We start from the raw sequence: 52,038 nt of genomic DNA on the forward strand, positions 1-52,038 counted from the left end.
ATCAACGTAATTTAGAGAACGGAGAACAATGGTACTTAATGTCATCACCAATAAACGGAGAAACGTACGATGATACATGGAACACAACAAATGGAATTGATACAGGTGATAATGCAAATAATACTGGGGTAAGTTGGTATTTAAATACAACAGCTGATATAAATACAGATCACTGGCGTTATTTTCAATCAGGTGATGCAGCAAGTACATTTAACGTTGCTCAAGGTTATGCTATAAGAAGAGCAAACACAGGTGGAGATATTTCTTTTTCTGGAAACGACCTGTATACTTCTACTCAAACATTCGCATTAACACAAAACACAAATAACTATAATTTAGTAGGGAATCCTTTTACAGCATCATTCAATTTAGGAGACTTTTTTACCGATAATGGCGCTAGTGTTATTTCTGGTGCTCAAGTGTGGTTTTGGAATGGTTCAAGTTACGAAGTAAGAACAGCTGGTTCACATGGCTCTTATGAAATTGCACCTGGTCAAGGCTTTTTTGTAGAGGCCGCTAATGAAACCAATCTTACTTTTGACTATGCACATGTAAACCATACAAGCTCTACTTTTCAAAAAGCGCAACAAAGACCGGAAATAGCTTTAAAACTAACCGAAGGCTCTAATACTAGAAAAGCATATGTTTATTACATAGATGGTTCAACAACAAGCTATGATACTGGTTATGATGGTAATTTATTTGAAGGTGTATCTGATAGCCTAGCTATTTATACTGATTTAATTGAAAATGATGGTAAGAAATACCAAATCCAGGCACTACCAAATTCTGATTACGAAAAAAATATAATTGCAATTGGAATAATTGCTGAAGCTGGTAAAGAACTTACTTTTAGTGCAGAAGCTTTAAACTTACCCGAAGGTTTAAAAGTTTATTTGGAAGATAGAACCCTAAATACTTTAACAAGATTAGATGAAAATAATACCGATTATAAAGTAACTCTAACAAAAACATTAAATGGTACAGGACGTTTTTATTTACATACAAAAAGTTCTGCATTAAGTTCTGATGAAATTTCTTTAGGAGGAGTAAGTGTTTACCCTATTAACAAAGATAAGCTAAGGGTAATAGGGATAAATAGCACTAATGCATCAATTAAATTATTTAATATTTTAGGGAAACAAGTATTAAATACTTCATTTAGTTCCACAGGGGCAACAGATGTTAGTTTACCAAACTTAACCTTTGGAGTTTACATTGTACAATTAAGCACAGAAAAAGGGTCAACAAGTAAGAAAATAGTATTAGAATAATTAATAGTAAAACATATCATGAAAAACAATAAAAAAACTCAGGATGAAAATCAAAATATTACACGTAAAGAAGCTATTAATAAAATAGGAAATTACGGAAAATATGTAGCATTAACTGCTTTAGGAACTTATATGATTTTAAATCCTAAAAAAGCTCAAGCAGCGTCTGTTCCGTCAAACCCAGGTGCTGGATTCTAAATGTAATTTAAAATTGTTTATTGAAGTGTAATAAATCAAAAAGCGTGTTTATAAATTTGGCAATAATTTAATCGTAAAATCGATATAAAATTTTTCCTCATTGAGCAATTGAAATATTGCTTTAAAGTAACTTTATTTGCACACTTTTTGGTTTATTACAAAAAAAAGAGATTTCAGAAATGAAATCTCTTTTGTATAATAGGTAATTGAATTTTACTATTCTAAACTTCCTAAATATCGTTCTGCATCTAAGGCTGCCATACAACCTGTACCTGCAGCAGTTACAGCCTGTCTATACTCTTTATCTTGTATATCTCCGGCTGCAAAAACTCCAGGTATATTTGTTTTTGTAGACTTCCCTTCAGTAATTAAATAACCAGTTTCATCCATATCTAAAACACCTTTAAATAAATCTGAATTTGGTGTATGTCCAATAGCAATAAACACGCCAGTTACAGCAATTTCATGCTTGTTTTGCGTTTGATTGTTAACAACTCTAACACCTTCTACAACATTATCACCTAAAACTTCATCAATTTCTGTATTGTATAATACTTCTATATTTTCAGTTTTGTTTACTCTATGTTGCATTGCTTTAGATGCGCGCATGTAATCTTTACGAACCAAAACGGTTACTTTATTACAAATATTGGCCAAATAGGTAGCTTCTTCTGCAGCAGTGTCTCCTGCTCCTACAACAACAACGTCTTGTCCTTTGTAAAAGAAACCATCGCAAGTGGCACAAGCTGAAACTCCACCACCTATTAAACGTTGCTCACTTTCTAAGCCTAAATATTTAGCAGTTGCTCCTGTAGAAATAATAATAGTTTCTGCTTCTATATGCTTTGTTTCATCAACTACTACTTTATGAATTCCACCAATATCTTCACTCAAATCAACAGAAGTTACCATTCCAAAACGAACATCTGTTCCAAAACGCTCTGCTTGATGTTTTAAATCCATCATCATTGCAGTGCCATCAGTTCCATCTTTATAGCCAGGAAAGTTATCAACTTCAGTTGTTGTTGTTAACTGACCTCCCATTTGCATCCCTGTATACATTATTGGTTTCATATCTGCTCTAGCAGCATAAATTGCAGCTGTATACCCAGCAGGTCCTGAACCAATAATTAAACATTTTATTTTTTCAATAGTGTCTGCCATAATTTTGTATCAATTTAGTACCGTAAAAATATAGCTTTTTAGGTCTTATAAAAGCGAATGTTTATAAGTTTTGATAATGAAAAAATAAGCGAAAAGAATGACAGAAGTGTACGAGTTAGTTTTACTGAGGAAGTAACCTAACAATTCCCAAATTTTCTACACCAATATAAATATAACCATCTACACCTTGCTCAATAGAACGAACTCTGCCAATATCTTTTAATAATTTTACTTCTTTAAAAACTTTATCGCCTTTTAGAATACACCTACTTACATATTGAAATTTTAAAGACCCTACTAACAAATTACCTTTCCATTTCCCATATTTATCACTATTGATAAAAGCCATGCCACTAGGCGCAATTGAAGGTGTCCAGTAATGAATAGGGCTTTTCATGCCTGGAGCACTCGTTTTATCTGTAAATTTAGTACCACTATAGTTAATTCCATAGCTGACTTTTGGCCATCCATAATTTTCTCCTTTTTTTATGATATTAATTTCATCTCCACCTCTTGGGCCATGTTCGTGTGCCCAAATTTCATTGGTAAAAGGGTTTATTTCCATTCCCTGTGGATTTCGATGGCCATAACTAAAAATTGCTTTTTTAGCATTTTTATGATCTACAAAAGGATTGTCTTTAGGGATAGAACCATCATCATTTAAGCGATAAATTTTACCACAATCTCTAGTAATATCTTGCGGATTTACATCTCTATTTCCTCTATCTCCAATACTAAAATAAACGTGATTTTTTGCATCAAACGTAATTCTTGATCCAAAATGTTGACCTCTTGTAGTATTTGGGTACGCTTTATATAAAATTTCTTTATTTATTAATTGACTGTCTTTTAATTTTGCCCTCATTAAAGTGGTGTTTCCTCCATTTCCTTGACCTTTAGAAGAAGCGAATGTAAAATAGATCCACCCATTCTCTTTGTAATTTGGATGCAATTCTACATCCAAAAAACCACCTTGACCACGAACATAAATTTTAGGAAGATTGGTAATCTGCGTTTTTCTTCCGTTTTTAAAGTGAATTAATTTACCTTGTTTTTCTGTGATTAACATAGAATTATCGGGTAAAAAAGTAAATCCCCATGGATTTATAAGATCTGGCACAACTAACTCATAGTCTTTCTTTTGAGAAAAAATAGCAACACTTAAAAAAAGAAATATTGTGCGGATAAATTGTTTCATAATTTTATTAAATTAATTTTTAAAAAACGATACAATATATAAATATTATTCTATATTTGCAGTCCGAAATTAAAGACTATTTTTCGGGGTGTAGCGTAGCCCGGTTATCGCGCCTCGTTTGGGACGAGGAGGTCGCAGGTTCGAATCCTGCCACCCCGACTAAAATGAATACCAACAGAAACTAAAACCTTGTAAATCGTATGATTTACAAGGTTTTGTGGTTTTTAGGTCATCATAGGAATTGAATTAATATAGTTTAGTTTGGTTCACAATTCGGTTCACAGTTTCAAAATAAAGAAAGTGTGAACCAAATTAAACCTTAATAAACTGTAATTGAAATAGTTGATTTGACTTTCGTCTAGAAGAATGTTTAATTAAAAGACGACAACTATGCAATCACAAATTAACTTTACCTTATCTTTTTGGGTAAACGCAACACGTATTAAAAACAATGAAGTTTCTGTGTATGGCAGGATAACTGTAAATGGTAAAAGGGCTAATATAAGCTTACAACGAAAAGTTATCTTATCTGAATGGGATTCTAAAAGAGGAAGAGCAAAAGGTAACAAACAAGAATCACGATTACTTAACAGGTATTTAGACCAAGTAAAAAATAGAATTTATATAGCTTATGATGAGCTTATTAAAGAAAAAGCATTTATCTGCTCTCAATCTATAAAAGCTCGTTTTTTAGGGGAAGATAATGAAGAATATTCTTTACTTACTTTAATCGATTATCACAATACTCAAATGAGTGAATCATTAACTTATGGTACTTTAAAAAATTACTTCACAACTCAAAAATATATCAAACTATTTTTAACTAAAAAAAGAAAAATTCAAGACATATATTTATCTCAATTAACATATCGTTTTATAGTTGACTTTGAAAAGTTCTTACGTTCTTATACTCCAGAAGACCATCAAAAACAAATGGAAAATAACACAGTTATGAAGCATATTCAAAGACTGCGTAAAATGGTAACATTAGCTTATAAAATGGAATGGATTGAAAAAGATCCTTTCATAAAATTCAAGCCTACTTATATTAAAAATGAACGTGAATTTTTAAGAGAAGATGAGCTGCAAGATATTATTAAAAAAGAATTTAGCATAGAAAGATTAACCCTAGTCAAAGACTTGTTTATTTTTAGTTGTTATACTGGCTTATCATATGTTGATGTTATGCAATTAAATGAGGATAATATTGCTTTAGGAATAGATGGTGGTAGATGGATTATTACTAACAGACAGAAAACACATAATAAAGTAAAAATACCTCTACTACCAATAGCAGAAATGTTAATTAACAAATATAAAGGTCACATTAAAACTAAGAAAACTAGAACGCTGTTTCCTAACATTTCAAATCAAAAATTAAATTCTTATTTAAAAGAAATTGCAGATTTATGTAGAATAAAGAAAAACCTTACATTCCATATTGCTAGACATACTTTTGCCACTACTATCACCTTAAGCAATGGTGTTCCAATAGAAACTGTTTCAAAATTATTAGGACATACTAAAATTGCTACAACTCAAATTTATGCTAAAGTTATCGAAAGAAAAGTTAGTAATGATATGGCTTCATTAAGACAAAAACTAAACAATAAAAATGAAACAAGCCTAAAAGAACTTTACTTATAATTATATTTTAGTATTTTGTAAGAAAAAATATGAAAACGGCTCACATAGAAAAAATAATTGAAAAGTATCTTAAAAAAGAAAATACCCAGAGTGCTATTTTAATTAATGGTGTTTGGGGTAGTGGTAAAACGTTTTATTTAAATTCACAATTAAAAGAGATTATCGTAAAAAATAATCTCAAAGTTATGTACATATCTCTAAATGGTATAAGTTCTATTGAAAGTTTAGAGCACAAACTATTCTTACATTTTATTCCAAAATTAGGAGAAAACCAAAGTGATTTAGTTAAAAGTATTACCAATATTTCTACAAATATTGCAAATGCAACGACTAAACTTTTCTTTAGAACAGAAGCTACAGATTTATTAAAAGGATCTACTGTAAAATCTTTTAATTTTAAAAAATATTGTATTTGTTTAGATGATTTAGAAAGGTGCAAAATTCCTATTGATGAATTAATCGGTTATTTATCTGAATTTACTGAACATAAGCATACTAAATGTATAATTCTCGCTGATGAAGAAAAAATAAAGAAACAAAAATCTAATAAACAGTTAGCTCATAAATACGATGAAATTAAAGAGAAAGTTATTAGTAGGGTTCTTAATTTCAATCCTGAATTAGAAGATGTTTTTCCAAAATTAATTGAAAAATATAAATCAAAAAAGATTTTTTATAAATTTTTAAATGAAAGTCAAAAGTTTATAATCTCGATATTTAAAGAACAAAAATCAAAAAACCTTCGAAATATAATTTTCTATTTAGATATTTTGGAGGCAGTATATCCAAACATAAAAAAAGCTGACCAAAAATATATCAATGAAGTTTTATTTTCAACAGCTATATTTAGCATAGAATTCAAAAACGGAAATCTAACATCAAAAGACAGCAATGATTTTAAGGAGTTTGGTAATATTAATAAAGATTGGTATTCAAGAATAGTATCTAATTTTTTAAATGATAAAAGTGATAAGCCAAGAAAAAAATCAAATCCAGAATTATTTTATGATAGATATTTAACAAACAGAATTGACCAATACTTCTTTTACCCAAGTATTTATAAATTTGTCTTATCTGGTTATCTTGATAACAAAAAACTCAGAAAAGAATTAGAAAATAGAGAGCCTGAAAAGATTTCAGAAGAAATTACAAGTTTTAGAAAATTGTTGAATTATAAGTTTAGAGAACTTGATGATAATGAATTTGAAAATTTATCAAAATATGTTATTAAAAAAGCAGCAACTGGTATTTATTGGATGTACGATTACAAGCAAATTGCAAATTTCTATTTTCATTTTTTAGAAAATGGTTTAATAAGTATATCAAAAAAAGATTTAGAAAAAACCTTATTGGATGGCTTAAAAATTTCTGCTAAAAGAAAAGAATTTCATTTAGCAACCTTTGAAACTCTAAAACATTTTAACACTCCAGATCCTGATACAAAAAAAATACTTGACAAAATCTTTGAATTTCATAATAAAATACAATCAGAAAATAACACCAAAACTTCAATGAAACTTTCTAAATTAATATCGAATAATGATATTGTAAATTTAGCAGTATTATTTAGTGAACAAAAATTTAATAAAGATTTCATTCCTCTTGTTAATGTAACTAGCTTTATAAAAGCAGTTAAAAGTTCAAAAAATAAAATGATTTTCAGTTTATGTGAGATATTTAAAGATAGGTATGATTATAGTAATGTTATTGATTTTATGGAAGGTGATTTAGATTTTTTAAATAAAATTTTACTAAAAATCAAACTATACAAGACCACTTTAAAACCTGAAGAAAAGCTTAGAAACTTCAATTTAAATGAATTCATTGATGCTTTAGAAGAGATAACAAAAAAACTATCAAAAGATGTTGAATAAAAGATTTTTAACATAAAATTTAATCTTTTTTATTTCATTATTGTACCTTTGCAGTACGAATGAAAGAGTTTTCTCATAAAATATTAGCTGTTTTAATGTCGTTTGTAGTTTTATTTTCTACAACTTCATTTGCAATCACAAAACATTATTGTGGTGATACTCTTATTGATACAGCAGTTTTTAACAAAGCTGAAACCTGTGGTATGGAAATGGACCTTGATTCTACTGTTGAGGGTTGTTCTGTAATAAAAGAAAACTGTTGCAATGATGAACAAATTTTAATTGATGGACAAGATGAAGTTCAAATTCAATTTGATAAAATTTCTTTTGAGCAAAAAGTATTTATTGCTTCATTCATTTATTCTTATGTAAATCTATTTGAAGGTTTAGATAAAAATGTATCTTCTTTTCAAGAATACGTCCCACCCATCGTCACGAATCAAATCTACAAGATTGACGAGAGTTATTTAATTTGATTTTTAAACAATAGACCGTTTTATCCTATAACTGCATAGTTATAAGGATAATTTGCTGTATTCGGTGTTTTTTTTAAACACCATAGTCTAATTGTTTAATTATCAAAAAATGATAAATAAAAGTATAAAATTTTTAATAGAAAATAAACTAGTAGCAGTTCTATTACTTTTCCTATTTATAGGATGGGGAACTGTAAATGCGCCTTTTAATTGGGAGACCGGAATTTTACCAAGTGATCCTGTTGCTGTTGATGCAATTCCCGATATTGGCGAAAATCAACAAATAGTATTTACCAAATGGGATGGTCGTTCACCTCAAGATATTGAAGACCAAATTACCTATCCCTTAACAACTTCTTTATTGGGTATTCCAGGAGTAAAAACAATACGTAGCTCTTCTATGTTTGGATTCTCTAGTATCTATATCATTTTTGAAGAAGATATTGAGTTTTACTGGAGTCGAAGTCGAATTCTAGAAAAACTAAATTCATTACCTAGCGGATTATTACCCGAAGGTGTAAACCCTGCTTTGGGTCCAGATGCAACAGGTTTAGGTCAAATATTTTGGTACACCTTGGAGGGTCGTGATGAAAAAGGAAATGTTACTGGTGGTTGGGATTTACAAGAGTTACGTAGTATTCAAGACTACTATGTAAAATATGCTTTATCATCTGCAAGTGGAGTTTCTGAAGTAGCTTCTATTGGTGGGTATGTAAAGGAGTATCAAGTGGATGTCAATCCAGAATTAATGAGACAGTATAATATTACTTTAAGTCAAGTGGTAAAAGCTGTAAAACAAAGTAATAAGGATATAGGTGCTCAAACTTTAGAAATCAATCAAGCTGAATATTTAGTTCGTGGTTTAGGCTATGTCAAATCAATCTCAGATATTGAAAATGCAGTAGTAACTTCAGAAAACTTTACAGCTATAAAAATTAAAGATATAGGAAAAGTTTCTTTAGGTCCAGCAACTCGGAGAGGATTATTAGACAAGGAAGGTGCTGAGGTTGTTGGTGCTGTTGTAGTAGCAAGGTATGGAGCAAATCCTATGGAAGTTATTAATAACGTTAAAGAAAAAATTAACGAATTAAGTGCAGGTTTACCCTCCAAGGTTTTAGCAGATGGTAGAACCTCACAAGTAACTATTGTTCCATTTTATGATAGAACAGAACTTATCCAAGAAACCTTAGGAACGTTGAACGAAGCTTTAACATTAGAAATTCTAATCACAATTTTGGTTATTATGATTATGGTTTTTAATCTTCGAGCTTCAATTCTAATTTCGGGTTTACTTCCTGTTGCTGTGTTAATGGTATTTATTGCAATGAAACTTTTTAATGTGGATGCAAATATTGTAGCCCTTTCAGGTATTGCTATTGCTATTGGTACTATGGTTGATGTTGGTGTTATTCTTTCAGAAAATATTATTCGTCATCTAGATGAAAATAATGATAAGCTTCCAATCAATTCTGTAGTATACAAGGCAACAGCAGAGGTATCAGGCGCAATAATTACTGCAGTAATGACAACCATTATCAGCTTTATACCTGTTTTTACAATGATTGGTGCAGAAGGAAAACTTTTCCGACCATTAGCATTTACAAAAACCTTTGCTTTAACGGCTTCAATAATTGTTGCCTTATTTTTAATTCCACCTTTTGCAGCATTTTTATTCAGAAAGAAAACTATAAAAAAGAGTTTCAATTATGTTGTAAATTCCACCTTAATAATTGTTGGTTTTGCGGCTCTATTCTATGGATATTGGTTAGGTATAATTTTAATAGGTTTTGGAGTTACTGGAGTATTAAAACTTCAAGAAAAAATAAATGAGAAGAATACTAACCTTGCAAACATCATTATTTCTGTTTCAGCAATTGTAATTCTATTGGCAGAATATTGGAGACCATTAGGAGTTGATAAAAGTATCTTTTGGAACCTCATTTTTGTAAGTATTATTTGTTTTGGTTTACTAGGTGTTTTCTCATTATTCATAAAATTTTATACTCGTATTTTAAAGTGGTGTTTAGATCATAAATTATTATTCTTATCTGTTCCTACTGCTATTGTAATTGCAGGTGTTTTCATTATGAAAAATACTGGTAAAGAATTTATGCCATCATTAAATGAAGGTTCATTTCTTTTAATGCCAACTTCAATGCCTCATTCTGGTGTTGAGGAGAATAAAAGAGTATTGCAACAATTAGATATGGCTGTTGCAACTATTCCAGAAATAAAAAACGTTGTTGGTAAATCGGGTAGAACAGAATCTGCTTTAGACCCTGCTCCATTATCAATGTATGAAAACGTTATTCAATACAAATCAGAATACGCATTGAATGAAAATGGAAAAAGACAGAGATATAAAGTAAATGATGAGGGCTTGTTTGCTTTAAAAAATGGTCAATTCATAGCAAACCCTAACAATTCTGAGAATACTACTTTCAGTAATATTAAAAGTTCTCAATTAATTGAAGATAATGATGGAGAATTTTATAGAAACTGGCGTCCAAAAATTGAATCACCTGATGACATTTGGAAAGAAATTGTTAGAGTAACAAAATTACCTGGTGTTACCTCTGCTCCAAAATTACAACCTATTGAAACACGTTTGGTAATGTTACAAACTGGTATGCGTGCACCAATGGGGATAAAAGTAAAAGGGCAAGATTTAAAACAAATTGAAGATTTTGGTATTCAATTGGAAGATATTTTAAAGCAAGCTGAAGGTGTGAAACAAGAAGCAGTTTTTGCAGATCGTATTGTTGGTAAACCTTATTTATTGATTGATATAGATAGAAAGAAAATAGCACGTTATGGTATTACTATAGAAGAAGTCCAAAACGTTCTTAAAGTAGCAGTTGGTGGTATGGTATTAACCCAAACTGTTGAAGGTAGAGAACGTTATGGTATACGTGTTCGATATCCTAGAGAATTACGTGGCAATCCAGAAGATTTAAAACAAATTTACATACCAATTGCAAAAGGAAGCTCTATTCCATTAAGTGAAGTCGCTAATATTAGATATGAACAAGGTCCACAAGTTATTAAAAGTGAAGATACTTTTTTGGTTGGTTATGTTTTATTTGACAAGTTAGATGGTTTTGCAGAGGTAAACGTAGTAGAAAATGCACAAGCACTAATTCAAGAAAAAATAGATAATGGTGAGCTAATTGTACCAAAAGGTATTAATTACAAATTCACAGGAACCTATGAAAATCAATTAAGAGCAGAAAAAACATTGTCTGTAGTTGTTCCTCTTGCGTTAGCAATTATATTTCTGATTTTATATTTCCAGTTTCGTTCAGTAGGTACATCTTTAATGGTTTTTACAGGTATTGCAGTTGCTTTTGCAGGTGGTTTTATAATGATATGGCTATATGGTCAAGGTTGGTTCTTAAACTTTAATTTTTTTGGTGAAAATCTACGAGAACTATTCCAAATGCACCCAATTAACTTAAGTGTAGCGGTTTGGGTAGGTTTTATAGCGCTGTTTGGTATTGCTACAGATGATGGTGTTGTAATGGCAACATATCTAACTCAAATTTTCGATAGAAATACACCAAAAAACAAAAAAGAAATTAGAGCATCTATTGTAGAGGCTGGAGAAAAAAGAATCAGACCTTGTTTGATGACAACAGCTACAACAATTTTAGCATTATTACCAGTTTTAACCTCAACAGGTCGTGGAAGTGATATTATGATTCCAATGGCCATTCCAAGTTTTGGAGGAATGTTAATTGCGCTAATTACCTTATTTGTTGTTCCTGTACTATACAGCTGGAAAGCTGAAATTCAACTTAAAAAATCAGCAAAATGAAACATATAAAAATTTTAATATTCGTTCTATTTGTTTCTGTGTCTGTAAAAGCACAACAGTTAGAAAGCCTTATAGAAATAGCATTGGCCAATAATCCAGAAATTCAAAAATTTGAATTGAGGTATAAAATTGCTACAGAAAAAATAAATGAGGTGAATACAATTCCGAATACTGAATTTGGTGTAGGTTATTTTGTGAGTGAACCAGAAACAAGAACAGGTGCTCAACGCTTTAAGGTATCTGCAAAGCAAATGATACCTTGGTTTAACACGATTGCTGCTCGTGAGAATTATGTAGGTTCATTAGCCAAAGCAAAGTATGAAGATATTGTAATTGCAAAGCGCAAATTAATGACTTCTGTATCACAATCGTATTACAATTTGTATGCTAACAAAGCGAAACAAAAAGTATTGATAGAAAATATAGAATTATTAAAAACCTACGAAACATTAGCTTTAACATCGGTTGAAGTTGGTAATGCTTCTGTAGTTGATGTTTTAAGATTACAAATGCGTCAAAACGAATTGCAGCAATTACTAGATGTTTTGATTCAACAATTTATTGCAGAACAGACTGTTTTTAACAAACTCTTAAATCGTGAGAAAGCAGTAAAAGTTACTGTTATTAATGAGTTAACAATTCCTTCAGAATCTTTTGAGGATAATTCGAAAGTTTTGGAGTTACATCCAGAGTTATTAAAATTCGATAAGCTTTATTATTCTGTAGAACAATCTGAATTGTTAAACCAAAAAGAGAGCAGTCCAATGATTGGTTTTGGATTAGATTATATAAATGTAGAAAAACGCCCAAATTTAGATTTTGGCGACAATGGTAAGGATATTATAATGCCAATGGTGTCTATATCAATTCCAATATTCAACAACAAATACAAATCGAAAACAAAACAAAATCTATTACAACAGGAAGAGATATTATCACAAAAGCAAGAACGTCTTAATAAACTTATAACTCGTTTAGATAAAGCTGTTAATGATAGAGTTTCAGCTCGTATTAGTTACAAAACACAATCTAAAAATTTAAAACAAGCAAAAAATGCTCAGGACATTCTAATGAAGAGCTACGAAACAGGAAAAATAGATTTCAATGATGTTTTAGACATTCAGGAATTGCAATTAAAGTTTCAACTAAATCAAGTAGAGTCTATTAGAAAGTATTACATACAATCAACAATTATTAATTATTTAAAACAATAAAAATGAAAAACTTAAAATTAAATACAGGAATTATAGTAGCAATATTAATCTTATCAATTGCAATTTCTTGCAAAGACAGTAAAAAAGAAAGTAAAAATCACAAGAAGCATCAAACAGAAATGAAAGGTGAAGCTCATTCTATGATGAAACATAATAACACAGATGGTCATCATAAAAAATCAATTAAAAAAGAAGTAAGAACAATTGAGGTAAATAATCAAAAGAACATCACAACTGCATTAATTATTGAGGCTTATATAGAAATTAAAAATGGTTTAGCTTCTGACAATAAAGAAAACGCTGCAAAAGGAGGAACTGCACTAGTGGAAGCATTTTCAGTTTTTGATATGGCAAAATTATCAACTGAAAATCACAAAGAATATATGGAAATAATGGAAAGTGCCAAGGAACACGCAGAACATATTGTAAAAAGTGATATAAAGCATCAAAGAGAACATTTTCTTTCTCTAAGTACAGATATTATTGATTTAGTAGCATTATTAGGCACAGAAAAAACACTTTACAAAGACTTCTGTCCAATGGCTAACAACAACAATGGAGGTTATTGGTTGAGTGAAATCAAGGACATAAAGAATCCATATTATGGTGCAAGAATGCTTAAATGTGGTAGTGTAAAAAAGCAAATAAATTAAATGAAAATTGTAAAAATCATAACATTGGTTTTACTGGTTGCTTTTGTGGGAATACAATTTATTCCCACAACGCTCAACCAAAGTAAAAATATTCCAAAAACTGATTTTTTGTTGGTAAACAATACTCCTAAAAATATTAGCAGAATATTACAAAAATCCTGTTATGATTGTCATAGTAACAATACTAATTATCCTTGGTATAATAAAGTTCAGCCTATAGCTTTGTTTTTAGAAAGTCACATACAAGAAGGAAAAAAAGAATTAGATTTTAGTAAATGGACAGAATATTCAAATAGAAGAAAGAAAAGTAAATTAAAATCAATTATGAGTCAAATAAGAGATAACAAAATGCCTTTGTCTTCTTATACCTTAATTCATAGTGATGCAAAATTAACTAAGAATGAGAAAGAGAATATTACTGATTTTATAAATAAAATAATTGATAGTCTTTAAAAAATAAAAGATGAAACATACATATAACATACAAGGAATGACTTGCAATGGTTGTAAAACCAATGTAGAAAATGCTTTAAGTAAACTAAAGGAGATTACAAAAGTAGAAGCATTTTTAAAAGAAAAAACAGTTGCTATAGAAATGTCTTCACATATTTCTTTAGAAAAATTACAAGAAACTTTATTGAATGCTGGGTTACATTATACAATTGAAATGCCTGGTCATAAAAAGCATAAAGAAGTAAAAATTATTGAAGAAGGTAATGGTATTTTTTATTGTCCAATGCATTGTGAAGATGATAAAACATATAATTCTCAAGTAGGTTGCCCTGTTTGTGGAATGGATTTAGTAGAACAACCAAAACTACAAGTAACAACTAAATATACGTGTCCTATGCATCCTGAAATTATAAAGGATAAACAAGGAAACTGTCCTATTTGTGGAATGGATTTAGTCGCAATTGAACCTTCAGAAAAGGAAGAAGATAAAACCTACCAAAATTTGCTTAAAAAAATGAAAATTTCTGTACTATTTACTGTGCCTATTTTCATAATTGCAATGGCAGATTTAATTCCAGGAAACCCAATAACAAAAATGCTTTCTCAATCTACTTGGAATTGGATACAGTTAATTCTATCCCTACCTGTAGTATTTTATACTTGTTGGATGTTTTTCGAACGTGCCTATAAAAGTATAAAAACTTGGAATCTTAATATGTTCACACTAATTGGTATAGGTACAGGGGTTGCTTGGTTATTCAGTTTAGTCGCAATGTTTTTTCCAGATGTATTTCCAGATCAATTTAAAACGGAAAGTGGTACAGTATTCGTCTATTTTGAAGCGACAACAGTAATTCTTACACTTGTTTTATTAGGTCAATTGTTAGAAGCGAAAGCACATAGTCAAACAAATGGTGCAATTAAAGAACTATTAAAATTAGCACCAACAGAAGCAACTTTAGTTACAGAATCAGGTGACGAGATTATTTCAATTCATAATATTAAAAAAGGAGATTTACTTCGTGTTAAACCAGGAGATAAAATTCCTGTTGATGGAAAAATTACAGAAGGTCATAGTAATATAGATGAATCTATGATAACTGGAGAGCCTATTCCTGTGGATAAAAAAATAGATGATGCTGTAAGTTCTGGTACAATTAACGGTACAAAATCTTTTGTTATGATTGCAGAGAAAGTAGGTTCAGAAACCTTACTTTCTCAAATTATTCATATGGTTAACAATGCAAGTCGTTCAAGAGCTCCTATCCAAAAATTAGCAGATAAAATATCTAAATATTTTGTACCTATTGTTATTGTAGTAGCAGTTATTACTTTCATTGTTTGGCGTTATTATGGACCAGAACCAGCAATGGTATTTGCTTTTGTAAATTCTATTGCTGTATTAATTATTGCGTGTCCTTGTGCATTAGGTTTGGCAACACCTATGTCAGTAATGGTAGGTGTTGGTAAAGGTGCTCAAAATGGTGTTTTAATCAAAAATGCTGAAGCTTTAGAAAACTTAAATAAAGTAGATGTACTAATCACTGATAAAACAGGAACAATAACAGAAGGTAAACCATCTGTAGAAAAAGTAATAAATACAGCTGGCACATTTGATGAAAACTTATTACAAGGTATTGCTTCCTTAAACCAATACAGTGAACACCCTTTGGCTGAAGCTATTGTAAATTTTGCAAAATCAAAAAATATAAAACTTCTAGAATCAAAAGATTTTGAAGCTGTTATGGGCAAAGGTGTTATTGGTACGGTTAGAAATAAGAAAATTGCGCTTGGTAATAAAAAATTAATGGAGCTAGTAAAAGCAAAAATTACTTCTGAATTTGACACTAAAATTATTACAGAACAAGAACAAGGTAAAACAGTTTCTTACATTGCTATTAATCAAATTGTGGTAGGTTATGTTACCATAACTGATGCAATAAAAGCTACCAGTAAACAAGCGATAAGTGAATTACAAAAACAAGGCATAGAGGTAATTATGTTAACTGGCGATAATAAGCGAACAGCAAAATATGTTGCAGACCAATTAAACTTAGCTAGTTTTCAAGCAGAATGCTTGCCCGAAGATAAATTAAATGTCATAAAAAAATTACAATCTCAAGGAAAAATAGTTGCAATGGCTGGAGATGGCATTAATGACGCTCCTGCATTAGCACAAGCTAATATAGGTATTGCAATGGGAACAGGTACAGATGTGGCCATAGAAAGTAGTGAAGTAACATTAGTTAAAGGAGATTTACTCGGTATTGTCAAAGCAATAAATCTAGGAAAAGGAGTAATGAAAAACATCAAACAAAATTTGTTTTTTGCTTTTATTTACAACATTCTGGGTGTTCCAGTAGCTGCAGGTTTATTATTTCCATTTTTCGGAATTTTACTATCTCCAATGATTGCAGCAGCAGCTATGAGTTTTAGTTCAGTTTCTGTAATTGTAAACTCTTTAAGGTTAAGAAATATTAAATTATAACAATGGTAAACAGACAAGCAGCATTAAAAATTAGAAAGATACATCGTTATTTAGGTTTGTTTTTAGGAATTCAGTTTTTATTTTGGACAATTAGTGGTTTATATTTTAGTTGGACAGATATTGATGAAATTCACGGAGATCAATTCAAAAATTTAAAATATCAACCACAGGCATTTAACAACCTCATTAGTCCATCAGATTTAAAAATTAAAAATGGTATTTATTCTATAGAGCTAAGAGACATTAATAATTCCCCATTTTATTGGATTAACAAAGAACAATTATACAATGCTATTGATGGTAGTTTAAAGGCTGCAATCACTAAAGAAGAAGCTCTTTATGTAGCTAAAAACTATATGAAAAAGGGTTTAGAAGTAGTTGACATCAATTTAATTGATAAAACAGGTAAACATCACGAATACAGAGAAAAACTACTACCTGCTTATGTAATTACCTACGCAAATGATGAGAACATAAAAGCCTATGTATCCATAAAAGATGGAAAATTTCAAACTGTTAGACATCAAAGTTGGAGATGGTTTGATTTCTTATGGATGACCCACACAATGGATTATGAAGGTAGAGATAATTTTAATACTATCGTTTTAAGAGCCTTTTCACTTTTAGGATTAATCACAGTTTTAAGTGGGTTTTTATTATGGTTTACCTCATCCCCTACAATTAGAAAAAAATTAAAAAAACAATCAATTTAGAAATGAAAAAATACGCAATTTATATCGGAATATTAGCTATTGGTCTAGTATTAGGGTGGATACTTTTTGGTAATTCATCAACTCAAGAACCTCAACACAATCATAATGAAACAACAAATACAAACCAAAAATGGACGTGTTCTATGCATCCTCAAATTATGAAATCAGAACCTGGAGATTGCCCAATTTGTGGTATGGATTTAATTCCAGCTGCAAGTAATTTAGATGGTTTATTGGCAGATCAATTTATGTTATCAAATAATGCAATGGCACTGGCAAACATTCAAACTTCAATAGTAGACAAAGGCAATCAGCAAGACAATTTTATAAAACTGTCAGGTAAAATTGTAGAAAATGAAGAATCAAATGCAGTTCAAGTTAGTTATTTCTCTGGAAGGATAGAGAAATTAAATGTCAGTTTTACTGGTGAAAAAATTAATAAAGGACAACTTTTGGCAACTATCTATTCTCCAGAGTTATATGCCGCTCAACAAGAACTAATTACTGCAGCTAATTTAAAAGAATCACAACCTACTCTATATAAAGCTGTAAAAAGTAAATTAAAACTTTGGAAATTAAATGATATGCAAATAACCCAAATTGAAGCTTCAGGTAAAGTAATAGAGAACTTTCCTGTGTATGCAACAGTTTCTGGTACAGTTTCAGCAAAATTAGTAGAGCAAGGTGATTATATAAAACAAGGGCAACCACTTTTAAAGATTTCAAAACTAAGTACAGTTTGGGGTAATTTTGATGTGTATGAAAATCAAATAGACAACTTTAAAAAAGGGCAAGAAGTTATGGTATCAACAAATGCTTATGCTAATGAAGAGTTTAAAGGGAAAGTAGATTTTATAGACCCAATTTTAAATACAGAAACAAGAATAGTAACATTAAGAGTTGTTTTAAATAATAAGCATAATAAGTTTAAACCAGGAATGTTTGTTGAAGCTAAAATCAAAAATAGAACAGGTAACAAAAATAATACTGTAAGTATACCTTCTTCTGCTGTTTTATGGACAGGAAAAAGATCTGTTGTTTATATAAAACAAAATACAACTAAGCCAGTTTTTGAAATGCGTGAAATTACGTTAGGAAAAAAATTAGGTGATAGTTATGAAGTTTTAGAGGGCTTAAGTAATGGTGATGAAATTGTAACAAATGGTGTTTTCACTATTGATGCAGCAGCGCAATTACAAGGTAAGAAATCTATGATGAATAAAGTGGGTGGTAAAGTAATGACAGGTCACGAAGGGCATCTAGGAATGGAAACTAAGAAAACAAATAAAATAGACCACTCTAAAATGAATGAGCGTATTAAAGTTTCAATAAATTTTCAAAATCAGCTAGAAAATGTATTTAATAGTTACATAAAATTAAAAGATGAATTGGTTAATGAGGATGCTAATAATGCAATGTTAACATCAAAAATAATATTAGAAAATATATCTCAAGTTGATATGAAACAATTAACAGATAAGAATGCGCATAATCATTGGATGACTATAGAAAAAGAAATAAAAGTGTCAGCCAATTCAATTTCAAAGAGTTCAGATATCAAAGTTCAAAGAGACCATTTTAAACACCTTTCTTCACATCTAATCAATGCAATTAAACTATTTGGTATTAATAAAAAAGTCTTTGTAGATTTTTGCCCAATGGCAAATAACAATAAAGGGGCATATTGGTTAAGCAAACAGCAAAAAATAACAAATCCTTATTATGGTCAGGCAATGTTAAGCTGTGGAGAAGTAAAACAAATATTAGAGTAATAAAGTCAATCAATAATTAAATTTTAAAACAATGAAGAAAGTAATTTTAAGTATGGTAGTTATTATAGCAATAGTGTTTACTAGTTGTAAAAACGAAGCCAAAAAAGAATCAAATTCAGCAACTACTACAATGTCTAAAGAAATGGCAATGAAAGATATTTCTTTTGGTGTTAGAGGTAACTGTGGAATGTGTAAAAGAACAATTGAAAAAGCAGCAAATAGTGTTGAGGGTATAGCAAATGCAAATTGGGATAAAGATAAAAAGCTAATAAAAGTATCCTTTGATGAAGGAAAAACAGATGTAATGTCAATTCATAAAGCAATTGCAGCTTCTGGTTATGATACTGAAAAAGTGAATGGAGATTTAGATGCTTATGAGGGGCTACCTGGTTGTTGTAAATATGATCATTCTATGGAAATGAACCAATAAAACTGTTTAGGGAAGAAGTGTATTTTTTTTTATAAAAAAGCACTTCTTCCAAAACTATTAGTTAAGCTTTATTATTTGCACAACCATTGCATTAATTTATTTATATCTTTGCTATAATGAAATATTTAACCTTCATATTATCGCTTTATATTTTAGCTCTTAATTTAGCACCTTGCGAAGATTATGCTGCGCTTGATAATGAGGTTAAAACAGAAAATTTACAAGCAACAAACAGTGATCATCAACATCAAGATTTAGACTTATGCTCTCCTTTTTGTATTTGTCAATGTTGTCATATTAATACAATAGATTTCAAATTTATAGATGTAAATATTATCTCATACTACATTTCTACCCAAGACTTTTTCTACCAAAATGGTACAGAAAAAGACTTTACTACTTCAATTTTACAGCCACCAAGGGCTTAATTCAGTTTTTCAAAGGATAATTATATCCAATTTAGAACTTAAAAAGCTCTAACAGTTTCGTGTAGTTCTATATTTTATATCAGAATTAAGTCGAGAAGTCTAACTGAATTAACACATTTTCTATGATTAATAAAATCATTGATTTTTCAATCAATAACAAATTTATAATTGGTTTGCTAACGCTAACCATTATCGGAGCAGGTATTTGGAGTATGACCCAAGTACCAATAGATGCAGTTCCAGATATTACAAATAACCAAGTACAGGTCATTACTCAAGCACCAAATTTAGGTACAGAAGATATTGAGCAAATTATTACTTATCCTGTAGAGATTGCTATGAGTAACCTACCTAATGTTCAAGAAATTCGTTCTGTATCTCGTTTTGGTTTGTCTGTAGTTACTATTGTTTTTAACGATGATATGGGGACATATTTACCTCGTCAATTAGTTGCTGAAAAATTGAACGACATCAAAGAACAAATACCTGCTGGTTTTGGTGAACCCTCTATGGGTCCAATTTCATCAGGTTTAGGCGAAATATATCAATATACATTAAAAGTAAAACCTGAATTTAAAGATAAATATTCTGTAACTGATTTACGTACGATGCAAGATTGGATTGTACAACGTCAAATGGCGATGGTAGAAGGTGTTGTAGAAGTAAATGCAATTGGAGGTAAAATAAAACAATATGAAGTCGCTGTTGACCCTAACGAATTACGTGCGATTGGACTAACCATTACCGACGTTTTTGAAGCACTGGAAAATAACAACCAAAATACTGGTGGTGCGTATATCGAAAAAAATCATCAAGCTAATTTCATTCGTGGAGAAGGATTAGCTCGTAGTTTAAATGATATAAAAAAAATTGTTGTAAAAAACACTAATAATATTCCTATTACTATTGGCGATATTGCCAAAGTACAATTTGGTGCTGCTATTCGTTATGGTGCATTAACACAAGATGGCGAAGGAGAAGTTGTAGGTGGTTTGGTAATGATGCTTAAAGGCGCTAATTCAAATGATGTAATAGAAAATGTTAAAGTTAGAATGGCTCAAATTGAAAAATCTTTGCCAGAAGGTGTGATAATTGAACCTTTATTAGACCGAAGTAAGCTAATAGCTGAAACAACATCAACTGTAGCAACAAACCTTATTGAAGGTGCATTGATAGTCATTTTTGTCCTTATTTTCTTATTAGGAAACTGGCGTGGTGGCTTAATCGTTGCATCAACCATTCCGCTATCATTATTATTTGCTTTTATATTGATGAATGGATTTGATGTTTGGGCGAATCTAATGAGTTTAGGTGCAATTGATTTTGGTATTATTGTAGATGGCGCAGTAATTATTGTAGAAAGCACCGTTTTTCTCATTGCATCAAAAATATTAAAGAAAAGGAAATTAACATCCAAAGAACGTGATGGCGTTGCAGCAGATGCTTCAAAAAAAATGATGAATGCTGCCTTTTTTGGTCAGCTTATTATTCTAATCGTATTTCTGCCAATATTGGCATTAGAGGGTATTGAAGGGAAAATGTTTAAACCTATGGCATTGACTTTCATTTTTGCAATGATTGGTGCAATGGTGCTGTGTTTGACTTATGTACCAATGATGTCCGCATTAATTTTAAGAGCTCCAAAATCAGAAAAAAAATCTTATGGAGATAAATTTGTGCATTGGGTTGAACATAAATACCAACCTATATTAGAAAAAGCATTAAAAAAGGGAAAACTAATAATTGGTGTTTCTGTTATTTTATTTGGAATTACTGTTTTTATGTTTACAAGAATGGGGGGCGAGTTCATACCTCAACTTGATGAAGGCGATATTGCTTTTCACGCTATTTTAAAACCTGGTAGTTCATTAACTGAAACTATTGAAACGACAACAAAGATTGAGCAAATTGTTAAAACAAAGTTTCCAGAAGTTGAAAAAATTGTAAGTCGAATTGGTGTTGCAGAAATACCTACAGATCCTATGCCTATGGATATTGCAGATATTTTTGTGATTTTAAAACCAAAAAGGGAATGGACTTCAGTTAATTCTAAAAAAGAACTCATTGAGCAAATGAAAGAAGCTGTTGAAATAATTCCTGGTGTAAATTACGAATTTACCCAACCAATTGAAATGCGTTTTAATGAATTATTAGAAGGTGTTAGAGAAGATATAGCTATAAAGATTTATGGTGAAGATATAAATGTATTATCTCAAAAAGCAGAAGAAATATCTAAAATTATTGCAGGTACAGAAGGTATTGGAGATATGAAAGCCGAAGCTACAACTGGCTTACCACAAATTACAATAGCGTATAATAGAAATAAATTAGCTCAATATGGCCTTCAAATAAATAAAATGAATCAATTGGTACAATCTGCTTTTGCTGGTGGTACTGCAGGTATCATTTTTGAAGGAGAAAAAAGATTTGATTTAGTAGTAAGATTAAATGCTACCAATCGTAAAAATATTTCTGATGTTCAAAATTTATACATCAATTTACCTTCTGGAAATCAAATTCCTCTTCGTGAAATTGCAGATGTAAGTTATAAAGCTGGCCCAATGCAAATAAGTAGAGATAATACAAATAGGAGAACCTATGTTGGAATAAATGTTAGAGGACGTGACGTAAAATCATTAGTAATGGAAATAAAATCAAAGTTAGATGCCCAATTAGAATTACCAACAGGTTATTTTATACGTTATGGTGGTGCTTTTGAGAATTTAGAACGCGCAAGTAATCGTTTACTAACAGTGGTACCAATTGCATTATTATTAATTTTTGTACTTATTTATTTTGCCTTAAAATCATTACCTCAAACTTTAATGATTTATATCGCAATACCAATGGCAACTATTGGAGGTGTTTTTGCATTATGGTTAAGAGATATGCCTTTTAGTATTTCTGCAGGTGTAGGTTTTATTGTGTTATTTGGTGTTGCAGTTTTAAACGGATTGGTTATGATTAGTGGTTTAAATGAACTAAAAGAAGAAGGTGTAACCAATTTAAAAGATAGAATTATAGAAGGCACAAAACGAAGAATTAGACCAATTATGTTAACTGCTTTTACAGATGTTTTAGGTTTTTTACCGATGGCAATTTCAGCATCAGCTGGTGCAGAAGTGCAACGACCTTTAGCAACGGTTGTAATTGGTGGTTTACTAACTTCTACACTGTTAACATTATTCGTTTTACCAATTTTATATCATTGGGTAGAAAACAAATCATTCAAATTGAGAGCTAACAAAAAAATGATTGCAGCAACAGCTATGGTAGTTTTTCTCTTTTTGTTACCTACAAAAGGAAACGCACAAGATATCAATGATACGTTGCCAGTTATTTCGATGCAAGAAGCTGTGAATTTAGCCAAAGAAAACTACCCTTTATTGAAACAAAAGCAATTAGAAATCAACAAACAAGAGCAGCTTAAAAATACAGCTTACGATTTTGGTACTACTCAAATTTTTACAGGAGGTGAAGAAGTTAATAATGGGAATGGCATTTATACAACTATAGGTATTGGTCAAAACAACATTGATGTGTTTGGTATTTCTGTAAAAAAACATTTGCAAAAACAACGCATTCAATTAGCTCAAAAAGCATTTATTCTTTCAGAATTAGATTTAGAATTGGAAGTAAAAAAAGCGTGGGCAAATGCACTACAAAGTAAAAGGAATTATCATTTATTCAAAGAGTTAGATTCTATTTTTTCAACTTTTGAAAAAGCAGTAGCATTAAATTATGAAGTAGAAGCTATTTCTAAATTAGAATACTCTGCAGCTAAAACTCAAGTACTAAAGATTAAAAACAAGTTGATGCAATCAAAAAGAGAATTTAGGATTGCATTACAACAACTAAATTTATGGCTAGTTACTAATACTTTCTATACCGTTCCTAATAATTTTGAAATATCACCTGAAATAGATGTTGACGCTTTTAACCCAGAAAAACATCCTTTGTATGCTTTGGCACAATCACAATTTGCAGAAGCAGAAGCAAATTATAAGGCAGCAAAAGCAGATAATTTACCAAAACTAAACCTACAAGGTGGTTTACAAAAAGTAAATGGAAATTCAGGTTTTTACACATATCAAGCAGGTATTTCAATTCCTTTTTTATCAGGTACAAATAAAGCAAAAGTTAAAACTGCAAGAATAGATAAGGAAATTGCTGACACCAACATTCAGTTTAAAAAACAAGAAGTACAATCGAAGTTTAAACAATCAAAAGAGAATTATCAAAAATGGAAAAAAGCTTGGTTCTTCTATAAAATGGAGGTGTTACCTCTTGTAAAAGAACAAAAATTGGGAGCTTTATTTGCTTATAAAGAAGGAGAGATAGATTACACGAGGTTTACACTACTCATAAAAGAAGCTATTCAATCTGAAATAGAAGCACAAGAAGCATTAATAAATTATTTAGAAAGCACATTTCAACTACAATATTTTAATCAATAAGACAATGAAAAACACACAATATATAATTTTAGCACTACTAACAGTTTCATTTTTAGTTGTTGCTTGCGGAAATAAAGAAAGCCATAAGGAAGGTGATGGTCATTCCCATAACGAAGAACAAAAGATTGAAGAAAACGATGACCATAGCGAAGGCGAAGAAGTGATGCTTTCACAACAACAGTTTGAAGCTTTAAAAATGAAGATAGACACCATTGCATTGCGTAATATGAGTGGTTATGTAGAAGCAAATGGCACATTGGAAGTACCACCACAAAGTGAAGCAGCAATAACTTCTGTAGTTGGTGCAAATGTGTTATCCATAAAAGTGATTGAAGGAGACAAAGTGAATAAAGGTCAAGTTGTGGCATATCTTTCACATCCAAATATTATTCAAATGCAAACCGATTATTTGAATGCTTTTAGCAATAGTAATTTTTTAAAGAAGAACTTTGAGCGTCAACAAAAATTATATAATGCAGGAGTTGGCTCTGGTGCAAATTTTCAAAAAGCAGAAGCTGAATATGATGCCTCAAAAGCGATGGCAAACGGCTTAGAAGCACAATTAAAACTATTAAACATAAACACCTCATTAGTTAAAAATGGTACAATTGCTCAAAGTATTTCATTACGAAGCCCAATAGAAGGTTATGTTCAAAAGGTTGAAGTGAAAACAGGTCAGTATGTAGAACCACAAACCGAACTTTTTGAAATTGTAAACACACATCACGTTCACGCAGATTTAATGGTATTCGAAAAAGATGTTTATAAAGTAAAGAAAGGTCAAAAAGTAACCTTTAATGTGCAATCAATACAAGATAAAGAACTAACAGCAGAAATTTATTCAGTAAGTAAAACATTTGAAGATAATCCTAAAGCTGTTCACGTTCACGCAGAAATTGAAAACAAAAAAGGAAATTTAATTCCAGGTATGTATATAAAAGGTAAAATTCAAGTCGACAATACAGCATCAAGGGCATTACCAGAAAGTGCTGTCATAAAAGAAGGTGATAAATTTTATGTTTTTTCAGTAAAAAAAGAAAATGATGATTGGAGTTTTAAGCCTGTTGAAGTAATTTTAGGAGCTAAAGATGGTAATTGGCTAGCTGTTCAATTTACTCGAAAATTAGACAAATCCACAAAATTTGCATACAACAATGCATATTATTTAATGGCTGAAATGAAAAAAGGAGACGCAGAACACGAACATTAAACTATGAAAACAATAGAACAACTTTTAGAATCAAAAAAGATAAGGGTTACAGCAATGCGTCTATTAATTTATAAATTCCTTGCAAATAAACAAGTAGCTGTAACGTTAAGTGATATAGAAAATGCTTTTGAAAAAGCAGAAAGAACAACGCTTTATAGAACTATAAAAACGTTTGAAGAAAAAGCAATAGTGCATCAAATTGATGATGGTACAGGAATTACAAAATATGCATTATGTGAAAAAGGATGCAATTGTGAGATTGAAACCGATTTACATTTACATTTTCATTGCAATAACTGTAATGAAACCATTTGTTTAACAGAACATAAGATTCCCCAAATTAAAGTACCTGATGGATTTGTTTCAGAAAATGTAAACTTGGTAGTAAAAGGGATTTGTGATAAATGTAGTGGACAATAATGCACTACTGTTGTATCGTATTTTAGCACTTTCGGTTTTTCCCAACACATAAATCCAACGCTCTAAAAACCGAAAGAGCTAAAATTTTTCCAAAATTCGTAATTATATATTTAAGTATTTGCTTAAATACGTAATTAACTATATATTTGCACCTATAAAACATGTCTTATGAAATTAGAAATAACCTGTACAAGGGCGGAAGCCAACCATAAGCAGTTACAAAACTGTATGGAGACATTGGATAAAATGGAAGGAAGTTTTCAAAAAATGACAAAACTTTTGTCAATTGCTGGGAACGATGTAAGGTTGAAAATTCTTTTTCTCTTAAATACTGAAAATGAACTATGTCCTTGTGATTTGGCAGATATTCTAAAAATGAGTGTGCCTGCAATCTCTCAACACATTCGTAAAATTAAGGACGCTGGAATTATCTCTTCAAGACGAGATGGTCAAACACTTTACTATTCATTAAATAGAGATGAAACAGAGATATTTAGTAGCATTTTTGAGTCTATAGAATTAATTAGAAAAACAGCTTAATTTATAAAGAAATGAAAACAGAAAAAACATCAAAAAATGCAGCATACACAGGTTTATTTGCTGCTGTAGCAGCATCATCTTGTTGCATACCTCCTGTTATAGCATTAATTGCTGGCGTTGGAGGAAGTGCGTCTGTCCTATCTTGGATGGAACCTTTTAGACCTTATTTAATTGGTTTAGCTATAGTCGCAATTGGCTATGCCTGGTATAATTATTTAAAACCAAAAAACGCTGATGATTGTGGTTGTGAAGTTGATGCAAAACCAAAATGGTTTCAAACCAAAGGTTTTTTAATTGGTATTACATTGTTTGCAGCAGTTTCAATTGCTTTCCCTTATTATGCTCATATTTTTTATCCTGATAATAAAAAAGAAGTCATAGTAGTAAACCAATCTAATATTCAGACTTTAAAAGTTGATGTAAAAGGAATGACTTGTGTTTCATGTGAAGATCACGTTAAACACGCCGTAAATGAATTAGATGGAATTGTTAATGTAGCTGCTTCATATGAAAAAGAAAATGCAGAAATTAAGTATGACAGTACAAAAACATCCAAAGAAGATATAGAGAAAGCCATAAATGCAACGGGTTATACTGTTACCAATAAATTGAAAGATGAGTAATAAAACAATAGAACTTTCCATAACAGGAATGACCTGTAACGGTTGTTCTTCACATATTGAAAAGGACATAAAGAAAACTGTTGGGATTGTAGATAGTTCTGTTAATCATATAACAGGTAAAGGAGATTTCACAATAGATACCGACAAGATTGAAAAAGAAGAATTAATCAATGCCGTGAATAACATTGGTAATTATTCTGTAACAAATAATCTTGAAAAAGAAGACTGTTGCTCTTCAAATTCGGACACCATAATTCAAAAAGAATCTAGCAATGAAAAGCATCAATTTGATTTAATTGTTATAGGCGGTGGTTCGGCAGCATTTTCAGCAGCAATTAAAGCTGAAGGTTTAGGGCTTAATACGCTAATGGTGAATGGTGGGCTAGATTTTGGAGGCACTTGCGTTAACGTAGGCTGTGTTCCCTCTAAAAACTTAATTAGAGCAGCAGAAACTGCATATCATGCTACTCATTCAAACTTCAAAGGTGTTAAGCCAAAAGGAGTCGATATTGATTTTAAACAAATTATAAAAGATAAAAAAGAATTAGTTTCCGCATTACAACAACAAAAATATTTAGATGTTGTAAGTGATTTTGAAAACCTAACGATGCTTCAAGGATGGGCTGAATTTGTAAATAGAAATAGCATTATTGTTGACGGAGGTAAAAGATATACAGCGACTAATATTGTAATCGCGACAGGTGCTACTACCAATATTCCAAGAATAGAAGGATTAAATGATGTTGGTTATTTAACGAATGTTTCTTTATTCGATTTAGAAGAAAAACCAGAGAGTCTGACCATTATGGGTGCTGGTTATATTGGTTTAGAAATAGCACAAGCTTATAGCCGATTAGGTGTAAAGGTGCGAATCATAGAATTTACAGATAGACCATTGCGTAGTCAAACCATTGATATTACAGATGTTTTGGCAGAGCAACTGAAAAGTGAAGGTATTGAGATTTTACCAAATTTTAGAGCCTTTAAATTCGAAAAAAAAGGGAATCATACAATTATACATTGTAATTGCCCTGATGGTTCTACAACTCAAATTATTGAAAAAGGGCATATTGTTGTAGCTACTGGAACAAAACCAAATACCTCTAAACTAGGACTTAATAATATTGACTTAAAATTAAGTGAAAAAGGACATGTTTTAGTGAATGAAAAAATGGAAACTAATATTTCCAATATTTACGCAGCAGGTGATGCAACTAATACACCACCATTTGTTTATACCGCAGCAACAGAAGGGAATACTGCAATAAACAATGCTTTTACATTATTGAAAAGTAGTGTCGATTATTCGTCATTGCCTTGGGTAGTATTTACAGACCCTCAAATTGCAGGAGCAGGTATGGATGAGTTGGAAGCTGAAAAGGCAGGTATTCCTTTTGAAGTAAGTAAACTAGATTTAATTCATGTTCCACGTGCATTAGCAGCACAAGACACCAGAGGGTTTATTAAATTGATTCGTAATACTGAAACGGATAAATTAATAGGAGCTAGGATAATCGCCTCAGAAGGAGGAGAACTCATTCAGCAATTAAGTATGGCTATTAAATTCGGAATAACCATTAAAGATTTAGCTCAAAGTTTTTATCCGTATTTAACATTAGGAGAAGGAATCAAATTAGCAGCAATTACATTTGGAAAAGATGTTTCCAAATTAAGTTGTTGTGCTAGTTAAATAGTCAAAACATTTATACATAACATAAGTTGTGGTGGTAAATAACAGTCACAACTTATGCCTATTTAATCAAAAAACATCTAAATGTCATTAGAAGATTATAAGACTAAATTATGTCCAACATTAATAATCATTCCAGATATTACTGGTTTTAATGATTATATGAATAATTCTAATCTTGAGTATAGTCAAAAGGCAATTGGTGAGTTATTAGAGTCCATTTTGGATAATAACATTCTAAATTTAAAGGTTTCAGATATTGAAGGAGATACTATTTTATTTTATAGTTATGACCTTAATAAAACTATTGATCAAATAATATATCAATGTGAATTAATGTTTCAAAAATTTCATGATAAATTAAAAACATTTAATCCTGATAATTGCAATTGTGGTACATGTGAAAGGTTACACAATCTAACCCTAAAATTTGTGGTGCATTTTGGTAGACTTAGTTCTCTAATGTTGAAGGATTATTGTAGACTTTTTGGAAAAGATTTAAAAATAGCTCACACGTTATTAAAAAACAGCATAGATTTTCGAGAGTATATTCTTGTTACAGATAATGTTCTAGTTAATTATAAAAGAGAAAGAAAAATTTCTATGATTAATTCTAGTTGGCAAGAAGGTAAAGAGTCAGTTACAGATATTGGAGAAATTAATTTCTTATATAAACAGTTAGAAATAACATAAGTTAATTATTATCTTTTACAAATTGTATAGCCCAATCTCAAGCAACCAACAGATATTTAAACTGCAAAAGGTAAAATGTAATTGGGAAATTATAAATGAAATTCAATTTCCGTATTTAAAAAGCACTGACCTTACAATACCAAATCTAAAAGTAAGCAAAGAAATTTTATTGAAAAAAAACCAAGGCTATAACCCATACATATTTGTAATTAATCGCTACTTTTAATTTATGATGCTTATAAACTTAGTCAAAAATTACAAAAAAAGGTGTCTTTACTAAAAGGTTAGTAAGCTTTAGGATAATAATAAGAATAGAGTAAATAATGCACTTCCATTGCACTTAATAAAATAGCATCTTTGGTGTTATAAATTTTATTATGAAAAAAAAGAAACTTAATTTAAAAGACCTAAATCCAAGCTCTAATAAAGAACATAATCACGACCATAGTAATCAATCAAATAATTTCAAAAAGTATTTTCCTGCCATAATTAGTTTTACAATGCTAATGATTGGGATAGTTTTAGATTATTTTAAGGTATTATTCTTTAAGGATTGGCAACGAATTATCTGGTATGGAGTTGCTTATCTACCTGTTGGATTTCCTGTCGTTAAAGCTGGTTGGAAAAGTATTACAAGAGGTGATGTTTTTACAGAGTTTTTTCTAATGTCTATTGCAACTATAGGTGCATTTGTAATTGGAGAATATCCTGAAGGAGTTGCAGTAATGTTGTTCTATGCAGTTGGAGAACTGTTTCAAAGTGCAGCAGTTAATCGAGCTAAAAGTAATATTAAAGCATTACTTGATGTTCGTCCAAATGAAGCTTTAGTATATCGAAATAATGATTATAAATCGGTAAATCCTGAAACTGTAGAAATTGGTGAAAAAGTAAAAGTTCGTGTTGGTGAGAAAATTCCTTTAGATGGTATTTTATTATCAGAAAAAGGATCTTTTAATACAGCTGCATTAACTGGTGAAAGCAAACCTGATACGATTACAAAAGGAGAAAAAGTGTTTGCTGGTAGCATAAATATGGATGGTGTTATCGAAATTGAAACCACTAAAGAATTTAAAGACAGTTCTATTGCCAGAATTCTGGATATGGTTCAAAATGCAACAGCTCGTAAGTCTAAAACCGAATTATTTATCAGAAGATTTGCGAGAGTTTATACACCAATCGTTGTGTTTTTAGCAATAGGTGTTACGTTTATACCTTACTTTTTTGTAGATGATTATGTGTTTAGAGATTGGCTATATCGTGCATTAATATTTTTAGTGATTTCCTGTCCTTGTGCCTTGGTTATTTCTATTCCTTTAGGATATTTTGGTGGATTGGGTGCAGCTTCAAAAAATGGTATTTTATTTAAAGGAGCTTCATTTTTAGATGCAATGACCAAAATTAATATTTTGGTAATGGATAAAACTGGAACTGTAACAAAAGGAGTTTTTAAAATTAAAGATATTAAAGCCATTAACTGGGAGGAAAAAGAATTTATGAAATACTTAATGGCTATGGAAGAACAATCTACGCATCCTATAGCAAAAGCTATTTTAGAGTATAAAGCAGATGGTAAAGATTTTGAAGCTACCAAAGTTTCAGAAATTGCAGGTAAAGGATTAAAAGGAAACGTAAATGGCAAACCTGTTTTAATTGGTAATAAAGCCTTAATGACAGCAAATAATATCGAAGTTTCCAAAGAAATTGACACTATTGTAGAATCTATCGTTTTAGTGGCTATTGATAATGCTTTTGCAGGCTATGTTGTTATTGCAGATGAATTGAAAGAAGATGCTAAAGAAACAATTTCAGCATTGCATAAAGTTGGTATTAAAAAAATAATGATGCTTTCTGGAGACAAAGATTCCATTACCCAAAAAGTAGCAGCAGAACTAAATATTGAAAAAGCTAAAGGCGGTTTATTGCCAGAAGATAAATTGAATGAAGTAGAAAAATTAAAACAAAATTCAGAAAATAAGATTGCTTTTATTGGTGATGGAATTAATGATGCGCCTGTTTTGGCTGCAAGTGATGTTGGTATTGCAATGGGTGGTTTAGGTAGCGATGTTGCTATTGAAACAGCAGATGTTATTATTCAAACAGATCAACCTTCAAAAGTGATAAAAGCAATTCAAATTGGTCGTTCTACAAGAAAAATTGTATGGCAAAATATTGGATTAGCATTTGGTGTAAAAGTGATTGTGTTAATTTTAGGAGCTGGTGGATTAGCTACAATGTGGGAAGCAGTTTTTGCAGATGTAGGTGTTGCGTTATTAGCTATTTTAAATGCTGTGAGATTACAGAAAATGAAATGGAGTGTGAATTAAAAAACAACTCCATAAATTAAATATTAATGAAATATAAATATGTGCGATAAATAAAGTGATAACTAAAATCATACTAATTTAGATATTAGTATGATTTTTTACAGATGAAAAAAATTGAAAAAGATTGAAAAAATTGTTAAAGAATTAGACTATAATTTAGATTTTTTAGAAAAAGAAACAGAAGGAGTATTAGAAAAAGCAGAAGAAAGTATTAGAATAACAAAAAGAGCATTAGAACAAATAAGAATACTTTTTTTAAGGAAAAAATTAATCCCGAAAAACGAAGAGATTGGTTTTTTCAAAAGCATTAAACCTTATGTTTTTAGTAAACTAATATATTATGTCAAATTATTTAGTATAGAAAGTAAAAGACCAAGAAGTAGTAATAAATCTCAAGTAAAATACTTCAATAATCACATAGATAGGCTTCAAAACTATTTTAATGATAATCTAGAATTTTATCATTATTTCAGAAGAGGAGCCATTTTTTTAGATGAAGAATATTTTATGAGAGGTAAAGCAGATATTAGGCTATTTCCAGACTCATTATCATTTTTTACAGATGATAAATTTTCTACGAGTCACGATACAACTGTGGCTACTATTATGGCATATGATATGTTAATCATCTATCTAAAAAGAGAAATAGATAAACTTGAAAACAATAATAGTATGGAAACCAATTTCAATGCATTTAAAAAGCAGTCAAAACTTTTTTGGACTGGAAATAAAACCGATTTAATAGAGCTTATCTATGCACTTCATAGTTCTGGTTCCGTAAATAGTGGTACTGCAGATATTAAAGAAATGGCATCAGCTTGCGAGCAAATGTTTAATATAGACCTTGGTGATTATTATAGGACATTTTTAGAAATTCGTTCACGCAAAATTAATCAAACCAAATTCATAGATAAACTTAAACAATCCTTAGAAAATAAGATGTTAGATTCTGATGAATAAATACCCAAGTTGGGTGTTTTTAAGTGCAAATTATTTACATATAATTTGCACTTTTTTGTTACCAAAAAAAAATAATGAGAATAGCAATCAATGTCAATACAACGTATTAAAAATGTAGATATAAAATTACCCAAGTTGGGTTTTACTTGTGTATAAACTTCAATAAATCATATCATATTTGCCTAACGAAAGTCAAATCGTTGGTTCACACTCACATAATAACAGAAAAATCGTGAACTAAATTAACCAAAAGAAGCTGCTTGAATGTGGGGGCATTCAACAGCTTCTTTACTAAAATTGTTAGAAAATGGCAGCAACTATTATTACTACAGAAGATTTAAGAGAGTTCAAAGAAGAATTATTAGAAGACATTAAAGCAATGATTAACCATCAATCAGGTTTCGCACCTAAAAAATGGTTAAAATCTCCAGAGGTTAGAGACTTGTTAAGTATTTCTCCAGGTACATTACAAAATTTAAGAATCAATGGAACACTCCCCTATTCTAAAGTTGGTGGTGTTATTTATTACGACTACGAAGAAATTCAAAAAGTACTAGAAGAAAATCGCATTCATAACAAGTTCTAAACGTCATTGCGAACAAAGTGAAGCAATCTCATCATAAAAAAAAGGAATATATTATATATAGTCAGAATCTAAATCCGACCTATTTTATTTTTAGTAGAAATTCAATTTTTATGGAACTGGTGAATCCAAAGAGTTTACGGTCTGGATTCGTAAGTGTAATAAAAAGTAGAATTCAATAAAAATGAAAGTGAGTCTTGATTTTTTGAATACTTTTTGATCAAGCAAAAAAGTATTGATATAAATTATGCAAAACGTAAACTTCATAAAACACCTAAAAGGAGTTTTCTTTCAATTTTCAAAAGACAATCGTTTAAACCCAACACATATAAGCTTGTATGTAGGGTTATTCCAAATCTGGAATAATAATCGATTTCCTGAAGAATTTTATATCAATCGTGAAGAGGTAATGTGCTTTTCTAAAATTGGCTCAAAATCAACATATCATAAATGCATAAAAGATTTAAGTCATTGGAAATATATCATTTACTACCCTTCACACAATCCTTACAAAGGGAGTAAAATTAAGATGTTCAAATTCGAGACAAGTTCTGGACAAGTTGTGGTACACAACAGTACCAAAAATGAGACAAGTACTGGACAAGCACTGGTATCTATTAATAAACATATACAAACTAATAGAAACATTAAAAACATTTATAAACTTGACAAGCCCAGAATTGAAAATGAAGTTATCGATTTTTTTAAAAAAGAAAAATGGCCAACAATTGAAGCTCAAAAATTCTTCAACCATTACCAAGGTATTGGTTGGAAAGTGGGCGGTAAAACAAAAATTGTCAATTGGCAGGCAACAGCTAAAAATTGGATGATAAAAGCTGAAGAAATAAAAACTAAAGAAAACCAAAAATCAGTTAGCCAAAATCAAGACAACCTAAAGACCAGTAAAAATAAAAACTACAATGAACCTCTCTAAATGTCATTGCAAGGAGTTTGCGAAGTGGCAATCTCATCATAAAAAAGAAGTGCAATAATATAGTCATAATTTTTAACCGACATAGGATTTGCAAGCGAGTGTCAATCATTTGAAAATAGCGTAAAAAGAAAATCTGTTTGAGCATAGCGAGTTATTTTCTTTTAGCTTTTGAAAATTAAATTGACCGCTGAAAATCCAAGTCTTGATCTTTTGTTTCGTTTTGCATCAAGGCAAAATGAAAAGTACTAAAATAAAATACGCCATTATTGTTCAAGTAAGAATCCATTAAAAAATGAAAATCAAATCACCCCACATAATAATCGAAGGAAGTGTCCAATACCAATTAGGAGAACTAAAAGGAAATCAAATAATATACGATTTTCCAAAAATGCTAATCTATTTAGAAGCAAAAGGGAAATTATTATTTGACAAAAATTTCAAAATATATTCAGAAGATGAAGCAATTTTATACAAGTTATGCATTTATTTTATTCGTGATTTTGATGCTTGCAAAAAATTAAATATAGATCCTAATAAAGGAATTTTATTATCTGGTCCAGTAGGTTGTGGTAAAACAAGTTTAATGAAATTATTACCACACATTGTTCCTCATCAAATCAAGCATATAGTTGTACCTGCAAGAAATATTACATTTAATTTCAATAAAAGCGGGTTCAAAATTATTGAAGATTATGGTAATAATGGTTTTTATTGTTTTGATGACTTAGGTGTAGAAACAACTGGCAGGCATTTTGGTCAAGATTGTAATGTAATGGGTGAAATCCTTTTATCACGTTACGATTTATTCTTAAAAAACAAAACAAGAACTCACGCTACAACCAATCTTAATGCAGAAGAATTAGAAGAAAGATATGGTAATAGAATAAGGAGTAGAATGCGTCAATTATTTAATTTGATAGCATTTAATAAAGATTGTATAGATAAAAGACGATGAATCAAACGTTTAATTATATCAAATTAATACAAAATATATTGTTAAAATTCATATCTTTCAGATTAATTATATCAAAGAATAAGTGTTAACTAGTAACCAAATAAAAAATCAATTAAATTCTATAACTGCATCAGTTTTAAACGGTGATAGTTTTGATAGAAATGATTATGCAAGAAAAATTTTGAACTATCCAGCAATGATGGTTCCAAGTGTTCAAGAACCTATAATAAAAACTTTAATAGATGCGCTACCAGAAAATTCTTCTATGATTGATCCTTTTATGGGCGCTTCAAATACTATTATTACATCAATGCGTTATGGGATTAATTCATTTGGTCAAGATATAAATCCATTATCACTACTTATAAGTCAAGTAAAAACACATATATTTTCAAACGAGCTAAAAACTAGCTTTCTAAATTTCAAAAAGAGATTAAATAGAAGTAGATCTGCAAAAATTGATATTAATTTTAAGAATATAAATAAATGGTTTAAAAAGGATGTTCAAATTGAGTTATCTCAAATTCGAAGATTAATCATTCAAGAAGAAAATTTATTTATAAGAAAGTTTTATTGGGTTGCTTTAGCTGAAGTTATTCGTTTAACAAATAATGATAGAACATCAACCTTTAAAATGCACGTTAGGGCTCAAGAAGATATAAACAACCGTAACTTATCGCCTAAAGTGTATTTTATAAAAATATGTCAAAGAAGTATAAATGATATTTTTGAAGTAAAAAATAAACTATTAGAGAATAATCTTTTAGAAAAAGATAAATACATTTATGAAGTTGAAGTCGCTTGGGGTGATTCTAAAGAGAAATTAAATACAACAAAAAAACATAATCTTCTTGTTACCTCACCTCCTTATGGTGACAATCATACAACAGTAACATATGGCCAATTTTCATATCTCCCTTTACAATGGATTCCTGTAGTAGATATTGATGAAAGTATAACTATGAACTATTTAGATGTAATACAAGAAATTGATTCAAGAAGTTTAGGAGGTAAAAATGTTTCTGATTATTCAGTTATAGAAAAAGAGATGTTTTCCAAATCAAAAACTTTAAAGAAATTTTTTAGAAATTTTAATGCAGAAGAAAGACTAAGAGCTAGAAAAGTAGTGAGTTTTATTAATGATTTAGATATTACAATTGACAATGTTTTGGAAAAAATGATGCCTAATTCATATTTTGCTTGGACAGTTGGTAATAGAAATGTTAATAATAAAGAAGTTGAGAATGATAAAATTTTAACCGAGTTATTAGCAACAAAAGGTATAAACATTTTTACAGATTTAGAAAGGGATATTCTATCTAAAAGAATGCCTGACAAAAATAATTTTTCTAAAACTATGAGTAAAGAAAAAATCTTAATCTACAATAGTTAAAATATTCAATGAGCAACGATTACCATTTTGATATAACACCCCACATTGTTAAACAATTAGGTGAACAATTAGTTTCAGATGAAGTAACAGCTTTATTAGAGTTAATTAAAAACTCTTATGATGCAGATGCTAATTATGTTTCAATAGATATTAATACTAAAGGTCAATATACTGATGATAACTTAATCTTTCCAAAGCATAATGGATATATAGCTGTAGAAGATGATGGTTTTGGTATGAATAAAGAAACGATACTCAAATCGTGGCTATTGATTTCGTATTCAAAAAAAAGGGAACAAAAAGCAAAAAACATTAAAACACCTGGTGGTAGGACACCTTTAGGAGAAAAGGGTTTAGGGAGATTAAGCACACAAAGGTTAGCTGATATTTGTGAAATACTTACCAACACTAACAAAACAGAAGGGACTCATTTAGCATTTAACTGGAAAGATTTTGAAAAAGAAGAAAGGCTTTCAGATGTTGAAATTAAATCAAAAATTTACAATCCATTAATTAAAAATGGCACAAAATTAATACTAACTAATCTTAATCACTCTGAAGTTTGGGAAGGTAAAAACCTAGAAAGATTTAAAGGTTTTGTTTCTCAAATAATTTCACCATACAAAGAAAACAGGCCTTTTGATGTTTATCTTACAGTTAATAACGAAGTAATTGACTTAGAAAAAATAAATGATGACCTTAGAGATTTAGCAATTTCAAAATTTGAATTTTCTTTTAATAGTAAAAAAGTAAAGATTAGTGGTAAAACTAAACTAACTAAGTTTGTTGGGAATAAGAAAGATGACTTTGCAGACTATTTGGAATCTGATAATGGAAAAAAATTCTATGAATTTTTAAAAGAGAGCGCTTATAATGATATTCTACTTTCTGATAAGAACAATTACTTTTTAGAATTAGAAAACGAATTTACACTTGATGAAATTTCTGGTATGGAAGTTTTTGATGGTGAAATAGCAAATCCCGGTAGTTTTGAAGGTGTAATTGATGAATTCAGCCTTGATAATTGGATGACTTATGATGATCAAGTAAATAATGTTTTTAATGGTTTATCTAATTATAGAGCTTTTGCGCAAAGTCAAGCAGGTATTAAATTATTTCGAAATGGTTTTGCTATCAAACCTTTTGGTATAAATGGTCAAGACTGGCTCAAACTGGCAGACTCGCAAACCAACGCATCATCATATTATCCACTAAGACCAAAAAACGTTATTGGTTATTTTTCCATAGATGAAGGTGTGAACAAAAATCTAAAGGATAAAACTGATCGAGAAGGGTTAATATCCAACCCTTATTCAAGGAATTTTTTCGTTTTGGCTTTTTTTATAATAAGACAAATTAACAATTATCAAGAGAGAATTCGTAGAGCTTTTGTTGGTTATCTAAAGATATCAAAAACAAAAAACAATGGAATAACTTCGGTTAAACAATCTTTTAATCATATCAATAATATCGTTGTTTCTTCAACAGCAATATCAGACGAATTAAAGAGTTCAGGTTCAGTAATAAGTGAATTAGTAAAAGAACAAACAATCATTGTAAGTGATGTAAAAGACAATCCTCTTTTTGCTACAGAAGAAAATAAAAAAAACGTTAAAAAAGCACAACTCCTATTAAACAAATTAAAGTCAATTCAAGAAGCTTTTTCTAAGGTCAATAAGGTAATTAAGAAAACTGAAGATTTAAATGAAGTAATTGATATTTTAAAGCCAAAAATACAAGTATTAGAAGAACAATTAAATAATTTTACTGAATTAGCTGGTTTAGGAATAACAGCAGAATCAATCAGTCACGAGTTTTTAAACATAGTAGATAATTTAAATGAAAGAGCACTATTTTATCAACAAAAGTTAAAAAACAAAGAGTTAAAAGAGTCCGATAGTTTCATACTATTGGAATACATAAATGAAACCGTAAATGGTTTAAAGATTCAATTAAGACATTTAGACCCTGCTCTTAAATATCAAAGAGAAAAGAAAAACCAATTTAGTTTATCAAAATATTTTTCCGAAGAGAAAAGTTATTATAAAAAAAGATTTAATTCTAAAGAAATTGAAGTCATTGTAAAAATTAAAGATGATTTCTCCTTGAAAATTAATAAAGGTAAATTAACTCAAATAATTGATAATATTCTAATAAACTCAGAGTATTGGCTCAAAGAAAAAAAATTAAAAGAAAAACATTTCAACCCTAAAATAAATATTACAGTTGAAAAACCGTGGCTATATATCTCAGATAATGGTTTTGGTATACCAAAAAATATAGAAAATCAAATTTTTGAACCATTTGTATCTACTAAACCAAGAGGTGAAGGTCGTGGTCTAGGTCTTTTTATAGTTCTACAATTATTAGATTCTATGGGAAGTTCAATTTCATTGGAGCCTAAAAGAAATGAATTTGATAAAAAATACATTTTTGCTATCAACTTAAATAATGCTATGATTTAATATGAGTGAGAAAATTATCCTAAGTCTAAAAGAAGAAAGCCTTCAAATAATTCCCAAAGAAAATCCTAATCTAACTGATAGTGCAGTCAACGCTATTAATACTTTATTGGTTAAGGAAGGAATAGAGAAAATACTTTATATAGACGACAAATTTGATATTGAAGCTCAAAAAGCGTTTTTCCTTGGAATGCTAAAACAAATAAAAAATAGTGGTAAACTTCCTCCAGATGATAATTTCATTTCAAACATTAATTGGCAGCTACCTTTAGCGGCATTTAATAAAGAAATTTTAAAAATATGGGAAGACACAATAGATAAAAAAAAGCTTATCCATAATATTTCTAATCTAATTGGTGATAACGAAAGTTCAAACATTACCCCTGCATTAGAGTTTAAAGATTATTTCCCTGGTGAAAATGCATTATTATTAACACCAAATGAATGGATAGAAAGAAAAAAAGAAATATTAGATTCCATACCTGAAGGTCGTAAAGTCTTATGTTTATTTGACTTCGAATTAGAAAATTTTACAGGCCCCAACAAAGAAACAAATGGCATTCAACTCATTAAAGAACTTATAGAAACTGGTTATTCTGAAAAAGTAATATGTGGTATTTTTTCTCATAAATACACAGAAGAAGAAGAGGACACTTATAGAAAAATATATCGCAAAGAGTTTGATTTGAAAAAGAAACATTTTTGCACTATTTCTAAAAGTAGATTTGCGCAAGACCCACAATTAAGTGGTTTTGCAGAAGGAATTAAGTATATATTGATTACTAGGTATATAGAAGACCTGAAATCTAAATCTATAAAAATACTTAGAGAAAGTAACGAAAAATCTATTAAAGATTTTAAAAAAATATCTCCAAAAACGTTTAATCAAATTATTCAAAAATCATCATATAAAGAAGGTGTTTGGGAAGTTGAATCATTATTTCGTTTGAATACAATTTTAAATTCAGATGCTAATTTTTCATCTTTATTAGAAGAAAATGTTAGAAAAGAATTTGACCAATCAGTATTAAGTGTTAGAAATATAGATAGTATATATACTGGTTATAATAAAAAAATAAGTCCAGAATCTTTACTAATCAGAGAGAAAGAATTATATACAAATCAAGATTATTTAAACATTCTCAATTTACCGATTGCTAACGGTGATATTTTTGAGATAGATTCCCAAAAGTATATTTTGGCAGTACAACCTTGTAATTTAGCATTAAGAAGTAAGGGCATTAGAAATAGATCCTATAATAAAGGTATATTAATTCCATTAATTGATTTAGATGTGCAAAACTTCAACCCAGCAACTTCGTATAAATTATATCGTACAGACAGTAATAATAAAATTCTATGTGCTCTTTTTTCAGAATATCAAAATATTAAACTTGATATTTTAGATTTAACAGTTTTTAATTCAGCAAGTTCTGCGATAATAGATATGAATAATAAAAACGTTGATGATAACAATGTAATTCAAGAATCTTGGAAAAAAAGATATAAAGCAATTCATAAAAATTTTATAAAAGAGGAAAAAGTTTATCAGGCTTATAATACTATAAGAAAAAAATTAGATGGTAAATTTACTAGCGAGTTTAACTTATTAAATTCTTTCTTTAACAATCCTTCATTAACTAAAGAATTTAAAATTAAAGATCTAGAAGTTTATGATTATCAAAACAGGATTTTTAATTTTAAAATTAAACGTGTAAAAAGATACAAAGAACCATATTCAACAGATTTATTACATAGTTTTATGGCCTATTTATCAAGAAATGGTTTTGATATAGATTTCACTTCTTAAAATCCCACACAAACCAAAATCCAATTTGTTGCAAAAGCAAAAAATCGCTGTCTTTTGGTTTGTTCCGCGCGCCAATGCAAGTTTAGCATTTTAATATTCTAAAGGTATTTGCATTTTACAGCTTGTATTTTCGCACACTCAAACACAACTATAAAAAGCAATCTTTGTTATTATTTTCATAAAACACAAAACTCCCCAAAGCTATATTTACATAATGCGCAGTTATATACACATTCATTCACTTTCTGGTCTATAACGCCATTATGTAAAATAGCTGCTCTTCCAACGCTCACGTAGTTAATAATTGATAACATTTAGTTATTTAAACAACATTTAGAAATTGTTGCATTGTTTTTATAAGTGCTTATTTGTAATTTTAAATTAACATTACTAAAACTATTATAATTTCAGTTTATATTACAATTATAAAGCACCCATAAAATCAAAAAAAGCCAATAAGATTATTGTTTTTTATTTGCTATAAAATGTAGTTAATATTGGTTTCACTAAAAGCAAATGCAAATAGTGTTTTATTAAAATTACGTATAAAATCTCACCATTAATTCTTGAATAAAAATATAAAGCATTCACTTTTAACAAAACCAATTAAGGAAATTGGAACAAAACAAATAAAAAACAATACACTTATTCTCGCTTCTGCCCGCGCACTAGGTATTTTAATTTTTTATAATTCCTTACCTCATTCAACTGCACAAAACCATCGCTAAGTCCAAATATTCCTTATCTCAAGTCTTTATTTGTTTCATTTCGTTAAGTAATCACAAATAAAATCCAGATAAAATCTATCATTTTACATATAATAAAAAATAAAGGATAAAAAGAAAAACAAAAAAAAGACAGCAAAACAAATGGTTCCCTTAATGTTGCAATACTTTCAGCATTTGTTTCATTCAAGAAAAAATTTAATTGCATAATATTTTGTCTTTTAAAAGCCTCCGCTTTTAGCCTATAAAGGTCAAGCCCTTCGGGTTTTGAAAAAAATCTCCACCAAATAACAACTTAATACTTAAAATTCAACATTCAGTAGTTGGTAGTATTTTTTTCAAAAACCTTGATAGTCTATCCTCTCCATTTAGAAACAGCTTTCTTTTTGTTGTTTTCCTTTCCAAAATTTTATGGGCAAAAAAATAGCAAAAGAATCTAAACCTAAAAATGGATACTTATGCAAATTTTTGAAATCAAAACCCACAAAATTGGACGAACTTACTCAAACCCACATTTTTTTATTTTGAATAAAGGATTAAATTCTGGAAAACCATTAGACAAACCTTGTCCAAACTGCTTTGTAATTTCCACAACTTCTAGAGCAAATAGAGAGTCTTTGTATTACCTGTGTTTATCCTTAAAAGTTGGTCAATACTTTGGGTATTATTTAAAAGGTTCTGTCATTCCATTTATTAGTATTTCAGACGTAAAAAAAGTAATCAATACTGCGCTGCAGAACTTTGAAGAACAACAATGGCAATTGAAAGTTGAAAAACTCAAAAAAATAACTGCTTTTGAAGAAAACTTACAACAACAATTGTCAACTATTTCAAAACTAAAAATAGCCTTATTAAGATCTTAACAAATTAAACTATGAAAATAATTATAGCTGGGAGCAGAAACTTCAAAAACTATCAAAAATTAAAACAAGAATGTGATAAATTTCTCCAGGATTATAAAAATATCGAGATTGTATCTGGAGCTCATTACAAAGGTGCAGACAAATTAGGAGAGAAATACGCATCCGAAAAAAAATTCAAAATCATAAAATTTCCGGCTGATTGGATAAAATACGGAAAAGCTGCTGGACCAAAAAGGAATAAACAAATGGCAATATATGCAGACGCATTAATTGCTTTTTGGGATGGAAAAAGTAAAGGAACAAAAAACATAATTCAACTTGCGAAACAAAGACATTTAAAAACTAGAATAATTCTCTTTGAAAACGAAATTCTGACTATCTAGTCAATGAAAACAAAAGAATACCCAGTACTAAAACTAGGTATTCTTTTGTTGCTTTCTAAAAAACAACCACTTTAATAATGTAGAAACAGAAAAACTAACAATTGCTCCAATAACAGCCATAATAACAGTAAAAAGTATATCGTCTAAACTAATAGTAAAAACTGTAGAAAGTAATGTTCCCCCAACAACACCTGACTTTATTTGAATATCGTTCTGAAACATATTTTATTCATCCTTTTTTTCCTCAGAAACAACGGCTTGACTAACTGCTGTAGCTACAGTTCCTGCAACAGTCATATAGGTTGCCACAGTAATTATTGCAGCAGGTATACTAACAGGAGCTGCAATAATAGCACCTCCTGCAGTAGCTAATGCAATGCCTATATTTCTTAATACTCTAAAAAATTTTGGAGTAGGTTTTTTATAACGTTCTATAATTTTCATAATTCTGTGATTTAATTTTTAATATTATTTTTTCTTTTCGGTCTTTAGCTTGATAAACTAATGATAATAGTTTCTGTAGTGCATCCTTGGAATATACACCTCTACCAATACCATTTAAGTAAGTTACAGGAGCAATACAGCCTTGTAAATCTTTTAAGGCATTATTTGCTGGATGAAATAAAATATAGCTTCTCCCTTTGACATTTTTCAAAATCAAATGATGTTGAAATCGTTTCGAAAATCTAGGAACAACTTCATAGGCTCCTTCAGGAATACAAGAAACATTTCTCTTATTATTTAACCAGGGTAACTCAATGGTATGACAAAGAAAATTATCAGAAGAAAAGAGAGTACCGTTAGTACCCTCTTTAAAATAAGCTCTTTGAAGCACTAACTCCATTATTATGGAGTATCAATTGTAACAACAGATAAAGCATTGTAAGCACCATTTTTAAGGGCATACATTTCTCCATTTACTTCTTGATAAAACTCTACACCTAAAACCTGTACTACTGGTAATGTAGAATTAGCAGTAATTGTTGCAGATAATGCAATTGCAGCAGTATTTGCAGCAGTATAAGGCAAAATTGCTGTTTCATCATTTTCAAATGTTGAAGTTTCATTTACAAAATCTAATTCAGAAGCCCCCATTACTACTTTAAAATGGGTAGTTCCTGCAGGTGCAGCAATTCTAACAGTTGGTGAAAATGCAGCCAAATCTAAAGTTGCATCTCCAGAAACTCTGTCAAATGTTTTTGTAAATGCAGCAAATAAAGTTGCTCCTAACTTTCCATTCAAATTGAATTCAAAACCCTCTAAAAGGCTTAAATTTCCATCTTGCAACGTTCTTAAACCTCTTTCATTAGTCGTATCTGTCTTTGTGATAGCCACTAAAGATTTTGTCAAACGAGAGACAACTCTTTTGTCCTTTGCATTTTGCAAAAGCACACGAATTGCATTTCGCAATACTTTACCACCTTTACCAGCTCTTCCAAATTCAGAACCATTTTCACGAGTTCTTTGAAAGGCAGGATCATTCTGAATTCTGCTTTTATCCACACCTCCTTTTTCACGTGCAAGGTGTCCATCACTTGTTTTATAAAAAGAAATACCTCCGATAGTTCCTTTTAGTTTAATAATTCCTGTTTGTTTTGCCATAATTTTACATTTTTTATGATTAATCTTTCAAATCACGTAACTTTATGACTTACTAAAGAAAAAGAGAAACCGATTAAAACCATTCTTACCGATTAAACCTAAATACTCCTAAAATGACACTACTGGTTTTAAGTATGGTTAAAGCATAGATAAAGTATGATGATTACAAAAAGAGCTTGTATATACCCAAAGGACATTCAACGTATCACAGGACGTAGCGAGCGTTATTGTCGTAAGCTTATTAATAGGATAAAAGAGTATTTAGACAAAGAACCTCATCAATTTTTAACAGTAAAGGATTTTGCTATTTATAGTGGTATTGAAGAAGAAATTATTAATAAATACTTAATAGATTAACCATAATATTTGATGCTATTTATCTGGTTTTAATGAAGTTAAATTCGTAAATTTGTCAAAGACGTTCTATCAAAATATACTATTTCAATTTAACTAATAGGTCAACAATTCGGTTCACACTGTTTTAGTATTTTACCTAAAGTATTGATTTTACTGCATAGTGGAGAATGAGTTATCATCCTGCCACCCCGACTAAAATGAATACCAATAGAAACTAAAACCTTGTAAATCGTATGATTTACAAGGTTTTGTGGTTTTTGGGTTATCATAGGAATTGAATTAATATGACTTAATTCGGGATCAACACCAAAAGTTGTGAGTTTTTAAGTGAAGGTGAACTGCAAGCCATTATCGAAAAAGAATTTGAAATTGAAAGATTAGAGCTTGTTAAGGATTTATTTGTTTTTAGTTGCTATACAGGTTTGTCATACATAGATGTAATGAACCTCAACGAAGATAACATCACTTTCGGTATAGATGGCGGAAAATGGATAATCACTAATAGACAAAAAACACATAATAAAGTATAAATTCCATTACAGCCAATTGCTGATGAATTAATTCAGAAATATGAGGGTCATATCAAAACTAAAAAGACAAAAACCTTATTTCCCAACATTTCAAATCAGAAGTTAAATTCGTATTTAAAAGAAATTGCAGATGTATGTAAAATTAAAAAGAACTTAACATTTCATATTGCAAGACACACATTTGCTACTACTATAACTTTAAGTAATGGTGTTCCAATCGAAACAGGGTCAAAACTATTAAGTCATACCAAAATAGCTACTACTCAAATCTATGCGAGAGTTATTGAAAGAAAGGTGAGTGAAGATATTAATAGTCTCAAACAAAAACTTTCAAATAAACGTTTGAAGAAACAAACTAGTTAAGAAATTCTCTTTTCTTTATAGATCTTTGAAAAAACACCTGTTCAATTCATTTGCAAAATTATACACTCTAGTAATCATTTTGTTCAATTCAGATGATTTAGCTGGTTGATGTTTTAACATTTCTGTTTTTTTAATGTAAAAACTAAACAACCAAAACTAAATTTATTCGAATGAAAATTATTTTAAAGACTTTAATATTGCTTTTTAGCACAGCTCTTTTGGCTCAAACCACAATCAAAGGAAAAATAACCGATGAATCAGGTTTATCGTTACCAGGCGCTAATGTTATTATAGTTGGCACTACAAATGGTGTAGCCACTGATTTTGATGGAAATTATACTTTAACGACCGAACAAATCCCACCTTTTACAATTAGAATTAGCTATACTGGTTTTCAAGATCAAACAATAGAGATAACTAAAAGCAATCAAAATATCAATATAATACTTATAGAAGGAAATGCTTTAGATGAAGTCATAATTTCTGCATCTAGAACACCAGAACAAATTTTCGAATCACCAGTAACTGTAGAACGTTTTGGCTTAAAAGAAATTAAAAATACAGCCTCTGTTGATTTTTATGATGGGTTAGAAAATCTTAAAGGTGTTGATATCAATGTAAATAGTTTAACGTTTAAGTCAATCAATACTCGTGGTTTTGCCACATTCGCCAACACAAGATTTATGCAACTAGTTGATGGTATGGATAATTCAGCACCTGCATTAAATTTTCCATTAGGAAATTTATTAGGAATGACAGAAACAGATGTTCAAAGTGTAGAAATATTACCAGGTACAGCATCAGCATTATATGGGGCAAATGCCTTTAATGGAATTCTTTTTATGAGGAGTAAAAGCCCTTTTGATCACCAGGGAATTAGTGGATATATCAAAAGAGGCATTACTTCTCAAGAAGCAGCAGGAGATAATGCTTACACAGATTTAGGAATTAGAATGGCTTACAAGTTCAGCGAAAAGTTTGCGGCAAAAGTTAATTTTGGTTATTTAAAAGGTACGGATTGGTTTGCAACTAGTGAAGAAGATAGATTCAATAGAGGGCTTACCAGAAATGATCTTAATTATGATGGAATTAATGTTTACGGAGATGAGGTAGTTTCCAATATTAATTCAGCTGCGCAATCATTAGAACAGCTTGGGCTTATTCCTGCAGGTTCTTCCGCGTTTGTACCTTCTGTGGATGTGAGTAGAACAGGTTATAATGAACAAGATCTTACAAATTATAATGCTGAAAGCGTAAAAGCTGATTGGGGATTGTATTTTAGACCTTGGGCAAATGATTTTGAAATTCAATATGTTGGAAAAGTAGGATCTGGTAATACAATATATCAAGGAGCAAATCGATACAACATAAAGAATTTCTTTTTACAACAGCATAAGATTGAGATAAGAAATGATAACTTCTTTGTTAGAGGCTATGTGACAGAAGATAAAGCGGGTGATTCTTATGATATGGTATTTACGGGAATCAATATTAATCGAGTTTGGAAAGATGACAACACTTGGTATGGTGATTATGTTGGTGGCTATCTTAATGCTATTCTAGGAGGTGCAACAGATGCAGAAGCGCATATTACAGGACGTACTGTTGCAGATACAGGTAGGTTTGAACCTGGTTCAGCAGACTTTCAAGCAGCTTTTGATCAAGTAACCAATGACCCAGATTTAAATACAGGTTCTAAGTTTCAAGACAATTCTAAAATTTATCATGGAGATATTAATTATAATTTTGGACATCTGTGGGATTGGGCTGAGGTTCAATTAGGTGGTTCTTATAGACAATATGAACTAAATTCTTCAGGTTCCATATATACAGACAAAAATGGGCCAATAAATTATGAAGAGTTTGGATTGTATACTCAAATCCAAAAAAATGTTGAGCTTTCTACCAATGTTAATATGAAACTCACAGGTTCATTGAGGTATGATAAATCAGAATTATTTGATGGTTTTTATTCACCACGTCTTTCTGCAGGCTTTACCATTAATAAAAATCATAATATAAGAGCTTCATATCAAACTGGATTTCGAAATCCTACAACACAAGATTTATATATAGGTTTAGATGTTGGTCGTGCTATATTAGTTGGAGGTGCGTCAGATAATCCATCAAGAGATATTAGAAGCTATGCGCTCAGTACTTCTGGACAAGCTATTACAGGACAAACTAATCTAGACGTAACAGCAGAAGGTGCATACAACAATTCCTATTTTGCGAGCTCTGTTCTACGATTTGCAGAAACTGGCGATGTTGCAGATTTAGAAATTGCTAATTCAAATTTTGTGCAACCTGAACAAACTTCTTCATTCGAATTGGGTTATCGAGGTAAAATTAATTCAATAATAGTGGATGCCTCAGTTTATTATAATCAGTTTAAAGATTTTATCTATAATGAGACTGTATCGTCACCATTTTATGGAGATGTCCAATTAACACAAACTTTACCAGATGGTACACCACTAGCTGTTGCAGCAATTGTAAATGGCGATAGCGAAGTATACCAAACTTATACAAATGCAGATGAGGATATTGTGTCTTATGGTGCTGCAATTGGGCTTTCTACAAAGGTTTTTAATGGCTTTGATTTTGGTTTAAATTATACCTATGCTAAATTAGATTTCGATAAGAATGCTAATTCTGACTTTAGAACAAATTTCAACACACCAGAACATAAAGTTAAAGCATCTTTTGGAAAAACTAATCTCTTTAAAAACTTTGGTTTTAACACCTCTTGGAAATGGAGTGATTCATATTTTTGGGAAGCATCTTTTGGTGATGGTTATGTTCCTGCTTACAACGTCATTGACGCTCAAATAAATTATCGAATTCCTAGTTTAAAATCTACATTTAAACTGGGCGCTACAAATTTATTGGGTGATGAGTATTTCACAGCCTTTGGAACTGGTTTTATAGGATCTCAATACTACCTGTCTTTAGTTATTGATAAATTCTAAAATATATAGATTCGATTAACTCTTTATACTTAAAACAATAAAGCTTAAGCGGCTTTTGTTCAATTCGACTTTGGTTTTGTTCAATTCAGTTAATTTAACTAATTCACATCTGATTTCTATACTGATATTTGACTAAAAATAAAAATTATTGAATTATGAAATCAATGTTTTTAATGATTACTTGTCTATTGACAAGTGTGGTTATTTTTTCTCAAAGTAGTATAGAAGGTATTTGGCAGCCAGAAGGTAAAGATGCTATCTTCAAAATTTATGAAGAGAATGGAAAATTCTATGGACAGTTAATTGGCTCAAATAACAAAGATGAAGACAAAAAAATAAAAGAACAAGAAAGTATTGTTTTATTGAGAGATTTACAAGAAGAATCAAGTAAAACATATTGTTGTGGTACTTTTATTTCACCAAAAAACAAAAAGAAAGCTTCAGCGAGTTTAAAGCTTAAAGACGAAGACACCATTATTCTTAAAGTAAAAAAAGGATGGTTTAGTAAATCAATTATTTGGACTAGAATTTAAAAAAGATAAAATTCAGAAAACTGATTATTAATCCCATAAATTATGAATAAACAATTAGCTCTTAAAATTAGTTCAATAGTGCTTTTATTGGTTGGACTAATGGATATATTACGAGGAGTTTTACACACATTTCGAATTAAATATGCGATGTTAAATGGTGCTAAAATTGAACCAGTTACAGACAGTTTAGTCTTAATGGGTGCCTTTGGTATTTCCAATTTCCTTACAGGTTTCCTCTACCTGTTAATAGTTTGGAAGGTGAAAAAGATTGTTCCCTATGTACTATTGATAATTCCATTCAGCTATTTTCTAGGTGGTATAGGTGTGCGCTATTCAAATGTCGTTTTACCGGCGGATAAATTTAGAGGACAATACATTATGCACTATTACTTATCTATATGCTTCCTGGTAGCCTTATTTTATTTCGTCGTAGTAATAATTAACAAACTCAGAAATGAAAATAAATAAGTATCACAAATATACCTTGTTAAATTGGGGTCTTGCTTTTGCTTTATTCTTGGCGTTTTTAGTTTGGCATGGCAACTTGAGTAGTCCGCTTTCATTTGAAGAAATTGAATTATATGCCAGTGAGTTACATAAACGTACCCCAGAACGTTCAATTGAAGAGTTAAAAAAGCTTTTAGCTAATGACAAAGGTAGCCCAATTTTTATGGTAAACATTATAAAATACTTTGATAAACCTGTCAAACTTAAGGGTCAAAAGAATAACGTAGAAGCGAAAAAGTTGGTTAAAACCTATAACAACTATGTTGGTAAATTTCTAATTCAACACGGTAGTTATCCTATATTTTTAGGGAGTGCTTTAGGTGGTACAGCTGCGGCTTGGGGTGTAAATGAGGAAGATTCTGAGGGCTGGTCAGAAGCTGCTATAGTTAGATATAAAAATATTCGAACAATGATGGAACTCGCAACCGATGAGCAGTTCAACAAAAATCTTGAGTACAAGCACGCATCGCTTGCAAAGACCATTATTTATCCGACTGAGTGTAAGATTATGCCTAGCCAACTAGAATATCTGGTATTTTTTATAATTCTTTCTACAACCCTCGGTTCACAACTATTTATCACTTTAAGGTATAAAAAGAGGTATTAATTTAAATCTAAAATGAAGTTTATGAAATTAAAAATTCAAATATTACTCGTAGTGTTTTTTGGTCTTACAACATTAAAAATAGAGGCGCAACAGCCACCAAATTTTAATGCTTTGAAAAGAGCTGGTATTGAAAAATACGATTCGGAAAAAATAAATAAAAAATTAAAGGTTACTGAAGAAAAATTGAAAGGTCAAATTACAAGGCATATTCAAATTTATAACCAAGAAATGGACAACCTTTTGTTGTTGCATTCTGACACACTGAAAGACTTAGAAAATGAATTTGATAGAAATGTAAGGATTGCTATGCAAAACAGAGACCCCAGTCAAATGGATGGTGTAAAGGCAAAAATTGAGAAAATAATACCACCAATCCGTTTAGATGTTCAGAAATTTAAAAAACACTTAAATATTGAGTTAAATAAGATTTTAAACGAAAAGCAATATAAAAAATGGCTTAAATATTAGAAAATAATTTTCTATTAAGTTTTTATTTGGTAAACCTGTTTTTGCTAAATATTCAATTTTTTGAATTGTTTGTTAACTATTCATCCACATCATTGGTTGATGTGGATGTCTTTTTTATATCCTACCATTACTAATATTAGTAAAAAACAATTACAATCCTACACTAAAATTATTTCACTTATGTCCAAGATGAAGATTTTAATTTTATTAGTTTTTATATTAAAACTAACATATTACAATGCTCAAGAAAAAAGAAGTTTTACATTTAATAATGATATAATCGAATACATTTGTTTTACGAATATGAGCTCTGGTCTCCAAGCTTTTCCAAATCACAATGCAAAAATTATTTTGGTGAAAGATGATACAATTGTAAATGAATATATAAAATTAGTTAACATAAAAAATCAATCAAGTGCAAGAAAAGACCATACATTTTATTACTATGTAAAGTTACCACGATTAAAAATGTTAACCATTATATAACGTTTTTAAAAAAATTTGTAAAGACTAATTACAGACAAGATTTTTTTGATAGAAACACAGTATCGTTAAGTTTAAATGAAGAAATAATGCCCCTTAATTGTGCCTCTTTATCTCGTTTGAATCTAACTTTTGCTAAAATTTTGGTATCAAAATCATCTAGGTTACTCGATTATAAAAGTAGGTTTATTATAACCGATAATACAGATAAAAACGAAAGCCTTGTTACCTCAGAAAAATATGATATTTCCGATCATGAAAGTGCAAGACAACAGAGAGAATATTATAAAATGATTAACGGCTTAGCTTCTTGGAGAAAAACGTTTTTTCTAACCGTTTCTTTTGGTCAAAATTTTATCGATGGTAATTATAAAACTGACTTTGATGAAGAAACTTTGGTAGATATCAGTGACATTAACAGTTTATGGAATTTTGATTTTGGCTATATGTTTACAGATAGGTTTGGTGCTTTAATTGATTTTACTTTGCTCTCAACCAAAGATCAAGAAATTAAATTCAGTGGTGGTGATATAAGTGGTTCTGGTTATGGTGCAGGGATCTTTAAAACAGGTTTAGGGTTAAGATATATACCTTTTTTAAAAAATAATTGGAGTATTTATACAGATTTAACCATTGGTGCTATAAATGCAAAAGCTGGTGGTGGATCTGGTAGTTTATTTGATGGTCAAAATTTTAACGAGAGTTCAGAAAAAAGGGTACTAAACCAAAAAGTGTGTAAGTAAAGTTATTCTGAAATTTTTCTAGAGCAATCTTTGAATTGCTCCATGAGGA

46 protein-coding genes and 1 tRNA gene (1 of these 47 running past the window's edge) are annotated in these 52,038 nt (G+C 30.0%); 41 read left to right on the top strand and 6 right to left on the bottom strand.

What is annotated here, in order from left to right; translation table 11 throughout:
- Window positions 1-1,274: the 3' end of a LamG-like jellyroll fold domain-containing protein gene (locus tag ACW9UN_RS00945; RefSeq protein ID WP_459483120.1), read on the top strand. The gene continues 1,495 nt to the left of window position 1, outside the view; the window shows 1,274 of its 2,769 coding nt (coding positions 1,496-2,769); the start codon falls outside the window, past its left edge; its stop codon occupies window positions 1,272-1,274.
- 18 nt (window positions 1,275-1,292) lie between these two features.
- On the top strand, window positions 1,293-1,472 hold the full coding sequence (locus ACW9UN_RS00950; RefSeq protein WP_459483121.1) for a hypothetical protein: 180 nt from the start codon (window positions 1,293-1,295) through the stop codon (window positions 1,470-1,472).
- A gap of 216 nt (window positions 1,473-1,688) precedes the next feature.
- Here the strand turns inward: ACW9UN_RS00950 and trxB are convergent, their stop codons facing one another.
- Window positions 1,689-2,636: a thioredoxin-disulfide reductase gene (trxB, locus tag ACW9UN_RS00955; protein ID WP_459483122.1), complete on the bottom strand. Its 948-nt coding sequence runs from the start codon at window positions 2,634-2,636 to the stop codon at window positions 1,689-1,691.
- A gap of 121 nt (window positions 2,637-2,757) precedes the next feature.
- Window positions 2,758-3,834 (bottom strand): PQQ-dependent sugar dehydrogenase, encoded by a 1,077-nt coding sequence (locus ACW9UN_RS00960; protein ID WP_459483123.1) that lies wholly within the window; start codon window positions 3,832-3,834, stop codon window positions 2,758-2,760.
- Window positions 3,835-3,918: 84 nt separating this feature from the next.
- On the opposite strand from ACW9UN_RS00960, the gene ACW9UN_RS00965 reads away from it, so the two are divergent.
- From ACW9UN_RS00965 to ACW9UN_RS01110, 30 genes are all read left to right on the top strand, one after another.
- Window positions 3,919-3,993: transfer RNA gene (locus tag ACW9UN_RS00965), tRNA-Pro, on the top strand.
- 231 nt (window positions 3,994-4,224) lie between these two features.
- Complete coding sequence (locus ACW9UN_RS00970; protein WP_459483124.1) at window positions 4,225-5,481, top strand: site-specific integrase; 1,257 nt, start codon at window positions 4,225-4,227, stop codon at window positions 5,479-5,481.
- Between the two features lie 29 nt (window positions 5,482-5,510).
- On the top strand, window positions 5,511-7,355 hold the full coding sequence (locus ACW9UN_RS00975; RefSeq protein WP_459483125.1) for a P-loop NTPase fold protein: 1,845 nt from the start codon (window positions 5,511-5,513) through the stop codon (window positions 7,353-7,355).
- A gap of 59 nt (window positions 7,356-7,414) precedes the next feature.
- Entirely contained in the window at window positions 7,415-7,831 is a 417-nt protein-coding gene (locus tag ACW9UN_RS00980) for an HYC_CC_PP family protein (RefSeq protein WP_347173908.1), read from the top strand.
- A 109-nt stretch (window positions 7,832-7,940) separates the two neighbouring features.
- Window positions 7,941-11,648: an efflux RND transporter permease subunit gene (locus tag ACW9UN_RS00985; protein WP_459483126.1), complete on the top strand. Its 3,708-nt coding sequence runs from the start codon at window positions 7,941-7,943 to the stop codon at window positions 11,646-11,648.
- A complete protein-coding gene (locus ACW9UN_RS00990; protein WP_347173910.1) occupies window positions 11,645-12,862 on the top strand; it encodes a TolC family protein in 1,218 nt (405 codons plus the stop codon). The genes ACW9UN_RS00985 and ACW9UN_RS00990 overlap by 4 nt, the downstream gene beginning before the upstream one ends.
- 2 nt (window positions 12,863-12,864) lie before the next feature.
- Window positions 12,865-13,515, top strand: coding sequence for a DUF3347 domain-containing protein (locus tag ACW9UN_RS00995; protein WP_347173911.1), 651 nt, complete (start codon window positions 12,865-12,867; stop codon window positions 13,513-13,515).
- Window positions 13,516-13,968 (top strand): heme-binding domain-containing protein, encoded by a 453-nt coding sequence (locus tag ACW9UN_RS01000; protein ID WP_347173912.1) that lies wholly within the window; start codon window positions 13,516-13,518, stop codon window positions 13,966-13,968.
- Window positions 13,969-13,978: 10 nt separating this feature from the next.
- Window positions 13,979-16,456 carry a heavy metal translocating P-type ATPase gene (locus ACW9UN_RS01005; protein ID WP_459483127.1) on the top strand — a complete coding sequence of 826 codons (2,478 nt, stop codon included), beginning with the start codon at window positions 13,979-13,981 and terminating at the stop codon, window positions 16,454-16,456.
- 2 nt (window positions 16,457-16,458) lie between these two features.
- Window positions 16,459-17,169, top strand: a complete 711-nt coding sequence (locus ACW9UN_RS01010; protein ID WP_459483128.1) for a PepSY domain-containing protein — start codon at window positions 16,459-16,461, stop codon at window positions 17,167-17,169.
- A gap of 2 nt (window positions 17,170-17,171) precedes the next feature.
- A complete protein-coding gene (locus ACW9UN_RS01015; RefSeq protein ID WP_459483129.1) occupies window positions 17,172-18,941 on the top strand; it encodes an efflux RND transporter periplasmic adaptor subunit in 1,770 nt (589 codons plus the stop codon).
- A gap of 31 nt (window positions 18,942-18,972) precedes the next feature.
- Complete coding sequence (locus ACW9UN_RS01020) at window positions 18,973-19,371, top strand: heavy-metal-associated domain-containing protein (protein WP_088352998.1); 399 nt, start codon at window positions 18,973-18,975, stop codon at window positions 19,369-19,371.
- 116 nt (window positions 19,372-19,487) lie between these two features.
- Complete coding sequence (locus ACW9UN_RS01025) at window positions 19,488-19,799, top strand: DUF6660 family protein (RefSeq protein WP_070236307.1); 312 nt, start codon at window positions 19,488-19,490, stop codon at window positions 19,797-19,799.
- Window positions 19,800-19,921: 122 nt separating this feature from the next.
- The gene (locus ACW9UN_RS01030; RefSeq protein WP_459483130.1) at window positions 19,922-24,256 is read left to right on the top strand and encodes a CusA/CzcA family heavy metal efflux RND transporter; all 4,335 of its coding nucleotides are present in this window, start codon (window positions 19,922-19,924) and stop codon (window positions 24,254-24,256) included.
- A gap of 4 nt (window positions 24,257-24,260) precedes the next feature.
- Window positions 24,261-25,466, top strand: coding sequence for an efflux RND transporter periplasmic adaptor subunit (locus tag ACW9UN_RS01035; protein WP_459483131.1), 1,206 nt, complete (start codon window positions 24,261-24,263; stop codon window positions 25,464-25,466).
- 3 nt (window positions 25,467-25,469) lie between these two features.
- Complete coding sequence (locus tag ACW9UN_RS01040; protein ID WP_340934724.1) at window positions 25,470-25,886, top strand: Fur family transcriptional regulator; 417 nt, start codon at window positions 25,470-25,472, stop codon at window positions 25,884-25,886.
- A gap of 168 nt (window positions 25,887-26,054) precedes the next feature.
- A complete protein-coding gene (locus ACW9UN_RS01045; protein WP_340934726.1) occupies window positions 26,055-26,426 on the top strand; it encodes an ArsR/SmtB family transcription factor in 372 nt (123 codons plus the stop codon).
- Between the two features lie 11 nt (window positions 26,427-26,437).
- Window positions 26,438-27,049 carry a mercuric transport protein MerTP gene (gene merTP / locus ACW9UN_RS01050; RefSeq protein WP_459483132.1) on the top strand — a complete coding sequence of 204 codons (612 nt, stop codon included), beginning with the start codon at window positions 26,438-26,440 and terminating at the stop codon, window positions 27,047-27,049.
- Window positions 27,042-28,739 carry a mercury(II) reductase gene (gene merA, locus ACW9UN_RS01055; RefSeq protein WP_340934731.1) on the top strand — a complete coding sequence of 566 codons (1,698 nt, stop codon included), beginning with the start codon at window positions 27,042-27,044 and terminating at the stop codon, window positions 28,737-28,739. Before merTP ends, merA begins: the two co-directional genes overlap by 8 nt.
- An 84-nt stretch (window positions 28,740-28,823) precedes the next feature.
- A complete protein-coding gene (locus ACW9UN_RS01060) occupies window positions 28,824-29,432 on the top strand; it encodes a DUF2652 domain-containing protein (RefSeq protein ID WP_340934733.1) in 609 nt (202 codons plus the stop codon).
- Window positions 29,433-29,809: 377 nt separating this feature from the next.
- Entirely contained in the window at window positions 29,810-31,756 is a 1,947-nt protein-coding gene (locus ACW9UN_RS01065) for a heavy metal translocating P-type ATPase (protein ID WP_459483133.1), read from the top strand.
- Between the two features lie 114 nt (window positions 31,757-31,870).
- Window positions 31,871-32,716, top strand: a complete 846-nt coding sequence (locus ACW9UN_RS01070; protein ID WP_088352992.1) for an RteC domain-containing protein — start codon at window positions 31,871-31,873, stop codon at window positions 32,714-32,716.
- Between the two features lie 307 nt (window positions 32,717-33,023).
- Window positions 33,024-33,302, top strand: coding sequence for a helix-turn-helix domain-containing protein (locus tag ACW9UN_RS01075; protein WP_088352991.1), 279 nt, complete (start codon window positions 33,024-33,026; stop codon window positions 33,300-33,302).
- A gap of 244 nt (window positions 33,303-33,546) precedes the next feature.
- On the top strand, window positions 33,547-34,233 hold the full coding sequence (locus ACW9UN_RS01080) for a hypothetical protein (protein WP_459483134.1): 687 nt from the start codon (window positions 33,547-33,549) through the stop codon (window positions 34,231-34,233).
- 292 nt (window positions 34,234-34,525) lie between these two features.
- Window positions 34,526-35,188 (top strand): P-loop NTPase family protein, encoded by a 663-nt coding sequence (locus tag ACW9UN_RS01085; protein WP_459483135.1) that lies wholly within the window; start codon window positions 34,526-34,528, stop codon window positions 35,186-35,188.
- 82 nt (window positions 35,189-35,270) lie between these two features.
- Window positions 35,271-36,581: a hypothetical protein gene (locus tag ACW9UN_RS01090; RefSeq protein ID WP_347173921.1), complete on the top strand. Its 1,311-nt coding sequence runs from the start codon at window positions 35,271-35,273 to the stop codon at window positions 36,579-36,581.
- 8 nt (window positions 36,582-36,589) lie between these two features.
- Window positions 36,590-39,046 (top strand): ATP-binding protein, encoded by a 2,457-nt coding sequence (locus tag ACW9UN_RS01095; protein WP_459483136.1) that lies wholly within the window; start codon window positions 36,590-36,592, stop codon window positions 39,044-39,046.
- A gap of 1 nt (window position 39,047) precedes the next feature.
- Entirely contained in the window at window positions 39,048-40,853 is a 1,806-nt protein-coding gene (locus ACW9UN_RS01100; RefSeq protein WP_459483137.1) for a hypothetical protein, read from the top strand.
- Window positions 40,854-42,036: 1,183 nt separating this feature from the next.
- On the top strand, window positions 42,037-42,441 hold the full coding sequence (locus tag ACW9UN_RS01105) for a DUF6943 family protein (protein ID WP_459483138.1): 405 nt from the start codon (window positions 42,037-42,039) through the stop codon (window positions 42,439-42,441).
- An 11-nt stretch (window positions 42,442-42,452) separates the two neighbouring features.
- Window positions 42,453-42,824, top strand: coding sequence for a DUF2493 domain-containing protein (locus tag ACW9UN_RS01110; protein WP_459483139.1), 372 nt, complete (start codon window positions 42,453-42,455; stop codon window positions 42,822-42,824).
- 33 nt (window positions 42,825-42,857) lie between these two features.
- Here ACW9UN_RS01110 and ACW9UN_RS01115 read toward each other — a convergent pair whose 3' ends face one another.
- The 4 genes from ACW9UN_RS01115 to ACW9UN_RS01130 are packed head-to-tail and all read right to left on the bottom strand — an operon-like array spanning window position 42,858 to window position 44,426.
- Complete coding sequence (locus ACW9UN_RS01115) at window positions 42,858-43,046, bottom strand: hypothetical protein (protein WP_459483140.1); 189 nt, start codon at window positions 43,044-43,046, stop codon at window positions 42,858-42,860.
- A gap of 3 nt (window positions 43,047-43,049) precedes the next feature.
- Window positions 43,050-43,268: a hypothetical protein gene (locus tag ACW9UN_RS01120; RefSeq protein ID WP_340934802.1), complete on the bottom strand. Its 219-nt coding sequence runs from the start codon at window positions 43,266-43,268 to the stop codon at window positions 43,050-43,052.
- On the bottom strand, window positions 43,246-43,668 hold the full coding sequence (locus ACW9UN_RS01125; protein WP_088352980.1) for a DUF5675 family protein: 423 nt from the start codon (window positions 43,666-43,668) through the stop codon (window positions 43,246-43,248). Before ACW9UN_RS01125 ends, ACW9UN_RS01120 begins: the two co-directional genes overlap by 23 nt.
- Before the next feature lie 2 nt (window positions 43,669-43,670).
- The gene (locus ACW9UN_RS01130; RefSeq protein WP_187482747.1) at window positions 43,671-44,426 is read right to left on the bottom strand and encodes a hypothetical protein; all 756 of its coding nucleotides are present in this window, start codon (window positions 44,424-44,426) and stop codon (window positions 43,671-43,673) included.
- 156 nt (window positions 44,427-44,582) lie between these two features.
- On the opposite strand from ACW9UN_RS01130, the gene ACW9UN_RS01135 reads away from it, so the two are divergent.
- The 9 genes from ACW9UN_RS01135 (at window position 44,583) to ACW9UN_RS01175 (ending at window position 51,989) form a co-directional block, all read left to right on the top strand.
- Complete coding sequence (locus ACW9UN_RS01135; protein ID WP_347173928.1) at window positions 44,583-44,783, top strand: hypothetical protein; 201 nt, start codon at window positions 44,583-44,585, stop codon at window positions 44,781-44,783.
- 560 nt (window positions 44,784-45,343) lie between these two features.
- Window positions 45,344-45,676, top strand: a complete 333-nt coding sequence (locus ACW9UN_RS01140) for a tyrosine-type recombinase/integrase (protein WP_459483151.1) — start codon at window positions 45,344-45,346, stop codon at window positions 45,674-45,676.
- Between the two features lie 170 nt (window positions 45,677-45,846).
- Complete coding sequence (locus ACW9UN_RS01145; protein ID WP_459483141.1) at window positions 45,847-48,648, top strand: TonB-dependent receptor; 2,802 nt, start codon at window positions 45,847-45,849, stop codon at window positions 48,646-48,648.
- 155 nt (window positions 48,649-48,803) lie between these two features.
- The gene (locus ACW9UN_RS01150; RefSeq protein WP_459483142.1) at window positions 48,804-49,181 is read left to right on the top strand and encodes a DUF2147 domain-containing protein; all 378 of its coding nucleotides are present in this window, start codon (window positions 48,804-48,806) and stop codon (window positions 49,179-49,181) included.
- Window positions 49,182-49,223: 42 nt separating this feature from the next.
- Entirely contained in the window at window positions 49,224-49,649 is a 426-nt protein-coding gene (locus tag ACW9UN_RS01155) for a hypothetical protein (protein WP_459483143.1), read from the top strand.
- Window positions 49,636-50,295 (top strand): hypothetical protein, encoded by a 660-nt coding sequence (locus tag ACW9UN_RS01160; protein WP_459483144.1) that lies wholly within the window; start codon window positions 49,636-49,638, stop codon window positions 50,293-50,295. Before ACW9UN_RS01155 ends, ACW9UN_RS01160 begins: the two co-directional genes overlap by 14 nt.
- 21 nt (window positions 50,296-50,316) lie before the next feature.
- Window positions 50,317-50,763, top strand: coding sequence for a hypothetical protein (locus tag ACW9UN_RS01165; RefSeq protein ID WP_459483145.1), 447 nt, complete (start codon window positions 50,317-50,319; stop codon window positions 50,761-50,763).
- Between the two features lie 189 nt (window positions 50,764-50,952).
- Entirely contained in the window at window positions 50,953-51,249 is a 297-nt protein-coding gene (locus ACW9UN_RS01170) for a hypothetical protein (protein ID WP_459483146.1), read from the top strand.
- Between the two features lie 86 nt (window positions 51,250-51,335).
- Window positions 51,336-51,989 carry a hypothetical protein gene (locus tag ACW9UN_RS01175; protein WP_459483147.1) on the top strand — a complete coding sequence of 218 codons (654 nt, stop codon included), beginning with the start codon at window positions 51,336-51,338 and terminating at the stop codon, window positions 51,987-51,989.
- The last annotated feature ends 49 nt before the right edge of the window (window positions 51,990-52,038 follow it).

The organism is Polaribacter litoreus (genome assembly GCF_054584775.1).

Excerpts from the sequence above, each read along its gene's own strand:
- ACW9UN_RS00985 (WP_459483126.1), top strand. The coding sequence starts at position 7,941 with ATGATAAATAAAAGTATAAAATTTTTAATAGAAAATAAACTAGTAGCA.
- ACW9UN_RS01030 (WP_459483130.1), top strand. The coding sequence starts at position 19,922 with ATGATTAATAAAATCATTGATTTTTCAATCAATAACAAATTTATAATT.
- ACW9UN_RS01065 (WP_459483133.1), top strand. The coding sequence starts at position 29,810 with ATGAAAAAAAAGAAACTTAATTTAAAAGACCTAAATCCAAGCTCTAAT.
- ACW9UN_RS01020 (WP_088352998.1), top strand. The coding sequence starts at position 18,973 with ATGAAGAAAGTAATTTTAAGTATGGTAGTTATTATAGCAATAGTGTTT.
- ACW9UN_RS01100 (WP_459483137.1), top strand. The coding sequence starts at position 39,048 with ATGAGTGAGAAAATTATCCTAAGTCTAAAAGAAGAAAGCCTTCAAATA.
- trxB (WP_459483122.1), bottom strand. The coding sequence starts at position 2,636 with ATGGCAGACACTATTGAAAAAATAAAATGTTTAATTATTGGTTCAGGA.
- ACW9UN_RS01095 (WP_459483136.1), top strand. The coding sequence starts at position 36,590 with ATGAGCAACGATTACCATTTTGATATAACACCCCACATTGTTAAACAA.
- ACW9UN_RS01000 (WP_347173912.1), top strand. The coding sequence starts at position 13,516 with ATGAAAATTGTAAAAATCATAACATTGGTTTTACTGGTTGCTTTTGTG.
- ACW9UN_RS01160 (WP_459483144.1), top strand. The coding sequence starts at position 49,636 with ATGAAAATAAATAAGTATCACAAATATACCTTGTTAAATTGGGGTCTT.
- ACW9UN_RS01010 (WP_459483128.1), top strand. The coding sequence starts at position 16,459 with ATGGTAAACAGACAAGCAGCATTAAAAATTAGAAAGATACATCGTTAT.
- ACW9UN_RS01110 (WP_459483139.1), top strand. The coding sequence starts at position 42,453 with ATGAAAATAATTATAGCTGGGAGCAGAAACTTCAAAAACTATCAAAAA.
- merA (WP_340934731.1), top strand. The coding sequence starts at position 27,042 with ATGAGTAATAAAACAATAGAACTTTCCATAACAGGAATGACCTGTAAC.
- ACW9UN_RS01115 (WP_459483140.1), bottom strand. The coding sequence starts at position 43,046 with ATGTTTCAGAACGATATTCAAATAAAGTCAGGTGTTGTTGGGGGAACA.
- ACW9UN_RS00970 (WP_459483124.1), top strand. The coding sequence starts at position 4,225 with ATGCAATCACAAATTAACTTTACCTTATCTTTTTGGGTAAACGCAACA.
- ACW9UN_RS01025 (WP_070236307.1), top strand. The coding sequence starts at position 19,488 with ATGAAATATTTAACCTTCATATTATCGCTTTATATTTTAGCTCTTAAT.
- ACW9UN_RS01005 (WP_459483127.1), top strand. The coding sequence starts at position 13,979 with ATGAAACATACATATAACATACAAGGAATGACTTGCAATGGTTGTAAA.
- ACW9UN_RS01120 (WP_340934802.1), bottom strand. The coding sequence starts at position 43,268 with ATGAAAATTATAGAACGTTATAAAAAACCTACTCCAAAATTTTTTAGA.
- ACW9UN_RS01130 (WP_187482747.1), bottom strand. The coding sequence starts at position 44,426 with ATGGCAAAACAAACAGGAATTATTAAACTAAAAGGAACTATCGGAGGT.
- ACW9UN_RS01045 (WP_340934726.1), top strand. The coding sequence starts at position 26,055 with ATGAAATTAGAAATAACCTGTACAAGGGCGGAAGCCAACCATAAGCAG.
- ACW9UN_RS01105 (WP_459483138.1), top strand. The coding sequence starts at position 42,037 with ATGCAAATTTTTGAAATCAAAACCCACAAAATTGGACGAACTTACTCA.
- ACW9UN_RS00975 (WP_459483125.1), top strand. The coding sequence starts at position 5,511 with ATGAAAACGGCTCACATAGAAAAAATAATTGAAAAGTATCTTAAAAAA.
- ACW9UN_RS01085 (WP_459483135.1), top strand. The coding sequence starts at position 34,526 with ATGAAAATCAAATCACCCCACATAATAATCGAAGGAAGTGTCCAATAC.
- ACW9UN_RS01155 (WP_459483143.1), top strand. The coding sequence starts at position 49,224 with ATGAATAAACAATTAGCTCTTAAAATTAGTTCAATAGTGCTTTTATTG.
- ACW9UN_RS01075 (WP_088352991.1), top strand. The coding sequence starts at position 33,024 with ATGGCAGCAACTATTATTACTACAGAAGATTTAAGAGAGTTCAAAGAA.
- ACW9UN_RS01150 (WP_459483142.1), top strand. The coding sequence starts at position 48,804 with ATGAAATCAATGTTTTTAATGATTACTTGTCTATTGACAAGTGTGGTT.
- ACW9UN_RS01170 (WP_459483146.1), top strand. The coding sequence starts at position 50,953 with ATGAAGATTTTAATTTTATTAGTTTTTATATTAAAACTAACATATTAC.
- ACW9UN_RS00980 (WP_347173908.1), top strand. The coding sequence starts at position 7,415 with ATGAAAGAGTTTTCTCATAAAATATTAGCTGTTTTAATGTCGTTTGTA.
- ACW9UN_RS01080 (WP_459483134.1), top strand. The coding sequence starts at position 33,547 with ATGCAAAACGTAAACTTCATAAAACACCTAAAAGGAGTTTTCTTTCAA.
- ACW9UN_RS01175 (WP_459483147.1), top strand. The coding sequence starts at position 51,336 with ATGCCCCTTAATTGTGCCTCTTTATCTCGTTTGAATCTAACTTTTGCT.
- ACW9UN_RS00995 (WP_347173911.1), top strand. The coding sequence starts at position 12,865 with ATGAAAAACTTAAAATTAAATACAGGAATTATAGTAGCAATATTAATC.
- merTP (WP_459483132.1), top strand. The coding sequence starts at position 26,438 with ATGAAAACAGAAAAAACATCAAAAAATGCAGCATACACAGGTTTATTT.
- ACW9UN_RS01145 (WP_459483141.1), top strand. The coding sequence starts at position 45,847 with ATGAAAATTATTTTAAAGACTTTAATATTGCTTTTTAGCACAGCTCTT.
- ACW9UN_RS00960 (WP_459483123.1), bottom strand. The coding sequence starts at position 3,834 with ATGAAACAATTTATCCGCACAATATTTCTTTTTTTAAGTGTTGCTATT.
- ACW9UN_RS01060 (WP_340934733.1), top strand. The coding sequence starts at position 28,824 with ATGTCATTAGAAGATTATAAGACTAAATTATGTCCAACATTAATAATC.
- ACW9UN_RS01165 (WP_459483145.1), top strand. The coding sequence starts at position 50,317 with ATGAAATTAAAAATTCAAATATTACTCGTAGTGTTTTTTGGTCTTACA.
- ACW9UN_RS00990 (WP_347173910.1), top strand. The coding sequence starts at position 11,645 with ATGAAACATATAAAAATTTTAATATTCGTTCTATTTGTTTCTGTGTCT.
- ACW9UN_RS01015 (WP_459483129.1), top strand. The coding sequence starts at position 17,172 with ATGAAAAAATACGCAATTTATATCGGAATATTAGCTATTGGTCTAGTA.
- ACW9UN_RS01035 (WP_459483131.1), top strand. The coding sequence starts at position 24,261 with ATGAAAAACACACAATATATAATTTTAGCACTACTAACAGTTTCATTT.
- ACW9UN_RS01125 (WP_088352980.1), bottom strand. The coding sequence starts at position 43,668 with ATGGAGTTAGTGCTTCAAAGAGCTTATTTTAAAGAGGGTACTAACGGT.
- ACW9UN_RS01135 (WP_347173928.1), top strand. The coding sequence starts at position 44,583 with ATGATGATTACAAAAAGAGCTTGTATATACCCAAAGGACATTCAACGT.
- ACW9UN_RS00950 (WP_459483121.1), top strand. The coding sequence starts at position 1,293 with ATGAAAAACAATAAAAAAACTCAGGATGAAAATCAAAATATTACACGT.
- ACW9UN_RS01040 (WP_340934724.1), top strand. The coding sequence starts at position 25,470 with ATGAAAACAATAGAACAACTTTTAGAATCAAAAAAGATAAGGGTTACA.